General features: G+C 61.7%; 45 protein-coding genes and 11 pseudogenes (1 of these 56 only partly in view). 27 read left to right on the plus strand and 29 right to left on the minus strand.

From position 1 onward, the window contains the following. Positions 1–55 precede the first annotated feature (55 nt). The 8 genes and pseudogenes from ACT2FV_RS15600 to ACT2FV_RS15635 all read left to right on the plus strand — a co-directional run. Positions 56–838: a 5-oxoprolinase subunit PxpA gene (locus ACT2FV_RS15600; protein WP_444504287.1), complete on the plus strand. Its 783-nt coding sequence runs from the start codon at positions 56–58 to the stop codon at positions 836–838. 16 nt (positions 839–854) lie between these two features. Further along, positions 855–1,097, plus strand: a complete 243-nt coding sequence (locus ACT2FV_RS15605) for an acetyl-CoA carboxylase (RefSeq protein WP_444504288.1) — start codon at positions 855–857, stop codon at positions 1,095–1,097. Positions 1,098–1,101: 4 nt separating this feature from the next. Then, a complete protein-coding gene (locus tag ACT2FV_RS15610) occupies positions 1,102–2,565 on the plus strand; it encodes an acetyl-CoA carboxylase biotin carboxylase subunit (RefSeq protein WP_444504289.1) in 1,464 nt (487 codons plus the stop codon). After that, complete coding sequence (locus ACT2FV_RS15615; protein ID WP_444504290.1) at positions 2,562–3,437, plus strand: 5-oxoprolinase subunit B family protein; 876 nt, start codon at positions 2,562–2,564, stop codon at positions 3,435–3,437. Before ACT2FV_RS15610 ends, ACT2FV_RS15615 begins: the two co-directional genes overlap by 4 nt. Beyond that, entirely contained in the window at positions 3,427–4,422 is a 996-nt protein-coding gene (locus ACT2FV_RS15620; protein ID WP_444504291.1) for a biotin-dependent carboxyltransferase family protein, read from the plus strand. The genes ACT2FV_RS15615 and ACT2FV_RS15620 overlap by 11 nt, the downstream gene beginning before the upstream one ends. 210 nt (positions 4,423–4,632) lie before the next feature. After that, entirely contained in the window at positions 4,633–5,988 is a 1,356-nt protein-coding gene (locus ACT2FV_RS15625) for a purine-cytosine permease family protein (RefSeq protein ID WP_444504292.1), read from the plus strand. A 117-nt stretch (positions 5,989–6,105) separates the two neighbouring features. After that, positions 6,106–7,224 carry a porin gene (locus ACT2FV_RS15630; protein ID WP_444504495.1) on the plus strand — a complete coding sequence of 373 codons (1,119 nt, stop codon included), beginning with the start codon at positions 6,106–6,108 and terminating at the stop codon, positions 7,222–7,224. Positions 7,225–7,502: 278 nt separating this feature from the next. Continuing rightward, positions 7,503–8,368, plus strand: a pseudogene (locus tag ACT2FV_RS15635) (IS5 family transposase); the annotation flags it as partial. On the opposite strand, the pseudogene ACT2FV_RS15640 reads toward ACT2FV_RS15635, so the two are convergent. After that, positions 8,364–9,398, minus strand: a pseudogene (locus tag ACT2FV_RS15640) (IS481 family transposase). The pseudogenes ACT2FV_RS15635 and ACT2FV_RS15640 overlap by 5 nt on opposite strands. 39 nt (positions 9,399–9,437) lie before the next feature. Next, positions 9,438–10,109 (minus strand): annotated as a pseudogene (locus ACT2FV_RS15645) (IS630 family transposase); the annotation flags it as partial. 94 nt (positions 10,110–10,203) lie between these two features. Between ACT2FV_RS15645 and ACT2FV_RS15650 the strand changes: the two are divergent. The 6 genes from ACT2FV_RS15650 to ACT2FV_RS15675 all read left to right on the plus strand — a co-directional run bounded on the left by ACT2FV_RS15650 (position 10,204) and on the right by ACT2FV_RS15675 (position 17,533). Further along, the gene (locus ACT2FV_RS15650; protein WP_444504293.1) at positions 10,204–11,013 is read left to right on the plus strand and encodes an IclR family transcriptional regulator; all 810 of its coding nucleotides are present in this window, start codon (positions 10,204–10,206) and stop codon (positions 11,011–11,013) included. A gap of 129 nt (positions 11,014–11,142) precedes the next feature. Then, entirely contained in the window at positions 11,143–11,292 is a 150-nt protein-coding gene (locus tag ACT2FV_RS15655) for a hypothetical protein (RefSeq protein WP_444504294.1), read from the plus strand. A gap of 97 nt (positions 11,293–11,389) precedes the next feature. After that, positions 11,390–14,608 (plus strand): efflux RND transporter permease subunit, encoded by a 3,219-nt coding sequence (locus ACT2FV_RS15660; RefSeq protein ID WP_444504295.1) that lies wholly within the window; start codon positions 11,390–11,392, stop codon positions 14,606–14,608. Then, positions 14,598–15,773 carry an efflux RND transporter periplasmic adaptor subunit gene (locus ACT2FV_RS15665; RefSeq protein ID WP_444504296.1) on the plus strand — a complete coding sequence of 392 codons (1,176 nt, stop codon included), beginning with the start codon at positions 14,598–14,600 and terminating at the stop codon, positions 15,771–15,773. Before ACT2FV_RS15660 ends, ACT2FV_RS15665 begins: the two co-directional genes overlap by 11 nt. Then, a complete protein-coding gene (locus ACT2FV_RS15670; protein WP_444504297.1) occupies positions 15,766–17,181 on the plus strand; it encodes an efflux transporter outer membrane subunit in 1,416 nt (471 codons plus the stop codon). Before ACT2FV_RS15665 ends, ACT2FV_RS15670 begins: the two co-directional genes overlap by 8 nt. Positions 17,182–17,293: 112 nt before the next feature. Then, the gene (locus tag ACT2FV_RS15675; protein ID WP_444504298.1) at positions 17,294–17,533 is read left to right on the plus strand and encodes a DUF4148 domain-containing protein; all 240 of its coding nucleotides are present in this window, start codon (positions 17,294–17,296) and stop codon (positions 17,531–17,533) included. A gap of 98 nt (positions 17,534–17,631) precedes the next feature. On the opposite strand, the gene ACT2FV_RS15680 is transcribed toward ACT2FV_RS15675, so the two are convergent. The 3 genes from ACT2FV_RS15680 to ACT2FV_RS15690 are packed head-to-tail and all read right to left on the minus strand — an operon-like array spanning position 17,632 to position 20,394. Beyond that, positions 17,632–18,297, minus strand: coding sequence for a response regulator transcription factor (locus ACT2FV_RS15680; protein ID WP_444504299.1), 666 nt, complete (start codon positions 18,295–18,297; stop codon positions 17,632–17,634). A 19-nt stretch (positions 18,298–18,316) separates the two neighbouring features. Beyond that, the gene (locus tag ACT2FV_RS15685; protein ID WP_444504300.1) at positions 18,317–19,708 is read right to left on the minus strand and encodes a sensor histidine kinase; all 1,392 of its coding nucleotides are present in this window, start codon (positions 19,706–19,708) and stop codon (positions 18,317–18,319) included. Positions 19,709–19,719: 11 nt separating this feature from the next. Further along, complete coding sequence (locus ACT2FV_RS15690; protein WP_444504301.1) at positions 19,720–20,394, minus strand: response regulator transcription factor; 675 nt, start codon at positions 20,392–20,394, stop codon at positions 19,720–19,722. Between the two features lie 217 nt (positions 20,395–20,611). Between ACT2FV_RS15690 and ACT2FV_RS15695 the strand changes: the two genes are divergently transcribed. Together ACT2FV_RS15695 and ACT2FV_RS15700 are read left to right on the plus strand one after the other, a co-directional pair. Next, a complete protein-coding gene (locus tag ACT2FV_RS15695; RefSeq protein ID WP_059619724.1) occupies positions 20,612–20,908 on the plus strand; it encodes a DUF4148 domain-containing protein in 297 nt (98 codons plus the stop codon). 166 nt (positions 20,909–21,074) lie between these two features. Then, a protein-coding gene (locus tag ACT2FV_RS15700; protein ID WP_444504302.1) for an IS3 family transposase occupies positions 21,075–22,273 on the plus strand; the annotation gives its coding sequence in 2 pieces (ribosomal slippage) (positions 21,075–21,375 and positions 21,375–22,273; 1,200 coding nt in all). Positions 22,274–23,284: 1,011 nt separating this feature from the next. On the opposite strand, the pseudogene ACT2FV_RS15705 reads toward ACT2FV_RS15700, so the two are convergent. Beyond that, a pseudogene (locus ACT2FV_RS15705) lies at positions 23,285–23,443 on the minus strand (helix-turn-helix domain-containing protein); the annotation flags it as partial. A 113-nt stretch (positions 23,444–23,556) separates the two neighbouring features. On the opposite strand from ACT2FV_RS15705, the pseudogene ACT2FV_RS15710 reads away from it, so the two are divergent. Beyond that, positions 23,557–23,922: pseudogene (locus ACT2FV_RS15710) on the plus strand (ISKra4-like element ISBusp5 family transposase); the annotation flags it as partial. A 34-nt stretch (positions 23,923–23,956) separates the two neighbouring features. Here the strand turns inward: ACT2FV_RS15710 and ACT2FV_RS15715 are convergent. The 5 genes and pseudogenes from ACT2FV_RS15715 to ACT2FV_RS15735 form a co-directional block, all read right to left on the minus strand. Beyond that, positions 23,957–24,220, minus strand: a pseudogene (locus ACT2FV_RS15715) (transposase); the annotation flags it as partial. Positions 24,221–24,374: 154 nt separating this feature from the next. After that, positions 24,375–25,697: a phenylacetate--CoA ligase PaaK gene (paaK, locus tag ACT2FV_RS15720; RefSeq protein ID WP_444504303.1), complete on the minus strand. Its 1,323-nt coding sequence runs from the start codon at positions 25,695–25,697 to the stop codon at positions 24,375–24,377. A gap of 59 nt (positions 25,698–25,756) precedes the next feature. Then, positions 25,757–26,299: pseudogene (locus tag ACT2FV_RS15725) on the minus strand (3-hydroxyacyl-CoA dehydrogenase family protein); the annotation flags it as partial. A gap of 78 nt (positions 26,300–26,377) precedes the next feature. Next, complete coding sequence (locus ACT2FV_RS15730) at positions 26,378–27,808, minus strand: aldehyde dehydrogenase family protein (protein ID WP_151049834.1); 1,431 nt, start codon at positions 27,806–27,808, stop codon at positions 26,378–26,380. Positions 27,809–27,916: 108 nt separating this feature from the next. Continuing rightward, a complete protein-coding gene (locus ACT2FV_RS15735; protein ID WP_170296442.1) occupies positions 27,917–29,170 on the minus strand; it encodes an aspartate aminotransferase family protein in 1,254 nt (417 codons plus the stop codon). A 455-nt stretch (positions 29,171–29,625) separates the two neighbouring features. Between ACT2FV_RS15735 and solA the strand changes: the two genes are divergently transcribed. The 3 genes from solA to ACT2FV_RS15750 all read left to right on the plus strand — a co-directional run bounded on the left by solA (position 29,626) and on the right by ACT2FV_RS15750 (position 32,508). After that, positions 29,626–30,765: an N-methyl-L-tryptophan oxidase gene (solA, locus tag ACT2FV_RS15740; protein ID WP_151049838.1), complete on the plus strand. Its 1,140-nt coding sequence runs from the start codon at positions 29,626–29,628 to the stop codon at positions 30,763–30,765. Beyond that, on the plus strand, positions 30,762–31,706 hold the full coding sequence (locus ACT2FV_RS15745) for a phosphotransferase family protein (RefSeq protein WP_151049840.1): 945 nt from the start codon (positions 30,762–30,764) through the stop codon (positions 31,704–31,706). The genes solA and ACT2FV_RS15745 overlap by 4 nt, the downstream gene beginning before the upstream one ends. A gap of 97 nt (positions 31,707–31,803) precedes the next feature. After that, positions 31,804–32,508, plus strand: coding sequence for a histidine phosphatase family protein (locus ACT2FV_RS15750; RefSeq protein WP_444504304.1), 705 nt, complete (start codon positions 31,804–31,806; stop codon positions 32,506–32,508). Between the two features lie 19 nt (positions 32,509–32,527). Here the strand turns inward: ACT2FV_RS15750 and ACT2FV_RS15755 are convergent, their stop codons facing one another. After that, positions 32,528–33,226, minus strand: a complete 699-nt coding sequence (locus tag ACT2FV_RS15755; RefSeq protein ID WP_151049844.1) for a helix-turn-helix transcriptional regulator — start codon at positions 33,224–33,226, stop codon at positions 32,528–32,530. A 259-nt stretch (positions 33,227–33,485) separates the two neighbouring features. On the opposite strand from ACT2FV_RS15755, the gene ACT2FV_RS15760 reads away from it, so the two are divergent. After that, positions 33,486–34,124, plus strand: a complete 639-nt coding sequence (locus tag ACT2FV_RS15760) for a TetR/AcrR family transcriptional regulator (RefSeq protein WP_226118113.1) — start codon at positions 33,486–33,488, stop codon at positions 34,122–34,124. A gap of 23 nt (positions 34,125–34,147) precedes the next feature. Further along, positions 34,148–35,149 (plus strand): GlxA family transcriptional regulator, encoded by a 1,002-nt coding sequence (locus ACT2FV_RS15765; RefSeq protein ID WP_151049848.1) that lies wholly within the window; start codon positions 34,148–34,150, stop codon positions 35,147–35,149. A gap of 202 nt (positions 35,150–35,351) precedes the next feature. On the opposite strand, the gene ACT2FV_RS15770 is transcribed toward ACT2FV_RS15765, so the two are convergent. The 3 genes from ACT2FV_RS15770 to ACT2FV_RS15780 form a co-directional block, all read right to left on the minus strand. Then, positions 35,352–35,735, minus strand: a complete 384-nt coding sequence (locus ACT2FV_RS15770; RefSeq protein WP_151049850.1) for a VOC family protein — start codon at positions 35,733–35,735, stop codon at positions 35,352–35,354. A 70-nt stretch (positions 35,736–35,805) separates the two neighbouring features. Beyond that, positions 35,806–36,663 (minus strand): S-formylglutathione hydrolase, encoded by an 858-nt coding sequence (fghA, locus tag ACT2FV_RS15775; protein WP_151049852.1) that lies wholly within the window; start codon positions 36,661–36,663, stop codon positions 35,806–35,808. Positions 36,664–36,679: 16 nt separating this feature from the next. Next, complete coding sequence (locus ACT2FV_RS15780; RefSeq protein ID WP_062885791.1) at positions 36,680–37,786, minus strand: S-(hydroxymethyl)glutathione dehydrogenase/class III alcohol dehydrogenase; 1,107 nt, start codon at positions 37,784–37,786, stop codon at positions 36,680–36,682. A 399-nt stretch (positions 37,787–38,185) separates the two neighbouring features. Here ACT2FV_RS15780 and ACT2FV_RS15785 point away from each other — a divergent pair, with 399 nt between their 5' ends. Together ACT2FV_RS15785 and ACT2FV_RS15790 are read left to right on the plus strand one after the other, a co-directional pair. Next, on the plus strand, positions 38,186–39,628 hold the full coding sequence (locus ACT2FV_RS15785; protein ID WP_444504305.1) for an APC family permease: 1,443 nt from the start codon (positions 38,186–38,188) through the stop codon (positions 39,626–39,628). A 128-nt stretch (positions 39,629–39,756) separates the two neighbouring features. Next, a complete protein-coding gene (locus ACT2FV_RS15790) occupies positions 39,757–41,046 on the plus strand; it encodes a porin (RefSeq protein ID WP_226118109.1) in 1,290 nt (429 codons plus the stop codon). A gap of 273 nt (positions 41,047–41,319) precedes the next feature. On the opposite strand, the pseudogene ACT2FV_RS15795 reads toward ACT2FV_RS15790, so the two are convergent. After that, positions 41,320–41,640 (minus strand): annotated as a pseudogene (locus ACT2FV_RS15795) (LysR family transcriptional regulator); the annotation flags it as partial. Here ACT2FV_RS15795 and ACT2FV_RS15800 point away from each other — a divergent pair. After that, a pseudogene (locus ACT2FV_RS15800) lies at positions 41,639–41,914 on the plus strand (aldehyde dehydrogenase family protein); the annotation flags it as partial. The pseudogenes ACT2FV_RS15795 and ACT2FV_RS15800 sit on opposite strands and share 2 nt — an antisense overlap. Positions 41,915–42,091: 177 nt before the next feature. Here ACT2FV_RS15800 and ACT2FV_RS15805 read toward each other — a convergent pair. The 8 genes and pseudogenes from ACT2FV_RS15805 to ACT2FV_RS15840 all read right to left on the minus strand — a co-directional run bounded on the left by ACT2FV_RS15805 (position 42,092) and on the right by ACT2FV_RS15840 (position 50,467). Continuing rightward, the gene (locus ACT2FV_RS15805; protein ID WP_301756636.1) at positions 42,092–42,604 is read right to left on the minus strand and encodes a TniQ family protein; all 513 of its coding nucleotides are present in this window, start codon (positions 42,602–42,604) and stop codon (positions 42,092–42,094) included. Beyond that, positions 42,597–43,466: pseudogene (locus ACT2FV_RS15810) on the minus strand (TniB family NTP-binding protein). Before ACT2FV_RS15810 ends, ACT2FV_RS15805 begins: the two are co-directional and overlap by 8 nt. Positions 43,467–43,704: 238 nt before the next feature. Further along, positions 43,705–44,796 carry an IS630 family transposase gene (locus ACT2FV_RS15815; protein ID WP_108064618.1) on the minus strand — a complete coding sequence of 364 codons (1,092 nt, stop codon included), beginning with the start codon at positions 44,794–44,796 and terminating at the stop codon, positions 43,705–43,707. Between the two features lie 52 nt (positions 44,797–44,848). Further along, entirely contained in the window at positions 44,849–45,544 is a 696-nt protein-coding gene (locus tag ACT2FV_RS15820) for a Mu transposase C-terminal domain-containing protein (protein WP_444504306.1), read from the minus strand. A gap of 934 nt (positions 45,545–46,478) precedes the next feature. Further along, positions 46,479–46,895 (minus strand): annotated as a pseudogene (locus ACT2FV_RS15825) (DUF4158 domain-containing protein); the annotation flags it as partial. A gap of 224 nt (positions 46,896–47,119) precedes the next feature. Continuing rightward, positions 47,120–48,244 carry a succinylglutamate desuccinylase/aspartoacylase family protein gene (locus ACT2FV_RS15830; RefSeq protein ID WP_444504307.1) on the minus strand — a complete coding sequence of 375 codons (1,125 nt, stop codon included), beginning with the start codon at positions 48,242–48,244 and terminating at the stop codon, positions 47,120–47,122. Positions 48,245–48,288: 44 nt separating this feature from the next. Beyond that, positions 48,289–49,431 (minus strand): succinylglutamate desuccinylase/aspartoacylase family protein, encoded by a 1,143-nt coding sequence (locus ACT2FV_RS15835; protein WP_444504308.1) that lies wholly within the window; start codon positions 49,429–49,431, stop codon positions 48,289–48,291. A 64-nt stretch (positions 49,432–49,495) separates the two neighbouring features. Then, positions 49,496–50,467, minus strand: coding sequence for an ornithine cyclodeaminase family protein (locus tag ACT2FV_RS15840; protein WP_444504309.1), 972 nt, complete (start codon positions 50,465–50,467; stop codon positions 49,496–49,498). Between the two features lie 207 nt (positions 50,468–50,674). Here ACT2FV_RS15840 and ACT2FV_RS15845 point away from each other — a divergent pair, with 207 nt between their 5' ends. Together ACT2FV_RS15845 and ACT2FV_RS15850 are read left to right on the plus strand one after the other, a co-directional pair. Continuing rightward, positions 50,675–51,457, plus strand: coding sequence for a transporter substrate-binding domain-containing protein (locus ACT2FV_RS15845; protein WP_444504310.1), 783 nt, complete (start codon positions 50,675–50,677; stop codon positions 51,455–51,457). A gap of 87 nt (positions 51,458–51,544) precedes the next feature. Then, positions 51,545–52,669: an aminotransferase gene (locus ACT2FV_RS15850; protein ID WP_444504311.1), complete on the plus strand. Its 1,125-nt coding sequence runs from the start codon at positions 51,545–51,547 to the stop codon at positions 52,667–52,669. A gap of 111 nt (positions 52,670–52,780) precedes the next feature. Here ACT2FV_RS15850 and ACT2FV_RS15855 read toward each other — a convergent pair. The 5 genes from ACT2FV_RS15855 to ACT2FV_RS15875 form a co-directional block, all read right to left on the minus strand. Next, positions 52,781–53,916 (minus strand): IS3 family transposase gene (locus tag ACT2FV_RS15855; RefSeq protein ID WP_444504312.1). Its coding sequence is split into 2 segments (ribosomal slippage): positions 52,781–53,652 and positions 53,652–53,916, totalling 1,137 coding nucleotides; the frame shifts between segments, so codons are not numbered across the junction. Positions 53,917–54,069: 153 nt separating this feature from the next. Next, positions 54,070–54,717, minus strand: coding sequence for a helix-turn-helix transcriptional regulator (locus ACT2FV_RS15860; RefSeq protein WP_444504313.1), 648 nt, complete (start codon positions 54,715–54,717; stop codon positions 54,070–54,072). Between the two features lie 192 nt (positions 54,718–54,909). Beyond that, complete coding sequence (locus ACT2FV_RS15865; protein WP_444504314.1) at positions 54,910–56,058, minus strand: porin; 1,149 nt, start codon at positions 56,056–56,058, stop codon at positions 54,910–54,912. A 192-nt stretch (positions 56,059–56,250) separates the two neighbouring features. Then, positions 56,251–56,928 carry an MgtC/SapB family protein gene (locus ACT2FV_RS15870; protein WP_444504315.1) on the minus strand — a complete coding sequence of 226 codons (678 nt, stop codon included), beginning with the start codon at positions 56,926–56,928 and terminating at the stop codon, positions 56,251–56,253. 96 nt (positions 56,929–57,024) lie between these two features. Then, positions 57,025–57,366, minus strand: partial view of an inositol monophosphatase family protein gene (locus ACT2FV_RS15875; protein ID WP_444504316.1) — the final stretch only. It continues 432 nt past the right edge of the window; the window shows 342 of its 774 coding nt (coding positions 433–774); its start codon lies beyond the right edge, outside the window — the gene reads right to left on this strand; the stop codon is at positions 57,025–57,027.

Below are 57,366 nucleotides of genomic sequence, written 5' to 3' on the forward strand. Positions count from 1 at the left end.
TTCGGCCCGCGCCCCCGGCGCAAACGACACCGGAGAACCTGGAGGAACGATCCGTATGAGGAAGCACAGTGTCGACCTGAATTCCGACATGGGCGAAGGTTTCGGCCCGTGGACGATCGGCGACGGCGTCGACGAGCAGATCATGCCGCTCATCAGCTCGGCGAACATCGCGACCGGTTTTCATGCCGGCGATCCGAACATCATGGCGCGCACGGTGCAGCTTGCGCGCGACGCCGGCGTCGGGATCGGCGCGCATCCCGGCTTTCGCGATCTGGTCGGCTTCGGCCGCCGCACGATCACCGAAACGCCGCAGGCGCTCGTCCACGACATCCTGTACCAGCTCGGCGCGCTGCGCGAGTTCGCGCGGCTCAACGGCGTGAGCCTGCAGCACATCAAGCCGCACGGTGCGCTCTACATGCACGCGGCCACCAACGAAGCGTTCTCGCGGCTGCTGATCGAGACGCTGCAGCGCGTCGACCCTGGCCTGTGGCTGTACTGCATGGAAGCATCGGTCACCTATCGCGTTGCGATGGAGTACGAACAGCCGGTGATCCGCGAGTTCTACGCCGACCGCGACTACGACCGCAGCGGCTCGATCGTGTTCACGCGCCGCGTCGGCCGCCTCGATCCGCGCCAGGTCGCCGACAAGGTGCTGCGCGCGTGCATCGACGGCAAGGTGCGCACGATCGACGGCGACGACATCGACATCGATTTCGATTCGGTCTGCATCCACAGCGACACGCCGGGCGCGCTCGACCTCGTGCGCGACACGCGCCACGCGCTGATACGCGAAGGCATCCGGACCGCCGGGCCGCAACCGCTCGCCGCCCATCACTGATTCAAGGAGATACACGATGGCATTGCACGATATCGTCAGCCCGCTGCCGGGCACCTTCTACCGGCGCCCGTCGCCCGATGCGGACTACTACGTCACGGTCGACGCGACGGTCGACGCCGGCGCGGTGGTCGGCCTCGTCGAAGTGATGAAGCAGTTCACCGAGATCGAAGCCGATGCGGCAGGGCGCGTGGTCGAGCTGCTCGTCGAGGACGGCGAGCCGGTCGACGCGGGCCAGGTGCTGATGCGGATCGAGGGGTGATGCGATGAAACCGGTAACGTCCCCCGACACCTTCTACCGTCCGTCGCGGATCCAGACCGTACTGGTCGCGAACCGCGGCGAGATCGCGGTGCGCGTGATCCGCGCCGCGCGCGAGCTCGGCATGCGCGCGGTCGCCGTGGTCAGCGACGCGGACCGCGACAGTCTCGCCGCGCGCATGGCCGATGAAGCCATCCACATCGGCTCGTCGCACGCGGCGAAAAGCTACCTGAATCCCGCCGCCATCCTCGACGCCGCGCGACATTGCGACGCGGACGCGATCCATCCCGGCTACGGCTTCCTGTCCGAGAACGCGGCCTTCGCCGCGCAGGTCGAGGCGGCCGGCCTGATCTTCGTCGGCCCGGACTCGCACGTAATCGCCACGATGGGCGACAAGGCCCGCGCACGCGAAACCGCGCGGCGCGCCAACGTGCCGACCGTGCCCGGCAGCGACGGCGTCGTGCAGTCGCTCGACGAAGCGCGGGACGTCGCCGCGCGCATCGGCTATCCGATCATGATCAAGGCGGCCGCCGGCGGCGGCGGGCGCGGCATCCGCGTCGCGCACGACGCCGCACAGCTCGACACCGAGCTGCCGCTCGCGCAGCGCGAGGCGCAGGCGGCCTTCGGCGACGGCGGCGTGTACCTCGAACGCTTCATCGCTCGGGCGCGCCACATCGAGGTGCAGGTGCTCGGCGACGGCCACAACGTCGTCCACCTGTTCGAGCGCGAATGCTCGCTGCAGCGGCGGCGCCAGAAAATCCTCGAGGAAGCGCCGTCGCCTTCGCTCACGCCCGCGCAGCGCGACGCGCTGTGCGCGTCGGCCACGCGCCTCGCGCAAGAGGTCGGCTATCGCAGCGCGGGCACGCTCGAATACCTGTTTGACGACGCACGCGGCGAGTTCTACTTCATCGAGATGAACACGCGCATCCAGGTCGAGCATCCGGTGACCGAGGCAATCACCGGCATCGATCTCGTGCGCGAGACACTGCGTATCGCCGACGGCGAGCCGCTGCGCTTCGCGCAGCACGACATCGCGATGCGCGGCGCGGCACTCGAATGCCGGATCAACGCGGAAGATCCGTTGCAGGATTTCCGCCCGAACCCCGGTCGGATCGACGAGCTCGTGTGGCCCACCGGCCCCGGCGTGCGCGTCGACTCGCTGCTCTATCCGGGCTACGTCGTGCCGCCGTTCTACGATTCGCTGCTCGCCAAGCTGATCGTGCACGACGAGAGCCGCGCGGCGGCGCTGCGGCGCCTGGCCCGCGCGTTGGGCGAGCTGCACGTCGGCGGCCTGAAGACGACCGCGCCGCTGCACGTCGCGCTGCTCGCGGACGACGACGTGCGCGCCGGGCGCTATCACACGAATTTCCTCGAAGCGTGGATGCCACGATGGCGCGAAGCCGCAACCGCCGCCGCGCAGCAACACGCAGCCGAAAACGCAGACGCCGTGCGCGTCGGGGAGGCGATGTGACGACCCGTTATACGTTTGGCGGCGACGAGTTCGTGTTCGTCGAAATCAGCGAATCGATGTCGCTCGAGGCGTTCTTCAAGGGCACGGCGATCACACGTGAGCTGCAGCGCCGCGCGGTGCCGGGCATCACCGAGATCTGTCCGGCGAATGCGTCCTACCAGGTGCGCTACGACCCGGACGTGATCGAGCCCGATGCGCTCGTCGCGCTGCTGAAGACGATCGAGGCCGAGGTAGGCGACGCGCCGCTCGAACTCGATACGCGCATCGTCGAGGTGCCGGTGCTCTACAACGACCCGTGGACGCACGAGACGCTGATGCGGTTTCGCGAGCGCCACCAGGATCCGTCGTCGACCGATCTCGAATACGCGGCGCGTATCAACGGCAAGCGCGACGTCGACGCATTCATCGCCGCGCACTCGGGCTCGCCGTGGTTCGTGTCGATGGTCGGCTTCGTCGCCGGCCTGCCGTTCATGTACCAGATGGTCGAGCGCGAACGGCAGCTCGAAGTGCCGAAGTACCTGCGGCCGCGCACCGACACGCCGAAGCTCACCGTCGGCCACGGCGGCTGTTTCGGCTGCATCTACTCGGTGCGCGGCGCGGGCGGCTACCAGATGTTCGGCGTGACGCCCGCACCGATCTTCGATCCCGGGCAGCGGCTCGACTACCTGCGCGAGTTCATGGTGTTCTTCAGGCCCGGCGACATCGTGAAGTTCCAGCCGATCGACCGCGACACGTACGACGCGGCAGTGGCGGCCGTCGAGGCCGGCACCTTCTCGCTGCGCGTGCGCCCGGTGAAATTCTCGCTCGACGCGTTCCTGCGCGAACCCGATGCGTATAACCGCTCTCTCGTCGAGGTGCTGCATGCAAACTGACGCGCACAACCTGATCGAGGTCGTGAAACCCGGCCTCGCGACGTCGGTCCAGGACATGGGCCGGCAAGGCTACTACCACGTCGGCATTCCGCCGTCGGGTTCGCTCGACCAGTACGCATCGCGTGCGGCGAACCTGCTGGTCGGCAATCCCGAAGAAGCCGCCGTGCTCGAATTCACGCTGCTCGGCCCCGAGCTGCTGTTCCATACGGATGCGCTGGTCGCGGTCACCGGCGCCGAGATGACGCCGAAGATCGACGGCGTCGGCCAGCGCTGCAACGTCGCGCTGCGGATCCGCGCGGGCAGCGTGCTGTCGTTCAACTACGTGAAGGCGGGCGCACGCGCGTATCTCGCCGTCGCGGGCGGCATCGACGTGCCGGTCGTGCTCGGCAGCCGCTCGACCTACACGCTCGGCGCGATCGGCGGCCATGCGGGCCGGCGCCTGCAGAAAGGCGACCGTCTGCCGATCGGCGCTGCCGTTGGCTCGCACCGCGAAGGGCGCGAGTTGCCGGCGGCCGTGAGCCGGCCGCTCGACAACCAAGTCGAGTTACGCGTACTGACGGGCCTGTACCACTACCGGCTCACCGACGAATCGGCCCGCACCTTCTTCGACGACGAATGGACGGTCGCGCCGGAAGCCGACCGCATCGGCTACCGCTACAAGAACGGCCGCGCGCTGCAGTTCCGGTCGCGCGAGCAGCCGTTCGGCGCGGGCGCCGATCCGTCGAACATCGTCGACGCGTGCTACCCGATCGGCTCGATCCAGGTGCCGGCCGGGCTCGAGCCGATCATCCTGCACCGCGACGCGGTGTCGGGCGGCGGCTACGCGACGATCGGTACGGTCATCAGCGCCGACATGGACCTGATCGGCCAGATGCAGCCCAACCACCGTGCGCGCTTCGTGCGCGTGACGATGGCCGACGCGCTCGCCGCGCGCCGCGAGTACCAGCGGCGCCTCGCGCTGCTGCGCGCCGTGCTGCGGGACTGAGCGCCCGGCGCGCGTGCCGGGCGCCTGACGCCCCCACGTTTCTTTTCCGCTGTCGCTTCCCGCCCGTGCAGCCCCGCGCCGCACGGCGGGGACGCTTGCGCGCCGTTCCTGCCGAACCGGTTGCCCGCCCGACGTCGGGGCACCCCCGCGGATCGCACGAGCCGCGGCCGAGACGTCGTACGCTGTTTTTGCTCATTGAGGAGCACGATCATGACCAACCTGGCTCAGGCCAGCACCGACGAGGATCTCGACCTGTCGACGCTCGCCATTTCCGATCACGCACGCATGCCGCCCTTTTCGCTGACGATGGCGTGGTGGGCCGTGTGCAGCGCGGTGTTCTACATCGTCGTGGGTGCCACGCTCGCGCTCACCTACGGCGCGCGCAACGCGCTGATCGGGATGGCGCTGTCTGTCGTGTCGTACGGCCTCGTCAACACGATCATCAGCCGCTATGCGATCCGCACGGGGCTCTCGGTCGCGCTGTTCTCGAGGGTGCTGTTCGGCAGCGCCGGCGCGGCGCTCGCGACACTGATCTTCTTCGCGACGGCGATCTACTACGCGGTGTTCGAAGGCTCGGTGATCGCGGTTGCTGCGCATCACCAGTTTCCCGGGCTCGATTACAAATGGGCCGCGCTGATCGTCGTCTGCTACAGCGTGCCGCTCGTGTTCGGCAGCGTGCAGCACTGGCTCGACAAGTTCAACGGCGTGCTGCTGCCGTTCTACCTGTTCGGGTTGCTCGCGGCGGTCGGCCTCGCGACGGCCGAATATGGCTATCACGCCACGTGGCTCGATGTCGGGCCCGCCGGCGGCGCACCGGCCGGCGGCTGGTGGCAGTGCTTCGTCTACTACATGGGCGTGTGGGTGCTGATGATGTTCACGTTCGACTACGCGCGCTTCGGCCGCAAGGAAGACGCCGGCTATCACGGCCGCTTCAACTTCGGGATGCCGTTCTATCTCGTCACGTTCCTCGTCAACGGCGCGGCCGGCATCTATCTCGTCAGCACGATTCCCGGGCTCGGCACGCTGTCGGAAGTGTCGGTCGTGCTCGCGCTGCTGAAGCTAATGGGGGTGTGGGGATTGCTGTTCGTGTGGGTCACGCAATCGCGCATCAACACCGCGAACTACTACCTCGCGACCGTCAACATGCAGGCGTTCTTCCAGAAGGTCGCCGGGCTGCGCGCGCCGAAGTTCGTCTGGGCGCTCGTGGTCGGCGCGGTCGTCTACGCGCTGATGATGGCGGACATCTTCTCGCGGATCCTGCAGGCGCTCGCGTACCAGGGCATCTTCGTCGTCGCATGGGTCGGCGTCGCGCTCGCGCACATCCTGTCGGATCGCTACGGGCAACTCGTCGGCGACGACGTCGAATGCCGCGACGCCCATGTGCCGACCTTCAACCCGGGCGGGCTGACCGCCTGGTTCGCCGGCGCACTCGTCGGGCTCGCGCTGAACCAGGCGACGGGGTTCGCCGCGTCGCTATCGGCGCCCGCCACCTTCGTCGTATCGTGGGTCGTATATCGCGCGCTGCTCGGCACCGCGAAGCGGACCTGGTTCGTGCGGGACATGTAAGCGAATCAGTCATTCGGCAGATATTCATAAAAAAGCAACGATTCGAAAGGTGAAGAGATGTTTAACGAACAACAAAACCAGAGTGGAATCGTGACGACCTCGATTCGCATTTGCGCGATGCTAACGTCGTCGATAATTTTCAGCGTCGCCCACGCAGAATCCAGCGTGACGCTCTACGGCGTGATTGATACTGGAATCGATTATGCAAACAGCGAAGTCAAGGCTAGCAACGGCCAAATTGTCCCCAACAGTGGCGGACATGTCTTCCAGATGTCGAGTGGTGTGCCGTGGGGAAGCCGGTGGGGTATGGTCGGCAAGGAAGATCTAGGGAACGGCCTGAAGGCGATCTTTCGGCTCGAGAGCGGATTCAATTCCGTCAATGGCAGCCTCGGAGGAAACAATCAGCTCTTCTCTCGAAACGCTTACGTTGGCCTGCAAAGCGATAGCTTGGGAACGCTGACGTTCGGTAAGCAATGGGACACGATCGTCGACATGCTCGAACCGTTCTCGCTCAACGGAAATTACGGCGGCTGGTATTTCGCCCATCCGAACGACATGGACAACATGGATAACGGATTCTCCGTGAACAACGCGGTCAAGTACGTCAGCCCGTCGTTCGGTGGCTTGCAATTCGAAGGACACTACTCGCTCGGCGGTCAAGCAGGCCAGTTTTCCAATCAGGCAAGCTATAGTGCGGGCGCGACCTACCGTTTCCAGGGGCTGGCTGCTGGCGTCGCGTACTTGCGCGTGAACAATCCTGGCGTTGCGATCGCCAGTTATCAGAGTGGCGGAGGCTTCGTCAACACCGTGTACGGAAGTGCACTGGAACAGGCACGCAGCCAATCCGTGTTGGCAACAGGTCTGTCGTACCAGTTCGACAAGGTAAAGCTGCTAGGCAACTTCACCTATACGACGTTCCAGCACGGCGACGCAGGGCAAAACGTTACGTTCCAGAATTACGAGCTCGCGGCGATCTACTCGTTGAGAGAAAACCTGGCGTTAGCTGGCGGCTATACATACACAGCGGGACGCGACCACGCGACTGACAGCACACCAAAATATCAGCAGATCAACTTGATTGCTCAATATTCGCTTTCGAAACGGACAGACATATACGCCATGGCTGCCTTGCAACGTGCGTCAGGCGATGCTCAGTTCGCTCAGATCGCGGGCTTAAATCCTTCAAGTACCAATAAGCAGGCCGTCGTTCGTCTCGGTATGACGCATCACTTCTAATTCCGGGAAGTCTTGCAATCGCTGGCAAATGCCAACAGCGTTTGCCGGCATCCCTATTGGCGTCGTGCTATGAGGGAGGGGAAATGGTAGTCTGATTGAGCGTTGACCCATCAGTGAACGTCAACCGACGAACGGTCGATTTGCTTTCATAAGAAACATCGATTGACCACCGGTCTATGAACACGAGCTAGGGAAACACTGATTTGTCCGGCTCGGTGGTCATCGGGGACGCATCCGAGGACGTTGTAGAAGATAGTTCACGGAACGAACCCACGACGATGAAACGGCAAATGAGTTTTGCGGAAGCGGAAAGCGCAGGCAAGAAGCGCGTGACCAGGCGCCAGCGTTTCCTGGACTAGATGGAGAAGCTGGTGCCGTGGTCGCGATTGCTGATGGCAATCGAGCCGTACTACCCGAAGGGTGAGCGCGGCCGCCCGCCGATCGGTCTGGAACGGATGCTTCGAATCTACTTTCTGCAGCAGTGGTACAGCCTGTCGGACGAAGGGCTGGAGGACGCGCTGTACGACAGCATCGCGATGCGGGCGCTTGCAGGGATTGATCTGGCCGTCGAGAACGTGGCGGATGCGACCACGCTGCTGAAGTTCCGGCGCCTGCTTCTCGAACATGAACTGACGCGCAGCTGTTCGGCGAGACTGGCATCTCGCTGTGCGAACGCGGACTGATGATGAAGGAAGGCACGCTGGCCGATGCGACGATCATCGAAGCACCGTCATCGACCAAGAACGCCGAGCAGAGTCGCGACCCCGAAATGCATCAGACAAAGAAAGGTAACTTCGGCATGAAGGCGCACATCGGCATCGATGCCGATTCGTGACTGGTTCACAGCGTGGTCGGCACGTCTGCCAACGTGTCGGATGTTTCGCAAGCCCATCCGCTGCTGCACGGGCTTGAAGAGGAAGCGTTCGGCGATGCGGGCTATGTCGGCGTGGACAAACGCGACGAAATGAAGGGCAAGCCGGTGAAATGGCGTGTGGCGGCCAAGCGCGGAAAGATTAAGGCGATGCAGGACGGTCCGCTGAAGGATCTGGTGACCGCGGTCGAGCGAACCAAGGCACAAATCCGCGCGCGGGTCGAGCATCCGTTTCATATCGTCAAGTGTGCGATTCGCAGACATCGTTTCACTTTCTTGACGGCCGTTTCTGTGGCGCGTCGGAACCCGTGGCGCCGGTAGGAGACACGAGTTCCGACGCGCGCCGATGATGTTCGCCGAGAATCTTGTCGACCCGCCATTCGCGGTGCCGAATTCGCTCTTTCCGCTCGTCGTACGCACTTACCACCTCGTCCGCGAGAGGTGTGATTTCACCCAGCTCCGCAATGCGGTCAACAGGAGTCTTCCCACCGAGTGAGCCGTGTGGCCGACGCCAGTTGTAGTCGAACTGCCACTCTTCGATTCGCAAGTCGATTGCCTGCTCTGTCGGAGCATGGTGGAACCAGAACTCGTTCGGGTCAGTAAGCTGCGAGCGTTCAACCTTGCCATTAAGGTGCGGCGAGCGTGGTGGAATTGGCCGGAACTTGATGTACTCGCTCATCAGGCGCCGCTGCACAGATCCAGCGAAGAACTCGCCGCCGCGGTCGGTCTGGACACGTTGAATCGGAAACGGCATCTCCTCGATGACACGATCAAGGAAAAGCAGCGTATTTCGGGCATTTCTTCGGGGGTAGACGGCCAGTACACGAAACCGGGAACAGTCATCGATGGCCGTGTACTGGTAGACGCCTCGCGCAATCTTCATCGTGTCTATCTGGACGCGGTCTCCGGGCACCGGACGACTGTAGCGCCTCGGTTATACCTGCCTCCTGGGGCGAACCAAAGGCTTCACGGTCGCTTCGCACAAAACCTTATGAATGGTCGCGAGGGATAGTTCTCTTTGCTCGTGCAGACGCAATTCGTTCTGAATCCGCCGTGCACCCTTGCGCTCAGCCCGCAGGCGAAGAATCGTTGCCCTATCTGCGTCAGAGACCTTTCGATTCGGGCTGGTCAGAGGGCGACGGCTTTGAGAACGAAGACCGTCCTCTCCCGCTTCCTGGTAGCGGCGCAGCCACTTGCGAAGCGTTGGCCTAGAGATGCCACAACGCGTGCACACGAGACCGGCATTGCCGGTCTCGTGATACATGCGCACCCAACGTAATCGTGCGGCGATCTCACGGTCCATCGCCTCATTCTAGTTGAAACGATGTCCATGAATCACACAATTGAGCATATTCAGAGCGGCAAACAGCGTCGTGGTGCCATGACGGACGTAATCGTGAGTGACGCCTTCAACGTAGCCGAAACCCATCGGCAGCATGGGTTGCGTACGCTCGAGCGCCTGACATTGGCTCTTCTCGTCCACGCACAGCACCAGAGCGTTCTCCGGTGGACTCAGGTACAAGCCGACCACATCGCGCAGTTTCTCGATGAAGAACTGATCGGTCGAGAGCTTGAAGCTTTCACTTCGGTGCGGCTGCAGCCCCAGCAGTTTGAAGTAACGGTGCACGCTCGTCGGCGAGATGGCGGTTTCGGCGGCAATCGTGCGCACGCTCCAGTGAGTGGATCCATCTGCCGGCTTCGTGTGCAGGGTCTTGTGAATCAGTTGGGCCAGCCGCTCGTCGTCGATGGTGCGTGGCTTGCCGGGACGTACTTCGTCGTAGAGTCCGTTGCTTCGCTGCTCCAGAAACCGCAGACGCCACTTGCCCACCGTGGCACGCGTGAGTTGCAGGCGTTACGCGATCGCGCTATTGGGCTCGCCGTCAGCCGCGGCCAGCACGATGCGCGCCCGCGAGACCAGCGCAGCCGAAATCGAGCGAGAGCGCGCTATCGACATCAGTTGCGAAGGCTCGTCTTCGCTCAGCACCAGTTCCGCCTTCGGTCGCCCCATCACCATGCTGACGTCTCCCGTTCCGTTGACCTCAACATGCTACGTGAACATAGACCAGTTAAAAACGGAACAGGACACTAGCTCCAGGACATCACTCACCATGCCACAAAGACCTAACAGCATGCTACCCGACTGCGACCCGCTGGAATTGAACGGGACAATCGATCGCTATCGCGCGCCGGCGCTCGACAAGGGTCTCGACATTCTCGAACTCTTGGCCGGGCAGAAAGAAGGACTCACCCGTACCGAAATCGCGACGGAACTCGGCCGCAGCGCGGGAGAACTCTTCCGCATGCTCGAACGCCTCGTCACGCGCCGCTACGTGATGCGTTTGACCGGGGGCGATCGCTATTCGCTCAGCCTCAAGTTGTTCGCACTTGCGCACCAGCATCCGCCGACGAACCGTCTTATTACCGATGCGATGCCAAAGATGCAGCGTTTCGCCGATGCAGTTGAACAATCGTGCCACCTGTCCGTCTACGATCGCGGCAGCCTGCTCGTGATCGCTCAAGTCGACGGGCCCGGCACTTGGGGAATATCGGTCAGGCTAGGCTCTCGTATATCGCTCGCCAACACTACGTCAGGGCGCGTGATGCTGTCGTTCCAGGATCCCGATCAGCGCGCACAAATGCTGGCCGACTATCGTAAGATCAAGGATAAAGCGCCGCTGAACGAGCAGGAACTCGCGTATGCATGCCAGTCCATTCGACAGGCCGGCTACCTCCGCCAAGACAGCCGCGAGGCATACGGAATAACCGATCTGAGCGTGCCGATCCTAGGGGCCGACGGCCATGCGATCGCGGTGCTGACCTGTCCGTACATGCGCCGGATCGATGCGCACATCGCGCCGACGCTCTACGCAGCGCTCGAGCGGCTTCGCAATACTGGCCAACTTCTTTCGACAATATGAGCTCGGGAATACTGACCGATGCATATCGACCGGAGAAAATACACTGAGACCCTGGCTTCACTACGGTGACTCTCTCGCATAAGGCAGCACCTGAACGCCATTCCTGATGTATTTACGAACGTTCCTAGCATGAATCGAGTCGAATTGAGACTTGGCCAACTCGATCTTACGGTCGTCACGGGTAAGCTCGCGCTCGAACAAAATTTCGAGCTAGCGGTCGCCGCGACCGCCGTGCCGATTACTAAAACATCTTTCATCCTGACCGGCGCCCGGCGTTAAGCGGCGCCACGCACACTGCGAGAGCCGAACCGGGCTCCCGCCACGCTTCGGCACCTCGCTGACAGGCCGGCGCCCCGCGCCGGCGGAGACCTCGCCGATGCTGAAACTCGTCCGACTCGCGCTCGCGCGCCCTTACACCTTCATCGTCCTCGCGCTGCTGATCCTGATCGCGGGGCCGCTCGCGGCACTGCGCACGCCGACCGACATCTTCCCCGACATCCGGATTCCGGTCATCAGCGTCGTCTGGAACTACGCGGGCCTGCAGCCGGCCGACATGTCGGGGCGCATCGTCACGTATTACGAGCGCACGCTCGGCACGACGGTCAACGACGTCGCGCACATCGAGTCGCAATCGTTCCGCAGCTTCGGGATCGTCAAGATCTTCTTCCAGCCGAGCGTCGATATCCGCACCGCGACCGCGCAAGTCACGTCGATCTCGCAAACCGTGCTCAAGCAGATGCCGCCCGGCACCACGCCGCCGCAGATCCTCAACTACAACGCGTCGACGGTGCCCGTGCTGCAGCTCGCGCTGACGAGCGACACGCTGAACGAACAGCAGCTCGGCGACTACGCGACCAACGTGATCCGGCCGCAGCTGCTGTCGGTCGCGGGGGTCGCGATTCCGTCGCCGTACGGCGGCAAGGTGCGCCAAGTGCAGATCGATCTCGATCCGCAGGCACTGCAGGCCAAGGGGCTGTCCGCGCAGGACGTCGCGACCGCGCTCGCGCAGCAGAACCAGATCATTCCGGCCGGCACGCAGAAGATCGGCGGCTTCGAGTACAACATCCGCCTCAACGACAGCCCGCTGTCCATCGACCAGCTCAATGCGCTGCCGATCCGGACCGTCAACGGCGCGGTCATCTTCATGCGCGACGTCGCGCACGTACGCGACGGCTTTCCGCCGCAGGGCAACATCGTGCGCGTCGACGGCCGCCGCGCGGTGCTGATGAGCGTGCTGAAAAGCGGCTCGGCGTCGACGCTCGACATCATCGCGGGCGTCAAGGCGCAGTTGCCGCGTATCGAGGCGACACTGCCGCCGTCGCTCCGGCTCGTCGTGATGGGCGACCAGTCGGTGTTCGTCAAGGGGGCCGTGAGCGGTGTCGCGCGCGAAGGCCTGATCGCCGCCGCGCTCACGTCTGCGATGATCCTGCTGTTCCTCGGCAGCTGGCGCTCGACGCTGATCATCGCCGCGTCGATTCCGCTCGCGGTGCTGGCGGCGATCGCCGCGCTCGCCGCCGCGGGCGAGACGCTCAACGTGATGACGCTCGGCGGGCTCGCGCTCGCGGTCGGCATTCTGGTCGACGACGCGACGGTCACGATCGAAAACGTCAACTGGCATCTGGAACAGGGCAAGGACGTGCGCAGCGCGATCCTCGACGGCGCATCGCAGATCGTCGCGCCGGCCTTCGTGTCGCTGCTGTGCATCTGCATCGTGTTCGTGCCGATGCTGCTGCTCGACGGCGTCGCGCGCTTCCTGTTCGTGCCGATGGCCGAAGCCGTGATCTTCGCGATGATCGCGTCGTTCGTGCTGTCCCGCACGTTTGTGCCGATGATGGCCCGTTACGTGCTGAAGCCGCATGCCCCGCACCCGGCGGCCGTGCTCGCACCGCACGGCGCGCCGTTCGCGCCGCCGCGCGCACGCAATCCGCTCTCCGCGTTCCAGCAGGGCTTCGAGCGCCGCTTCGACGCGCTGCGCGCCGGCTACCGCGTCGTGCTCGGCCTCGCCCTCACCCACCGCGCCCGCTTCGTCGTGTGGTTCCTCGCGGCGGTCGCCGTGTCGTGCGTGCTGGTGCCGGGGCTCGGCCGCAATTTCTTCCCGTCGGTCGACTCGGGCGAAATCGCGATCCACGTGCGCGCACCGATCGGCACGCGCATCGAGGAAACGGCCGCGCTGTTCGACCGCGTCGAGCACACGGTGCGCGGTGTCGTGCCGCCGCGTTCGCTCGCGAGCATCGTCGACGACATGGGTTTGCCCAATAGCGGGATCAACCTCACGTACAGCAACAGCGGCACGATCGGCCCGCAGGACGGCGACATCCTCGTGTCGCTCACGGGCGACCACGCGCCGACGGCCGGCTACGTGAAGCAACTGCGTACCGAGCTGCCACGTGCCTTTCCGGGCGTGACGTTCTCGTTCCTGCCCGCCGACATCGTGAGCCAGATCCTCAACTTCGGCGCGCCGGCGCCAATCGACGTGCAGGTAACGGGCCCCGACCGGGCGGCCAACCGCGCGTATGCGACCGAGCTGTTGCGGTGCATCCGCACGGTGCCGGGTGTCGCCGACGCGCGCGTGCAGCAGGCATCGACCTATCCGCAGTTCACGGTGTCGGTCGACCGCGCGCGCGCCGCGCAGCTCGGCATCACCGAGCAGGACGTCACCAATGCGGTGGTCGCCAGCCTGTCCGGCACGAGCCAGGTCTCACCGACCTACTGGCTCGATCCGCACAACGGCGTGTCCTACCCGATCGTCGCGCAGACGCCGCAGTACCGGATGACGTCGCTGTCGGACCTGCGCGCACTGCCCGTCACGGGCCGCACGGGCGCCCCGCAACTGCTCGGCGGCCTCGCGACGATCGTGCGCGGACAGACCGACGCGGTCGTGTCGCACTACGACATCGCACCGCTGTACGACATCTTCGCGACGACGCAGGATCGCGATCTCGGCGCGGTCAGCGCCGACATCGAACGCGTGCTGCGCGCGAGCGCCGCCGACCTGCCGAAGGGATCGCGCGTGACCGTGCGCGGCCAGGTGCAGACGATGAACGGCGCATTCGGCGGGTTGCTCGCCGGCCTCGCCGGCGCGGTACTGCTGATCTACCTGCTGATCGTCGTGAACTTCCATTCGTGGCGCGACGCGTTCGTGATCGTGAGCGGCCTGCCGGCTGCGCTCGCCGGCATCGTCTGGATGCTGTTCGTCACGCGCACGCCGCTGTCGGTGCCGGCGTTGACGGGCGCGATCCTGTGCATGGGCGTCGCGACCGCGAACAGCATCCTCGTCGTCACCTTCGCGCGCGAACGGCTCGCGCACACCGCCGACGCGGCCGTCGCCGCGCTCGAGGCCGGTTTCACGCGCTTTCGGCCCGTGATGATGACCGCGCTCGCGATGATCATCGGCATGGCGCCGATGGCCCTCGGTCTCGGCGACGGCGGCGAACAGAACGCCCCGCTCGGCCGCGCCGTCATCGGCGGCCTGCTGTGCGCGACCGTCGCGACGCTGGTGTTCGTGCCCGTCGTGTTCAGCCTCGTCCACCGGCGCGATCGCGCGCCGCGCCCCGAATCCCTTTCCGTCACTCCGGGAGAACAGCATGTCCACTGAATTCGAAGTCCGCCCCCCCGGCACGCCGCGCTATCTGAAGCCGCTCGCGATCGCAGGCGCCGTCGGCGCGCTCGCCGTCGCGGCCGCCGGTGTCTTCGCCCGCATGCATGACGCGCACGCGGTCGCCGCGTGGACCGCGCAGCAAGCGATCCCGACCGTCGCAACGGTCGCGCCGCAGCCGGCCGCGGCCGACGCACTCGTGCTGCCGGGCCGCCTCGACGCGTATGTCGACGCACCGATCTATGCGCGCGTGCCGGGCTACCTGCATGTGTGGTACGCCGACATCGGCGCGCATGTGAAAGCCGGCCAGTTGCTCGCGTCGATCGACACGCCCGATCTCGACCAGCAGTTGCAGCAGGCACGCGCCGACCTGCAGAGCGCGAGAGCGAACGAGCGCCTTGCGGCCGTCACGGCCGCCCGCTGGGCCGAGATGCTCGCGCAGGATTCCGTCTCGCAGCAGGAGGCCGACGAGAAACGCAGCGACCTCGACGCGAAACGCGCGGCCGTCGCGGCGAGCACCGCCAACGTACGGCGGCTCGAAGCGCTCGAATCGTTCAAGCGGCTCACCGCACCGTTCGACGGCATCGTGACGGCCCGCAAGACCGATGTCGGTGCACTGATCGACGCCGGCAGCGGCAACGGCGCCGCGCTCTTCACCGTCTCGGATGCGCGGCGGCTGCGGCTGTACGTCCACGTTCCGCAAGACGACGCAGCCGCGATTCGCGCGGGCATGCGCGTCGCGCTGACCGTGCCCGAGCGCCCCGGCATGACGTTCGACGCGACGCTCGCGGATTCCGCCCAATCGATCGACCCGGCTTCCGGCACGCTGCTCGCGCAGTTCTCGATCGCCAACCCGGCAGGCACGCTGTTCCCCGGTGAGTACGCGCAGGTGCGGATCGCGATGCCCGGCGCCGCGCATGCGCTGTCGATTCCGGCAAGCACGCTGATCTTCCGCCACGACGGGTTGCAAGTCGCCGTACTCGATGCTACCGGGCATGCGCAGCTGCGCAACGTCTCGATCGCGACCGATCTCGGCACGCGCGTCGAGATCGCATCGGGGCTCGCGGCTGGCGACCGCGTGATCGACAATCCACCCGATTCGCTCGCGAATGGCGACCCCGTGCGTATCGCCCGCGCCGCGGCGACGGAGCGTACGCATGGCTGACCGACTGCTCGCTGTCTGCCTGGGCAGCATCGCGCTGCTCGCCGGCTGCTCGTTGGCGCCGACCTATCGCACGCCAGCCGTTCCGGTACCGGCCGCGTTTCGCGAAACGGGTGCGTGGGTCGATGCCGTACCAGCCGATCGCCTGCCGCGCGACGGCTGGTGGCGCGTGTACGGCGACGCGACGCTCGACCGGCTCGAACCGCTCGTCGTGCGCGCGAATCCCGACCTGGCCGCCGCCGTCGCAAGGCACGATGAAGCCGCCGCGCTGTTCGACGAGGCGCATGCGGCATTGCTGCCGACCGTGGGTATCGATGCCGAAACCGACCGCGATCGTCAGTCCGCGCGCCGGCCGCTGCGCGGCAGCGGCCAGCCGGATACCTATGAGTCGAACACGCTCGAAGCGGGGTTCGGCTACGACGTCGATCTGTGGGGCAAGGTCCGCAACGCGGTCGCGGCCGGCCGCGACGACGCGCAGGCGGCCGACGACGATCTCGCGTCGGTCCGGCTCAGCCTGCAGGCCGGCGTCGCCAGCACCTACTTCGACCTCGCGGGGCTCGACCGTGAAGCGGACACGCTCGCGCAAACGATCGACACGTATCGCCGCGCGTGGCAGCTGACCGTCAGCCGTCATCGCGGCGGCCTCGCGTCCGGGCTCGACGTGTCGCGTGCGCAAACGCAACTCTCGCTCGCCCACGCGCGTGCATCCGACATCGCTGCGCGCCGCGCACTCGACGAACACGCGATCGCCGCGCTCGTCGGCGCATCGGCGTCGACGTTCACGCTGCCGCCCGTCGCGTCACTGCCGGACGTGCCGTCGATTCCGACCGGGCTCGCGTCGACGCTGCTCGAACGCCGGCCGGATGTCGCCGCGGCCGAACGCCGCGTCGCAGCCGCGAACGCACGCATCGGCGTCGCCCGCGCGGCCTATTTCCCCGACCTGTCGCTCGGCCTCGATGCCGGCTTCCAGAGCGATACGTTTTCGCCGTGGCTCGCCGCGCCGAACGAGATCTGGTCGATCGGGCCGCGTCTCGCGATGACGCTGTTCGACGGCGGGCTGCGTGCCGCCGGCGTCCGCAAGTCACAGGCGCAATTCGCCGAGCAGGGTGCGCGCTATCGCGCCGTCGTGCTGCAGGCGTTCCGCGAAGTCGAGGACGATCTCGCGCTGCTGCACCGTCTCGGCGACGAATCCGACCAGGACGACGCGGCGCTCGTCGCGGCGCGCCAGTCGCTTGCGCTCGCAATGTCGCGCTATCGCGACGGTGCGGTCAGCTATCTCGACGTGGTCACGGCGCAGACGACCGAACTCGATGCGCAAATCTCGGCGCTCGACACCAACACGCGACGGCTGCGAGCGTCGGTCGGGCTCGTGCGCGCGCTCGGTGGCGGCTGGCGCGCCGCACGCTCATGAACCTTTCTTAATCGGCACGCCGGGCCTTTGCATGCCCGCGCCCGATAAAGTGTTTCCGGCCGTCGTCGCGCGAGCGACGCCGGCCTCTTCCGTTCGAAACGAGGATCACGCCATGAAGACATTGCTGTTCGCCACTCTGCTCTCCGCCCTTTGCGTCGCGTTACCCGTCCGGGCCGGCACAACGTCGGCCGCCACGCCGCGAGCGCTCGCGGCGGCTGTGCCAGCGCCGACACACGATGCATGGAATGCGCCGCCGGCGCCGCTGACGCGCGCGCAAGTCTATCGGGAACTGGTCCGGGCCGAGCGCGATGGCCAACTCGCGCAACTCAATCGCGAACTCTATTCGCATTGATTCGATGCCACCGGACGGTCGCGCACGATGCGCGGCTGCCCGGCACTGATCGACAGCCCTCGAGCCCGTCGTGGTACTGCATCGCGGCTCACGCTTCGTCACCCGCTTGCGTCAAGCCTGAACCCATATCGCGCGACGGTTTCAATGCGCGTCGAGAACGCGTGAGCAGCCAGCTTGCGGCGCAACCGAACGACCAGCGCGTTGACCGTTTCCGGTTCAATGTCCGCGTCCCCCCACGCATAACGCAACACCGCGGCGCGTTTGACGGGCCGCCCCGATTCGCGCAACAGGCACTCGACGAGGCGGAACTCCCGCGCACTGAGCCGCAACCTGCGGTCGCCCTCCTCGAGCACCCGCGCCGCTGCGTCGAGCGTGATCGACGAAGGCGGTGGCGCAGCGCCCGATCGACGCCAGAGCGCGCGAAGGCGTTCGTGCAATTCCACGAACGAACATGGATGCGGCAGGCACACGTCGCAACCGGCCTGCAGCATCCCCGCCCGCTGTCCGGGTGTCGACCCGGTGACGATCAGGGCGATCGCCGCGCCGCTGGCCGATGCGGCTAACCGCGGCAACGTGTCGAGTGTGGCCATGCAGGCGGATTTGTCGGATGCGACAATCACGATCGCGTCGAAACGGTCCTGCGTCGCCGCGAAGCAGCCGTCGCGCAATCCCTCGACCTGCTCGACGCCATGCGTGCTCTCGCGAAATGCCTTGTCGAGCCGCGCCGCCTCCGGGTTCGGCGGGGAAATCAGCAGGATGCGCATCGATCGTTCCCCGACGCCGTCATGCGAGCGAACGCGGCCAGCATTCGACCGTGATCGCCGTACCGGCCAGCGGTGCATCGCCGATCTGCAGCGCAAAGCCGTGCACGCGCATCACCGCCGAGACGATGCTCAGCCCAAGCCCAGAACCGCTCACATGGCGCGTGCGCTCGCCCCGATAGAAACGCTCGAGCACCGCGTCGCGCTCATCGGGCGGGATGCCGGGCCCGGTGTCATCGATCCGCACGAGCGGGCCGCTCGGCGTTGAATGGAGCGCGACGCGCACTCGGCCGCCCGGCGGCGTGAACTTGATCGCGTTGTCCGCGAGATTGCTGAACGCCTCGAACAGCAGTGCGCGGTCGCCATGAATACCGCCGACTGGCGCCGCGTCGAGCACGAATGCGACGTCGACCGCGTCGGCCAGCGGTTCGTACAGCTCGCACACGTCGCGCAGCAGCGCCGCAAGGTCAATCTCGGCAAAACCACCGCGCCGGCTCAGCGTGCCGATCTCCGAGATGCGCAACATCGCGCGAAAGCGTTCGAGTAATCGGTCGGTCTCGTCGCGTGCGGATGCCAGCAGCGCGGCCGACGCCGGATCGTGCGCGCAACGTGCTTGCTCGGCGAGCCGCGAGAGCATCGTATGCACGCGCGCAAGCGGCGTGCGCAGGTCGTGTGCGATGCCGTCGCACGTATGACGCACCTCGCCCATCAGCCGCTCGACCTCGTCGAGCATGTGGTTCACGAGATGCGCGAGCAGATCCAGTTCGTCGTAGCGACCGACCGGCAATCGCTTGCCGAGATCGCCCTCGGCGATCTGCCGCGTCACGCGCCGGATCGCGGCGACCCGACGCATCTGGCGCATGCCGAGCATGCTGCCGCCCGCGATGCCCGCGATTAGGATCAGCACGCCACCGATCACGAGCCCGCGGATGGCGACCTCGCGAATCTGGATGAAATGCGACAGGTCGCGCGCGACGACCAGCGTCATGCCGTTGTCGCGACGTACGGCCATCGCGCGCGTGATCGGCGCGGGCTGCCCGTCCAGCGGTTCGAGCGTACGGTCCAGCGAGCGGCCCTGGCGGTCAGTGCGCAGCGGCGGCAGCACTGCTATGTCGCCGGCCACGCGGCGCCCCGCCACGTCGAACAGCCCGTAGAAGCTCGTATGCATATGCTCATGCTCGAGTCGGCGATGGATCGCGAATGGCAGCGCCGAATCGGGAATCGAATCGAAATAGATCAGTTGCCACGCCAGCACCTCGTCGGTGTCGCGCGTCATCGTGTGCGTCGCGGCGAAACTGATCACGCCCGCGAGCAACAGCAGTGAAACCGAGAAGATCGCCGCGTATGCGCACAGCCAGCGAAACGTCGTCGTATGCCAGCGGCGCGTGAAGTTCGCCGCGCGGGTCGTATCCATGCTCGCCACCGTCACGCGAGCGTATAGCCCGAGCCGCGCACCGTCTGGATCATCGGCGGCACGCCGGGCGGATCGATCTTCCTGCGCAGCCGACCCATGTGAACGTCGATCAGGTTGGTGCCCGGGTCGAAGTGATATCCCCATACCGCTTCGAACAGCATCGTGCGCGTGATCGTCTGCCCCGCATTGCGCATCATGAATTCGAGCACGCGGAATTCGGTCGGCAATAACGGGATTTCGTCGGTGCCGCGGCGCGCACAGCGCGAAATGAGGTCGAGTTCGAGCGCGCCGACCTTCAACAGGGTCTGCTGCGCCACGCCGGACGCCTGCCGGCGGCGCAGCAGCACTTCGATGCGCGCGCTCAGCTCGCCGGAATCGAACGGCTTCGTCAGATAATCGTCGCCACCGGCTCGCAGGCCGCGGATGCGCTCGTCGACGTCGCCGAGCGCGCTCAGCATCAGCACCGGCGTATCGATGCCGACCGCGCGCATTGCGGTCAGGATCGTGATGCCGTCGGCGCCCGGCAGCATCCGGTCGAGCGTTATCGCGTCGTAGGACGCGCTCATCGCACGCATCATCCCTTCGCGGCCGTTGTCGATCCAGTCGACCTCGAACCCGCGCGCGGTCAGTTCGCCGACGATTTCGTTCGCGGTCACCGCATCGTCTTCGACCGTCAGTACTCGCATGCCTGTCCTCGCAATGAACTTCAATACGGGCGCACACCTTGCGCCCGCGACTATCGTAGACGACACGATCGCCGCCCGGCGTTACATGAAAATAGCTTCATCCGGCACCACATGAACAGGCGTGAAACAAGTTTCATCCGTGCGTCGCCTGCGTCGTCGCGCGATCCGCCTACGCTGACGTCATGCGGCATCGGGCCGCGAAAACAGGAGCCACCGGATGAAACTTTCGACTACCACCGCCTGCATGCTGCTCGCATGCGCCAGCACCGCCGCGTTCGCGGCACCGCACCTGACGCCACAGGAATGCAACGCTTACCCGTTCGTTCACACTCAGCGCGAGGTCACGCATGCGGACCTGGTGCGGGAGCTGATCGAACTCGAACAGGTTGGCTATAACCCCGCGCACAGCGGCCCGTACTACCCGGACGACCTTGACGAGGCGAATCGCCGGCTCGCCACCGAGTACCGTACGGACTGTACGCATGCACTGACGGCCGACGCAAACCCACACTGAACGACTGCTCGGCACGGCCGCCAAAGCGACAAGGCGGCGCGCTCGTGCCGCCTTGTATTCGTGGGTATTCTTGAACACGAAGCCCTGCACGATGATACCGCTCAATGCGATAGTGATCCTGCCTCGAATCCACGTACAGCAAGAAGTTTGATAACTTTTTGACTGTATGGAGAACGGAATGGCAGAGAAAGTGGTGCCGAGAAGGCAATACACGCAGGAATTCAAGGTGGAGGCGGTGCGCTTGTCGGAGAGCGTCGGTCAGCATGAGGCCGCTCGCAGGCTGGGCGTACCGGTGGCGACACTGGGCAACTGGTGCCGAGACCAGCGCAAAGGCAATGCTGAAGCGGCGACGGGGCCGTCACCCAGCACGTCGAGCTCCAGTCGTCGACCGGTCAGCGATCTGGAGGCCGAGGTCAGCAGGTTGCGCAAGGAGTTGGCCAGCGCGAAGCTCGACATCGAAATCCTCCGAAAGGCAACGGCGTACTTCGCGAAGGGGTCGCGGTGAGGTACGCCTGGATCGACGCACACCGCGACCAGTACAGCGTGAGCCGGCTGTGCCGGGTGTCGGCCGTCTCGCGCAGCGGGTATTGCCAGTGGCGCGCTCGCCCGCCCAGCGTCAGGGCGCAGGCCAACGAGGCGCTGGACGCCGAAGTGGCGGCCATCTACCGGGCCAGCCGCGGCAGCTATGGCCGCCCCCGCATCGTGCGGCAATTGCATGCTCAGGGCCGGCCGGCGAGCGCTGAGCGCGTGCGACGCAGCCTGCAACGTCAGGGGCTGCGCCCGGTCTACAAGCGCCCGTATCGAGTCACCACGGATTCGACGCATCATCTGCCGGTGGCGCCGAACCTGCTGGATCGGTGCTTCGATGGCTGGCAGCTGAACCAAGCGTGGGTGAGTGACATCACGTTCGTCGCCACCGACGAAGGCTGGCTGTTTCTCGCGGCGATCCTCGATCTAGCAAGCCGGCGTATCGTCGGCTGGTCGATGTCGGAGCGAATCAACGCGGATCTGGTCTGCCAAGCATTACGCAGTGCATACTGGCAACGCAAACCCGGGCCCGGATTACTGCTGCATTCGGATAGGGGCAGTCAATATGCCAGTTGGGCGTATCGCGATCTGGCCGCCGAATTCGGCATGACGGTCTCAATGAGCCGGCGTGCCAACGCGTGGGACAACGCGCCGATGGAGAGCTTCTTTAAAACCCTGAAGGTCGAACGCATTTACCAAACACGCTACGAAACCCGCGCTCAGGCGCGCCTGGACATCGTCGACTGGATCGAAGGCTATTACAATCGACAGCGCATGCACACGTCGATCGACTACTGCACTCCCGTCGAATACGAAACCCTGCGCGCTGCTGCATGACATGCTGTACGTGAAAACGAGGCAGGATCATTTGAATTCGGCCGCGTTATCAAGATGCAGCGTTCGAGGGATACCGCGCATCGGCCAGTCAGCCTCAACGCCTAGTCTTTCGAGCCACGGCTCTTTCCGTAGAACTACGCGCGAGAGGAGCAAGCTTACCGTCGCAGCCCCCGGCCTCTCCATTGCGACATAAAAGCCAAGCACACATCTCGTAGCAACGTCGAGAGCCACAGACAGCCACGGTCGACCGATAATCTGTCCGTCCAGTTCGCTAACTAGCAGGATGTCCGCTTGCGTGTGATCAACCTGCACGATATCTAACGGATGTCGGACCTGGAATGTGCCAGGGGCAACTGCAGCGTTCGGGAGGGCCGCTCGTGCCAAAGCATCCTGCTCGCGATAGGAGAGCCACCGTCGAGCTATTGTTGACCTGCTCGGAGGCGATAGACCTGCAACGCTGCAGCGACGTTTCACCTCAAGTACAAGATCAGTCGCAGGATGCGCAAGGTGCCGCTGATCGGGGAGCCATTCGTGCACGGCCTCGTCGATGACGCATTCGACGGCGGCGTCCAGTTTGCCCCCGGTCGCCCTACCCGGCTGCCTTGGCTCTAATGTACTGGCGACCGGATCTGCGAGGAAACGTCGACGCAGGCGATATACGGTGGTGCAGTGAACGCCTAATAGCTGTGCTGCTCGTTCAGCCTGCTGTCGGGAAAGCACACCGTTGCCAAGCGGTCGAAGCACGGACGCAATCTTCGCTGCTCGAGCGGCCCGCTCTTCGATCGAAGCCATATGGATCCCTATCAATCCACGCGACACGTGCGCTAGCAGTATTAAAGAACACGTGCAACGTGCTAGCAACGTTAGTGAACATTGGCCAAGTTTCCGTTGCAGAAACGCAACGGCTAAGCAGCCGCCAGAAAACTTCAAAAAGTCCCTGTTCGCCGAGGCTTCTTTGAGAATTTCCGCTTGCAACGTTTCTGAACACGGCTAGCGCTAATAATGAACGCCTACAGCAGCTTCACCGCCTCGATCGTACAGTTCCTTAAATCGGTAGAAGCTGTCGCGCGAGTAACCCATCACGCGACAGGCCTGGCTGACGTTGCCGAGTTGCCGGGCCAGCTCGAGTATGCCGACCTTGGCACGAATTACCTTCTGCTCCTGAGTCATGGCGGACTCCTTGCTGTTCGCGGCGCGCATTGCCGCTACGGGCTACGCCCTCCGCGCCAATGCGCGCCAGCATGAAAAACCAACCACTGTCAGATTTAGTCTAGTCCACCGCACTTGATCTGCGTGAGAAACGGGATCCAGCAATGAGCAACCAAGCCGGAAAAGCAAGTCACAACCTCTTGAATGTAGTCACCTATCTGCAAAACAATGTTGACTCGCTGATTGACTATCGCACATGGCAACGTGCGGGATGCCGAATCTCCACAGGCTTCGTCGAGTCTTCGATTAACCGAATCGTTGGCCGTCGAATGTGCAAGAGCCAGCATATGCGCTGGAGTCGCCCGGGAGCACACAGTGTTGTGCAATTGCGCGTCGCGTTGTTGAACCGAGAATTTCACGAACTCGTACAGCGACAATTTCCATGGATTGGGCAGCGACGCGTCACGTGGCCCTGGGAGCAAACATCCCAGGGTTTTTAACGGCTTCCTCGCCTTGCAAAGCCGGGGCGGACCATACATTTTTTGATGCAACGTCCTGCAGGATGGCCTTGTCCAGGCTCAGTTCAGCAACCAGCTTCTTGAGTCGCGCGTTCTCGTCCTGCAACTGCTTGAGCTCGCGTACCTGATCTGACTGCATGCCGGCGTATTGCTTCTTCCACCGATAGAACGTCTGTTCCGAAATACCGACCTGCCGGATCACATCGGCCACCGGCATGCCCAACTCTGCCTGCTTGAGCACAGCCACAATCTGTTCGATCGAAAAGCGCTCGCGTTTCATGGCAAACCTCCTTCTGGTTCAGGGTCAAGTTTGCCGCGAAACTCACTCTCGAATCGGTCCAGGATTCCTAATGCGGATCACGACGAACCAGCAATCCAGACTGAACTCCTAAAGAGGAAGCGATCGGGACTGAAGCGGCGGCGGCGGGCTGGGGTCACGCCGCGTGACGGCAATCGATCACGCGGCGCGCCTTGCCGGTCCCGCTCGCGGGAATGCCGCCGGCCGCCAGCACCGTCACGCCGGACGACACACCGACCATCGTCTTGATCCGGTGCTGCAGCTCGCGCGCGAGCGCCGCGCGATCGCTTTCGGTGACCGACGCGGCCGCTTCGGAGCGCAGTTCGACCGCGAGGTCGAGCCGGTCCATGTGACCGTCGCGCGACAGCGTGATCTGGAACTGGCCCGACAGCTGCGGCAGCGCCACGACGATCTCCTCGATCTGGCTCGGGAACACGTTCACGCCGCGCACGATCAGCATGTCGTCGGAGCGGCCGGTGATCTTCGCGAGACGGCGCATCGTGCGCGCGGTCGGCGGCAGCAGCGCGGTGAGGTCGCGCGTGCGGTAGCGGATCACCGGCATCGCTTCCTTCGTCAGCGACGTGAACACGAGCTCGCCCTGGCTGCCGTCGGGCAGCACTTCGCCCGTGACGGGATCGATGATCTCCGGATAGAAATGGTCTTCCCAGATCACCGGGCCGTCCTTCGTCTCCACGCATTCGCATGCGACGCCCGGGCCCATCACTTCCGACAGCCCGTAGATGTCCAGCGCGTCGATGCCCACGCGCGTCTCCACTTCCTCGCGCAGCGCCTGCGTCCACGGCTCGGCGCCGAAGATGCCGATCTTCAGCGACGATTCGGCCGGGTCCATCCCCTGCCGCACCATCTCGTCGATCAGGTTCAGCATGTACGACGGCGTGACGAGAATGATCTTCGGCTCGAAATCGCGGATTAGCTGCACCTGCTTCTCGGTCTGGCCGCCCGACATCGGCACGACCATGCAGCCGAGCCGTTCCGCGCCGTAGTGAATCCCGAGACCGCCCGTGAAGAGCCCGTAGCCGAAGGCGTTGTGCAGCGTGTCGCCCGGGCGGCCACCGGCCGCGCGGATCGAGCGCGCGGTGACGTTCGCCCAGGTATCGATGTCGCGCGCGGTGTAGCCGACCACCGTCGGTTTGCCCGTCGTGCCGCTCGACGCGTGCACGCGCACGACCTGCTCGCGCGGCACCGCGAACAGCCCGAACGGATAGTTGTCGCGCAAATCGTTCTTGGTCGAAAACGGGAATTTCGCGAGATCGGCGAGCGACTTCAGGTCGTCCGGATGCACGCCCGCCGCATCGAACGTGCGGCGATAGTGCGGGACGTTGTCGTACGCGTGGCGCAGCGACCACTTGAGGCGCTCGAGCTGCAGCGCCTGCAGTTCGTCGCGGCTGGCGGTCTCGATCGGCTCGAGGGCGGCGGCGGGATGCGTCGGGTGAGTCATCGGGGTGCTCCTCCAATGGAGTGATGTCGTTATCGTGTTCGGGGTAACGGGGCCGGCGGCTACGACCGGAACGTGCGGCCGGCCGCGTGCAGCATGGCAATGCGTGGCAACACGCGATAGCGGTCCTCGCCGTAGCTCGCCGCGAGATTCGACAGCACGCGATGCACGCGGCCGAGGCCGATCGCATCGGCCCACGCGAGCGGGCCGCACGGGTAGTTCACGCCCTTCTCCATCGCGAGATCGAGATCGGCGGGCGAGCACACGCCCTGGTTCACCGTGTCGGCCGCCTCGTTCGCGAGCATCGCGACGGTGCGCATCGCGACCATGCCCGGCACGTCCGCGACGCCGACGACGCGAAAACCCGCCTGCTGGAACAGGCCGACCGCGTCCGCATACGCGGCGTCGCTGCACTGGAGCGCGCGAGATCGACGAGCACAAGATCCACCACGCCTGTGTGCGCGGCGAGCGCGGTCCCGGTGCGGCCATCGGTCAGCGCGGCCGGCCACGGCGAGCAAATCGTCGGCATGCACGTCGTTGCGCCGCCCGTTCGCGATGCGTTCGACGAAGCGTGCATGCAACGCGGCGGCCGGGCCATCCTGCGCGTCGTCCGGCGAAAGGAGCGGCTTTTGCAGAATTTCAAAACGGCTATGAATACGGAGCGGGCTCAACAGTCGGCCGCGTCACTTTTTGATACTGATAACGTGTGGTTGGGTCATGGACTTCAAGCCGTCGATTCCAAACTCTACTCCCCAGCCCGAGCCTTTGATGCCGCCGAAAGGGACCATGGGGTGAATGGCGCCATGCTGATTGACCCAAACGGTCCCCGCCTGAATCTTTAACGCAATTCCCGCTGCGCGGTCAGGGTTTGACGACCACACCGAGGCGCCGAGTCCAACCTCGAGACGATTCGCGTTATCGATGGCCTCCGCCAATTCGTAGTATTTAATGATTGGGAGAACCGGACCGAATTGCTCTTCATCCACCAGACGGGCGCCGTCCTTCAGACCGGTCACAAGCGTAATTGGATAGAAGTTACCGGCGCCTGACGGGGCTACACCGCCGCACACCACGGTTCCACCTTCGGCGCGCGCAGCTTCCACAAGCGCCAACACTTTGTCGTATTGCGCGCGGTTTTGAATGGGACCGATCGCGACGCCCGTAGTGAGCCCGTCGCCCATCGGAAGCATTTCAGCGATTGCCTTGAGCTCCGAAACGATTTCATCGTGAAGGTGCTCAGGGACGTAGAGTCGTTTGATACATGCGCACGTTTGACCCATGTTGAGGAAAGCCCCCCAGAACAACCCTTGCGCAATATCTTTAGGGTTCGCATCGGGTAAAACAATAGCGGCATCGTTGCCGCCCAACTCCATCGTCGTAGGTGTAACAGTTTCGGCTGCGACCGCCGAAATGCGAGAGCCGGTGGCGGTTGACCCCGTGAATAGAATTTTGTCTACGCCAGGATGCGAAGTCAGCAAGCCGCCGACCCTGCCATCTCCGCTCACCGTGTTCAGCACGCCCGGCGGAAGCACCTCCGAGATCAAGCGAACCATCTCTAGCGTGCAGATACTGGTCAGCTCGGATGGCTTGAGCACGACCGTGTTACCCATCCGCAACGCCGGAATAATTTGCCAGATCGCAATAAGCAGAGGCCAGTTCCATGGCGCAATGGCGGCCACCACGCCATATGGCTGGCGGTGCATGACGTCGCGTCGAGTTTCGTCCTCGAACAAGACCTCAGGAGCCAGATCCAAGCTCGCAGGTACCCGGGTCCAGACCTCGCAGCCCCACATCTCGAATCGCGAACCGGGGATCTGATCCGGGCCGACGCCGCCCAAAGGCTTTCCTTGCTCGCGGGTGATCCACGTGGCGAGATACTCGGCGTTCTCTTTGAGAACGTCGGCCACTCGCTGTAGCGCGGCGCTTCGAGCGCCCTCTGAAAGCGACATCCACGCAGGTTGCGCCGCCCGGGCAGCGGCAATTGCTGCATCGACATCCGCTTTCGTCGAAACGGGAACACGACCAATGGGCTCGGAGGTCGCCGGGTTGAGCGATTCAATGGTCTCCACGGCCTCGACCAACATGCCGTTGACGACATTCAGATGGATTTTCATGCGTTGGCTCCTCCCTTGGTGCTCCAGGCTCTCAATGTTCGTATCTGAGCGTAGGCGATAGGTGACGCAGGTCCACCGACCGCCCCCGCGCACTGGTTGAAATTCAGACTAGCGAAGCGCGGCTTTCACCACGCCGATGAGTCGGTCCGCCTCTTCCGCCGTCATGATCATGACGGGCTTGCATTGCAACGCGCTCTTGTTGAACGACGAGAACACTGCCCATACTCCGGCTTCGTACAGCTTGGGCATTGCGGCCAGCGCCCAGTCAGGCGTGTTTCGACCTATGCCGCCGCTCAATCCGATCGTCCAGTAGTCGAACGCGGCATCGGCAAAGCCTTCGTGGAATTGCTGACTCAACGAGCGCACCTGTCCGAGGAACGTCGGGTTATCTACCATGTCGAGAAGTTCGCACAGCACGGCGCTGCCGATTTCGTTACCGCCGTACGTGCAGACCTGTCCGTAGGGAAACCGATGAAGATGATCGAAGATCGGCTGCTTCATCATCGTTGCCGCCATGGGGTAGACGCCGCCAGACAGGCCCTTTCCGCTCACGAAAATGTCCGGTTCAATGGCATGGTGCTGCCACGACCAGACATGTCCGGTCCGGCCCATACCGGTCTGTACCTCGTCAATGAGCAACATCGCTCCTCTATCGCGACATAGCTTCTCCACAGCCTGCAGATATCCGTCTGTCGGGAGAAGGAAGCCACATGACGAGGGCTGGGTTTCCATGACGACCGCGGCCGTGTCGTCGTCGATCGCCGCTTCCATCGCGGACAGGTTATTCCACGGAACCTGAACGAAGCCTGGGAGCGGTCCACCGAAAGGAGCGGAAAATTCCGGGTCCGTGGTCGAGATGGCGATACCTGTGTGGCCGTGGTAGCCGCCCACAATGCTGATCACTTTCTGCCGCCCCGTAACGCCGCGTGCGAGCCGAATAGCGAGGTCATTCGCTTCCCCGCCGGACGCGTTGAAAACCACGCCAGCGTGCACGCCGCCAGTCGACCTGGTCAGTTTCTGTGCGGCTTGCGCCCGGATGCCGGAAGTGAATCGATGGTTGCCAATGTCCAACGTGTCGAGCGCACCGCGGAGTGCCTGGAGTAACCGCTCGTTACGGTGGCCCATGTTGAACACTCCACCGTTGCAGTGCATGTTCCAGTACCATTTTCCGCTGAAAGCGTCCTGGAACTGCGCTCGCGCGCGCGCGCCAATGATCAAGTCAGCGCCGAGACCGCGCAGCAATCTACCACTCTCGGACGCGAGGTAGCGCGTCGACGCCGCGATCGTTTCCTCACGATCCTCAAAAGGCTGCTCTGGCGCTGCAGTCGAGAGGTCCATCACCGAATCGTCCTGAGTGTTCAATTTCCGCTCCTGAAAAATTTCACGGAGAGTTATGGCCATGAACCGGTCTCGGCGCCAAATGCGCCACGATGCGCCACCCTCCGTCAATTGGCTAGATTCTTCACGAACGGCTCCGAGTTCGAATCAATCGAAGGTTTGATTTGCTGGCAGCTTGCAAACCAAATATTGGATCCGAGGGGTTACCGAAGGCTCCAAACAGCACGATAGAGCGCGCAAGGCACACGAACACCTGGGTTGTCGATTCCGATCTTTATCCGGTAGCACGTAGAAACCCTAGTCGAGTCTCCAACCTTTGGAGGACGACAATTTATTTTCTGCTGAGAAAAATGAATGAAAGTCCGGTCAAGGTCGGGCTGCAGACGTCGATGCCGGCTGAGCCGACAACGACCATTCATTAACGGCGAGGATCGTCGGACGAAGGACGTCCACGAGCTCCATGTTCTTCGGGATTTATGATGAGCAGTTTCGATGTGATCGTTCTCGGTGCCGGCACCTGGGGAAGCGCAGCAAGCTGGCAATTGGCCGCCCGTGGCTATCGGGTGCTGGCGATCGATGCATTTCGTCCGCCTCACAAGGTTGGCTCGCACGGCGGCGCGACTCGCCTCGCGCGGCAATCGAACAGTTCCGGCCCTGCCTACATCAAGCTTACCGAAGCCGCCTGGGAGATGTGGGGCGAAGTTTCGAAGAAGGTCGGTCAGGACATTCTGGTCAAAACCGGTTCGGCGTTCATCGGCGAACCCGGTTCGGAGTGGTTCGACAAGACGCTTTCCAACCTGCAAAAAAGCGAGTTCGAATACGAAGTTCTTTCCGATTCCGAGTCGTCTGCACGTTTCCCGTGGCTGAAAACCCGAGAGAGCGAGCTGACGGTGTGGGAACCGAATGGCTCGATTATCCTGGTCGAACCTGCCATTCGCTCCTTGCAGAAATTGGCCTCCGAACACGGTGTCGAGTTCCGCTTCGACGAACCCGTTCTGACGTGGAGCGCCGACGCCCGCGGCGTGGAAGTCCACACTGCCCAGGGCACGTATCGAGCTGACAAGCTCGTCGTCACCGCGGGCGCGAGGTCGAACAGGATACTGAACCTTGACCTTCCAGTGGACGTAGAGCGTCAAGTACTCGTCAATTTCAAGGTCCCGGCGGGTCATGTCGCAATGCCCGCCCTCTTCTTTGCCGCTCCCCCGGGCGACCCCGGGATGCCGGCTTACGGATGTCCCGAACCTGACGGCACCTACAAGTTCAGCGTCGCAACTCGCATAGATATCATCGATCCCGATACGATCAGTCAAGATATCAAGGCAAACGATGTCGAGCGCGTGCGCGAGGTGCTCCGTCAGCGCTTGCCGCAGCTCGATGCAGAACCTGTGGGCGGCGCGGTGTGCATGTGGAGCGAAAGCAAGGACGGTCACTGGCTGCTCGGGGCACATCCGGACCATAGGAACGTCGTTATCGGCGCAGGGTGTACCGGCCGCGGATTTCGTTACGCGCCTGTGGTCGGCAAAGCACTGGCCGATTTCGTCGATGGCACGGAACGTCCGGACCTCGATACCTTCACGACGGCACGGTTCAAACTCAAAAGCAGCGAGGTGACGAAATGAGTGTCATCGAAACCGTCCTCGACGTTGATCTGCTTAAGCGCGCTGAAGATGTCATCCGTCAAACACCGGGTTGGGCAGACTCCCGGCCCGTGTTCGAATGGATGTCTGGCGGCGGTGCGCACAAAAACTTGGTGGCCATCGACGGCGACCGCAAGTGCATGCTCAAGTTGTGGAATACGACCTGGGAGGGACTTGGCGTGATTCCGCCGTCCGGCGTCGCGATGGAAAACACGCGTCTGGCGGGCGAGTTGGGTATTGGTGCGCGGGTATTGAAGATCACCACGGAGCCACTCGCACTTGTGGTCGAATTTCTTCCCGGCAAACTTCTCGACACCTCGGATCGCGCGGGCCGCAGGCGCCTTCTAAGCGCCGCGCGTCGACTCCACGATAGCGGCGCTCGCTTCGCACGGGATTTCAGCCCGTTTTCGGACGCCAGATCACAGTTTGCATGCGCGCGCCAACGCGGCGTGGACCTTCCCGACGGTTATGAAGAACTGTGCAAAGTGATGGCGCGAGTCGAAAAGGTTCTCGACCTTCGAATCACCGACTTCGTTCCATGTCACAACGACCTCTACGGTGCGAACATTCTCGAGACGACGACTTGTGACGTACGACTCGTCGACTACGATTTGTCCGGGAATGGCGATCGCTGCTACGAACTCGGTTTCATCGCGACGTACGGTGAGCTCGACACCGATTCGATCGGCCAGATGTGTGAAGACTACTTCGGCACCAACGATGCATGCAGGCAGGCCCGCGTGCGCCTCTTCGCACTCGCCGCCGATTACTGCAGTCTCGGCCTATGGACGGTCGCGCAAGGAGCAAGTGACAAGAACGCTGACTACGATTACGTGGGTGAATTGAATCGTAGCCTTGACAAGGTGAAAAAGCGGATCGATTCACCCGAATTCGGGACACTGCTCCAGACTGCGGCCCGCTGACGCCACAGCTGCCGCGCGCCCGGCGCGTAGGCAGCAATTTCCGTCTTTCCGAGTATGTCCGGATACTCCGAATTTTCCACCTCCACGGGTGCAGGAAATGCAGCGTGAACCCAGCTTGTCCGGTCGGCGAAGGATCTATCTCATCCGCCACGGGGAGGTGAACTACTTCCCCCAACAGAGCCAAATGGACCAGAACCCGCCTCTTTCGAGTCTCGGAAGAGCACAGGTAGCGCAGACGGCCGCATTTCTGGAACAGAACAACGTGGTCGTAGACCGAATTCTCTCAAGCACGCTGCTCCGGTCCCGCGAAACCGCCCAGATCATCGGAAGTAGTCTCGGAGTGACCTCCGTGGAAAACTTTGATTCGCTATGCGAAATTCATGGTGGCGACGTCAGTGCGTTGTCTCGCACCAGCCTGGATCGAGCGTTCTTTGCGGGAGTTCGACTTGTGCCGGGTTCCTGGGCATTTATGAATGGCGAGACGATTCGCGACTTCACGACACGGGTCGACTCCGAGATCGAGGCATTGCGGTTGGACGACACCTGGAAAGTGGCGCTCCTTGCGGTACACGGCGGGGTCAACACCGCGATCATCTCCCGAGCGCTATCGGGAAATCGCGGTGCGTATTTCGCCAGCATCGAGCAAGATTACGCTTGTTTGAACGTGCTGGACATCGGCGCTGAACCCGAGGATTGGGTGGTCCGACTGATAAACTTTGCCGCGCACCATCCACTCCATCCAACGCCGAGTGAAACGACGCTGGAGCATTTGCTTTCCCGACACGGACAAGCGGGTACTTAGTAGAGGCTAGGCCGCCCCGTTACGACGAGAAAGCATTGATCTTTGCGATCAGCGCAGCACGGCTATCGACGCCGACCTTGTCGAAGATGTGAACCAGGTGAGTTTTCACGGTTGTGACCGCGATCGACAGCTCTCCTCCGATCCTCTTGTTGCATCGACCAGCCGCCACTAATTCGGCAACCGCCACCTCCCTCTTCGAAAGGCCATGGGCGGTCGCCAGCCACTCGCGGACGCGAATGACGGAAGCGTGAGGACCGCTTGCAATATTGTGCTCGATGTAAGGCTGTGCGATCCGACAACGTTGCAGCAGTTCAGTCCTGCGATCAGGAGCGGCTGAACCGTCGTTCAGAAGCACGCTCAATCCTCCGACCATTTGTCCATTGCACCGGAAGAACAGTTCGATAGTGTCCCGGAATCCATGCAGTCGCATGAAGCGGTGATACTCCCGGTCGCCGTCACTTTCGCCAAGCTCGTTGCTTAGCAATGCTGTAGCGCCCCCTAAGGATTGAGCCCGGACGGGAGAAAGTGGGTCGAGATCCCCCGCATACGTCAAGTAGTCGCTGAGGAAGCCTGCCGGCACGTTCAGCAACTTGAACTGAGACTCTCGCGTTTCGTCGTCGATGTGATAGAACGCAATCGAGTCGACGCCCAGCAGATTCGACATGAAATTCAATGTCTGCCTTGCAAATTGTTCGGCACCCGTCTTCTCGCTACGCATGATCGCATCCCTGTTCGGCAAAGACCGTCTTCCCTCTTGAACACTTGCCAGGAGCGAAAAAACGACCTGAAGTAAACATGCACCGTGACGAATCCATGTTAGAAAGCGAAAAAAACCGCGTCAATACTCCAAAACCATAAATTGGACTCGATGTCCACGTTTTCTTGCCAAGTGAACGACCTCGTCCCACAATAGAACGGTCGGCGCTGCCACCCGACGAATGCCCTCAACCCCGAAAACCGCCGTGTGAGACAGTCGCATGTCCGAACCCGCATCCACGCTCCTCGCAGTGACCTCGAAAACGCCATTGACCTTGCGTGAGCGCAATAAGCTCCGAGTCAGGGACGATCTTGTCGATGCAGTAACGACGGAGCTTGCAGACAGCGGCGCGGGATTGTGTGCGCTGGATGACGTTCTCAGACGGGCGGGCTTGTCCAAAGGAACGTTTTACAACCACTTTCCGGGTGGCCGCGATCAACTGCTTCTTCTAGCTTACGAGCAGATCGGTGCCGAGTTTCAACGAGATAGCACCAGGCTTCGGGATGGCGGAAATTCACCGTCGGAGAAGATCATGGCGTTCGCAGATGCTTACTTCGCCATCTGCGCGGACCCGCGCAAGGGAAAGCTGTACAGTGTTGCCGAACCAGCTCTGGCACCGATTTTGGCGCCAGCGATCGGCAGGACATCCGGTTGGGTTCGCGCCGAGATCACGGATGATCTGAGAGCCACGCCGCGATTCCGGGGGAAGAAGGGGCATTCGCGCGCCGATGCGTGCGCTATTCTGCTCGTCGGTGCGATCCGGGAGGCGGGTAGACGAACGTACGTCGACGCCACGAGCGCACCGCCATTGCGTGCCGAATTGCTTTCCATCGTCACTTCCATTATCGGAGGTGAATAGACTCACTGCGGTCAACACAGCGTATGAAAAAGCGGCTCACCCATCCGACCATCACCATCGACCTGATCATTTATGAAGGTTTCAAGCTCCTGGACGCGGTCGGGCCGATGTCCGTGTTCTCTTATGCGAACATCCATCTTGCGGAGCTAGGCCGCCCGCCAGGTTACGACGTGCGGATTGTTGCGAGCAAGGTGACCCCCATCGCATCCGACTCGGTCGCCTCCCTCACACCGACCAAATCGCTTTCTCCATTGTCGGTGCCGCATACCGCGTTTGTCGTAGGCACGCGGAGCATCGACGATGCCGTCGCGCAAAATCCTGAAATCGTTGATTGGTTCGGCTCGGTGGCGAGTCGACTCCAAAGAACCGCGGGACTCTGTTCCGGCGTCTTCTTCCTTGCCGCCGCCGGTCTGCTCGACGGACATCGCGCCACGACGCACTGGAGCGTTCGAGATGAACTGAAGGACCGCTATCCTAAGGTTTCAATCGATGAAGAATGCATCTTCCTGAACGACGATTGGCTGTGGACATCAGCTGGCGTCACTGCCGGGATCGATCTGGCACTCGCAATGGTCGAGCAAGATCACGGACCGGAACTTGCCCATTTGGTCGCCCGCGATCTTGTGGTCTACCTCAAGCGCTCGGGCACACAATCTCAGTTGAGCGTACACCTCCGAGTTCAGCAGACCAACCGAATTGAAATTCGGCAACTGCAAGAGTGGCTCCTGGAAAACATCACACGGAAGCTTTCCGTTGCCGAGATGGCCGGATACATCTCCATGAGCGAACGTAACTTCTTAAGGGTATTCCATGAGGAAATGGGCATGACGCCTGGACGTTACCTGGAGAAGACACGTATCGATATGGCGAGCCAGCTACTTCGCGAGACATCCCTGCCTGCCAAGGCGATCGCGAGTCACGTCGGGTTCGGGAGCTACGAATTGATGCGACGCTCTTTTCAAAAGGTGCTCGGTATAAGCCCGAGCACTTACAGAAGCACAGGGGAAGAAACGAAGCCGAAATAAACCGTCTGCGCTTCGGCTCAGGTACCTCCAGCCGATCACCGAGAAGCCTGACAGGCGCGGTTCCTTTACCCGGATGGGCAGGATTCCGCCTGCCTTCGTTGCGAATGCGAGATGAACGCAGGCGGATCGGCCTCATAGACGTAGTACTGGTGCGGCTGGAAAACTCAAGGCCGAAAGCTCATTTTCTGGCAATGGTGTCGGGTTACTCAGCCTTGAAGCAATAGACGGCAAGTTTGTTGCCATCCAGATCGCGCACGTAAGCAGCATATGCGTTTGGCGCCCAGCCACGCGGTCCGGCAGGACCTTCGCATTTTCCACCTGCGGCAAGCGCGCTTTTGTAAAACGCGTCGATCGACTTGCGATCCGGTGCTTCAAACGAGACGGTCACGCCATTCCCAACGGTGGCTGCTTGGCCATTCGCCGGCTTCAGAACGAAGAAGGACGGAGACTCCTGACCCCAGATGGAGCCGTTGTCGTTGAGGTCGGCGACACGCTTCAAGCCGATTTCTCCAAGCACGCGATCGTAGAACGAGCGCGCATTCTCGAGATGGTTCGTGCCGACAGTGATGTGCGTAAAGACTGCCATGATTCTCCTCTTTGAGTGACGTGATGGTACGGCGCTGCGCGCCAGAATGAATCTTCGGATGATTGTGTATTCACCCTCGGTACGCACCGAGGGCAGTCGCGTGATGCCCGATGTGGTCCGCGATGAAAGTTGAAATGAAGAAATAGCCGTGGTCGAAGCCCGGATGACGGCGCAGCGTCAGCGGCTGGCCGGCCTTCGCGCAGGCGCCTTCGAACACGTCGGGGTTGAGCTGGTTCGCGAGGAACTGATCGGCGAGGCCCTGATCGACGAGGATGCCGTCCGCGAACTTCGGCGCATCGGCACGCGCGACGAGTTCGCTTGCGTCGTGCGCCTTCCACGCATCGCGATCGGCGCCGAGGTAACCCGAGAACGCCTTCTCGCCCCACGGGCAGCGCGTCGGCGCGGCGATCGGCGCGAACGCCGACACCGACCGGTACAGGCCCGGATGGCGCAACGCGAGCGTCAGCGCGCCGTGGCCGCCCATCGAGTGCCCGAAGATGCCGAGCCGCGCACCGTCGATCGGCAGTTCGGCCGCGACGAGCACGCGCAGCTCGCCCGTCACGTACGACTCCATCCGGTAATGCGCGGACCACGGCGCCTCGGTCGCATCGACGTAGAAACCCGCGCCGACGCCGAAGTCCCACGCGTCGGTCTCTCCCGGCACGCCCGCGCCGCGCGGGCTCGTGTCGGGCATCACGAGCGCGATGCCGTGCTGCGCCGCGTATAGCTGCGCGCCGGCCTTGATCGCGAACGTCTCGTCGGTGCACGTGAGCCCCGCGAGATAGAACAGCGCCGGCACGCGGCCGTGCGCGGCCTGCGGCGGCAGGTACACCGAGAACTTCATCGGCAGGCCGATGGCCGCCGAATCGTGACGGTAGAAACGCTGCTCGCCGCCGTGGCACGCATGCGAGGAAACGAGTTCGAGCATCGCGGTGCGCTCCCGGTCAGTACAGCACGACCGAGCGGATCGACTCGCCGGCCTTCATCAGGTCGAAGCCTTCGTTGATCCGCTCGAGCGGCAGCGTGTGCGTGATCAGGTCGTCGATGTTGATCTTGCCTTCCATGTACCAGTCGACGATCTTCGGCACGTCGGTGCGGCCGCGCGCGCCGCCGAACGCCGAACCCTTCCACTCGCGGCCCGTGACCAGCTGGAACGGGCGCGTGCTGATTTCCTCACCGGCTGCCGCCACGCCGATGATGAACGACTGGCCCCAGCCCTTGTGCGTGCACTCGAGCGCCTGGCGCATCAGCTTCACGTTGCCCACGCACTCGAACGAGTAGTCCGCGCCGCCGTCGGTCAGTTGCACGATGTGGTCGACCACGTTCTCGACTTCGTTCGGGTTGATGAAGTGCGTCATCCCGAACTTCTTCGCGAGCTCGACGCGCTTCGGGTTGATGTCGACGCCGATGATCTTGTCCGCGCCGACCATCTTCGCGCCCTGGATCACGTTCAGGCCGATGCCGCCGAGCCCGAACACGACGACGTTCGCGCCGGCCTCGACCTTCGCCGAGTACACGACCGCGCCGACGCCCGTCGTCACGCCGCAGCCGATGTAGCAGATCTTGTCGAACGGCGCGTCCTCGCGCACCTTCGCGACCGCGATCTCCGGCACGACGATGTAGTTCGAGAACGTCGACGTGCCCATGTAGTGGAACAGCGGCTTGCCGTCGAGCGAGAAGCGCGACGTCGCGTCGGGCATCAGCCCCTTGCCCTGTGTCGCGCGGATCTTCTGGCACAGGTTGGTCTTGCGCGACAGGCAGAACTTGCACTCGCGGCATTCGGGCGTGTAGAGCGGAATCACGTGGTCGCCCTTGCGCAGGGTGCCGACGCCGGGGCCGACGTCGACCACGACGCCCGCGCCCTCATGGCCGAGGATCGCCGGGAAGATCCCTTCCGGATCGGCGCCCGACAGCGTGTAGTAGTCGGTGTGGCAGATGCCCGTCGCCTTCACTTCGATCAGCACTTCGCCAGCGCGCGGCCCTTCGAGATCGACTTCCTCGATCGTCAGCGGCTGCCCCGCCTTCCAGGCGATTGCGGCTTTGGTTTTCATCTCAATCCTCGATCTATTTGCTGGAACGAAGATTAAGTGTCGGAGAATGCTCAGCCAACGCTTCTCCCGAGTTTTGGCGGGATCGTTGCGCACGATGGCGCGAATCAGTGCCTCCGCTTCCAACCTGAAATCTACGCTTGGACGACCCCTTTTTCGTCATTCACGCCTTCGACCTGGGAGACCCGGGCGTATCTCGCACTAGGGGAAACACTGGCTTTGCAACTTTGGGATGATTGACGATTGATTTCGGCCGCTGAAAATCAGTTCGACAGATGCCGGTACCGCACGGGAATCCGTCTCCTGTGAGAGGTCGACGCGACAGATCAAAAGTACTTGCGTTGACCAATGTACGCGCCAATAACACCAGCCTTTCGTCCTAATTTTGGAAGGAACCCCACCATGGATGCCGCAAGAGAAGCAAATCAACCGCAACTGCGGAAGGGCGCTTTAGGGCTCTTCGCAATAGTCTCGGCCGTAATCGCAACCAACGGCCCCTTGACCGCTCTGGTAGGCGCGGTTCCCGTTTCCCTCACCATGGGCAACGGTATCGGGCTGCCTTCGGTATTTGTCATCGTCGGCCTGGTCTATGTGCTCTTCAGCGTTGGCTTCACCGCAATGAGCAAATACACCACGAACGCGGGTGCGTTCTATGCGTACATCGCTCAGGGACTCGGGCGGCCGTGGGGCATCAGCGCCGCGTTTGTCGCCATCTTGTCGTACAACGCAATGCAGCTCGCCTGTTACGGCATGCTTGGATTCTTCCTGTCGACAAGCGTACACGACTGGATCGGCGTTGACGTGCCATGGTGGATATGCTGTCTCGGTGCGCTGCTCGTCATTCTTGTAGCGAGTATCACCAACATTGAGATCAGCGGTCGGTTATTGTTTTTCCTCCTCGCTGCCGAAATGCTCGTTATCGCCGTATTCGACGTCGCGGCAGTTTTGCACGGCGGTCCCGCTGGCTATACGCTCGCATCTTTCACCCCGCAGCATACCTTCACTGCTGGTTTTGGAACGGCAATCGTGTTTGTAGTCGGTTCGTACATGGGCTTTGAAACCACTGCGATTTATGCGGAAGAAGCAAAGGAGCCACATCGTAATATTCCATTGGCGACCTATATCTCCATCACGACGATCATGGTGCTGTATACCTTCTCCGTTTGGGCGCTGATCGTCGTCTGGGGTCCCAGCGAGGTCGTCTCCGTGGCTGGGAAAGATCCCGCCAGCTTGTGGTACGGAATGGCAGAGCGTATCGCCGGCAAATTCATTTCCGAGGCGATGCAAGTGCTGATGCTTACCAGCCTGTTCGCCGCACTTCTCAGCTTCCACAACACCACGTCCCGGTACATTTTCTCGCTCGGGCGAGAAGAGGTGCTGCCAAGGGTGCTTTCAACGGTATCACGAGGACAGCAAGCGCCCGTAGTTGCATGTGCGGTGCAAGCTGCCGCCGTGGCCGCGGCTCTGCTCCTGTTCGCATGGTCGAAGTCCGATCCGATGAATGTCGTCCTGCCCTATACGGCCGCACTCTCGACCATCGGTCTCCTGTCGGTCCAATGCTTGACTTCGCTTTCGGTGATCGCCTTTTTCATGCGGGGCACCCGTGGCGAGAACGCGTGGGTGAGGCAAATAGCACCGGCGGCAAGCGCGATCGCACTTGCGTGGTTCGTATTCATGGAAGTCAGCCACCTCGATCTGATGACCGGATCGACGTCGCGGTGGATCTATTGCTTCCCTTACGGCATCGCCGCGCTTGCGCTCGGCGGCGTGATGTACGCACTTTGGTTGCGCAAGGCTCGTCCGGATCGCTACAGCAGTCTGGGACGCTTCCTCTCCGAGCTGTGAGTTTCCCCGGCGCTCCAGAACACGGCTCGTAGAAGAGCCGACTGAAACCCATCAATCGGTCCAACGCAGGCGGCGATCGCCGCAGGACGGCGTTCGGCCGAAACACGTCGATTCCAGGAGTCGTTCGAATGCGCAATCCAGAAATCAACCGGTACGCGGTAATGAATCGCCGCGCGAGTTCATCCTCTTTCAAGGCCACATCTGCAAAGTTTCGGACCCGCGCAATCCGTGCATCCGTTGCTGCTATCGTCGCATGTGGGCCGATGATGGCCGCCGCTCAAAGCAGCGTCACACTTTACGGTGTGGTCGACACCGGCATCACGTTCCTGTCCAACCAGCAGGTCGCGGACGGCGCCGGTGTTTCGGGAAGACGCGCTTGGCAAATGACCGCCGGTAACAGCGCGCCGTCGTCATTCGGTATAAAAGGCGTAGAGGATCTCGGCGGCGGAATGGCCGCGACTTTCAATTTGCAGAATTATTTTCAATCGAACAACGGCGCTTTCTTTGAGCCGAACGGGCTGTTTGACGCCAATGCTACCGTCGGCCTGAAGTCCGACAAGCTCGGTGTGCTCACGTTTGGCCGCCAGTTCGACTCGTACACGACATATCTCGCGCCATATGCGTCGAGCAATGTCTGGTCCGGTTTTGCGGGCGCGCACTTCGGTGACGTTGACAATCTGAATGCCGCTTTCAACGTGAACAATTCCGTCGTGTATACGAGCCCGACATTTGGCGGCTTCTCCTTCAGCGGCACATTCAGTCTGGGCAATCAACCTGGAGCGTTCGCAACTAATCGTGCATGGGCTGTCGCGGCCGGCTACCAGTCCGGCGCCCTCTCCGTTGCGGCCGGTTATCTTTCGCTGCGGGATCCGTTCACCGCAGCCTTGGGCGGCAACAACGCATATATCGGCGAGTTCAGCTGCGGGCAAAGCCCGTCGAACTATTGTCAACTGCAGAACGCGAGCGAGCTTCGAACATACGGGGTTGGCGGCAGCTACAGTTTCGGCCGGTTCAACGTGAATGCCACGCTTACGCGCGCGAAGTTGCTGGCCAGTCGGTATCTGGTCCAGGCCGGCGGCCCGGTCAGTGACGTGCGATTCGATACAGCCGAAGTCAATAGTCTGTACAGTTTTTCCGAGGCGCTGCAGTTCGGTCTGGCCTACGCATACACGATTGGAAAAATGTCCGAAACGGGGGATCGGCCTCAGATTCACAAGGTCAGCCTCGCGACGATCTACAATCTTTCGAAGCGAACGCAGCTCTACCTCATCGGCAATTTCGAAAAAATGGCTGGCGATGGCATCGGTATCAACCCCGTGACCGGCTCGCTCGAGCGCTACGCGCAACTCTCGTATTTCGGCAATTCGAATTCGTCGAGCCAGCTCGCAGTGTCGATGGGTATCAAGCACACGTTCTAGCCGCGTCTTGCGGTCTCGACCCGGTTCTGGACGATCGTAACGTCGAAGTAATCGACGCGAGCGCTTGGACCCGCCAGCGTCTCATAGACACTCACGAGCCGTTTAGCGATAAAAGATCGCCGGCGGAACCATGCCGACGAACCGGGTCATAAAACCTTTCGATGCAGTCGAACAGGTCCGGGGCCGCGTCGCCCGGCTCGATTAGGGGCGCTGCTTGATTCGCTCCTGTTTCAGGAGCACGGAAGAACAGCAGCAAGCCACTGCGGGGAGCGGTCAGCGTTGCTCTGCCGTCAGTTGCCTCAACTGTTCGAGCAGTTTGACGGCGGGGCTCGGCAATAAACCGCGCCCGCGCCGAAATCCGGTCAACGTGCGCCGCCCGACCACCTTCGGCAATTCGAGCGTATCGAAGACACCAGCCTTGCTCTCCGTCACGTACATAGGTTCAAGCATCCAGCTCAGAAAGCCGGACCGGGCGACGAGACTCTTCAACACGGTAATCGATCGGGTTTCGACCACGATGTTCGGGAGTCCCAGGCCGTGTCCGGCGAACACCTGCTGCATGTGTTCGGATGGCACGGTGCCGCGCGGCGGCACCCATGGCCTCATCGTCGAGGCGATGCAGGAGACCGGATTGCCGCCCGGCACGGTGAATTTCGTCACGAACGCCCCGGCGGACGCTGCCCGCATCGTCGACGCACTGGTCGCCCATCCCAAGGTCCGACGGGTCAACTTCACGGGTTCCACGCGCGTGGGGCGCTTGATCGCGGAACAATGTGCGCGTCATCTGAAACCGGCCGTGCTCGAACTCGGCGGCAAGGCGCCGTTCATCGTCCTCGATGATGCGGACGTCGAGGCAGCGGTTGGCAGCCTGCCATGCTCACCGGCGAGGGATTGTCGGTGACGATCGCCGGCTACGGCCTGACGGCCTACAATCTCGGCGGCGTGCTCGGCGCACTCGCATGTGCGATGGCGGTCACCCGCTGTAGGAGTTCACAATCAATGCTAGCCGTGCCCAAAGGAGTGCTAGCAATGTTCACTAATACTGCTAGCGTAGTGTTTTGCTCAGCCTAAGCGATGGGCATCGATAACGTGATATCGCCCGCAGCGCGGCGTCGAAATTCGGAGCTCTGGCGAAAATCGATTGCGGAACAGTCTCGAGCAGGCTGTGGTGCACCCGGCAGTAGTCGGCTGACGGATCGAGCCACTCCCTCTTCCACCGTGACGCAGTGACATCGGCGTCGTTCAGAACAAGACATCTGAAGCAATACACCAAGTACTTCTGGTCGAAGACCCACTCATGCGGCGTCTGGATCATGCTCAGAATGCCGTCGTTGAGCCGCGCAACGCGAGATAGACGGCTCAGGGTTGGGGATGGAACTGGGGGAAAGAGAATCCAGCCGGCCTTGGTCAGGCTAGGCATCGCTACGCCTGTGCCCGATTCCCAGATCAAGTCTACGCTCGTCTGATACCGCGCCGCGATTCGACCCAACCAGCTACCAAACGCCTCTTCCAGGAAGGGGCGAGGTGCGATGGGCCACGGCCTGTGGGTGTCAGACATGCGCGCGGGCAACTCGTTCAAGGTGAGCGATATCGATGCACTCGTCATCGTTCCTGATCGCCAACTCTGCTGCTTCGTTGAGGATCGTAGATATGGCGCCAGTCAGCCCCCCGCTTATCTCGAGAACGAGCTGGACAATCTCACGTCGCGACAGATTCGATGGTTTTCGTAGCGGCAAGACTTTCTCGAACGCAGCCATGAGCCTGCGAAGACTTTCACTTTCCCTCCACCTTGGGATCTCGAATGGTCTGTATCGGCTGATCATCTGTGAATCGGTCTGAAGCCCTAGAACGGCATCGCGCGTACCGACAAGGACCATGCTAATCTGCAGGTCGTTGGCCACGTATTTTAGAAGGTTCAAAGAGGCACGTTGCTCACGGTACGTTCCGGCGAGCAGGTGATGAACCTCGTCTACGATTAGCATCTGCGGCGACATCCGCCGCAAGATATCGCGAGCGAGCCGCTCGAGTGTGGCAAGCCCCGCGGCGGGGTTATGTGGCGCACCGAGCTCAAAGAGCAAGGCGGCGTAAAAGCGGCGCTAATCAGGGGTGGGAGGCATCTGTACGCTCACGACCGGACACCGCTCTACCCCGGTTCTCTCGTCGAACTCGCTGGGGTGCGCTCGCCTGAACTTGGCCGTTATCTTGGTTTTCCCGATGTTCGAGTCGCCGTGCAACAGAAGACACGGCATGCGCTCACGTCTCGGCGTGTCATAGAGCCGCTGCAGTAGCTGCAAGGCTTCAGTCGCTCGGGGATAGTCGATCCACCGGTCACGTAGCAGACCCTTTATGCGATCCTCTTTTCCGAGCAGGACCTGATCTCTTGCTGCGGGTAGCAGATGCGCGAAATCACACTGCTTCATGCTGGCCCCCTACCACTGTTCAACGTCATACGCGGTAACTGGTGCGTCGTAGTTCACCTGCTCGACCTGCCGCTGTTCAGTGAGTGAAAGATCTTCGATGCTGCTCTTCGGAACCAAACCGCCAGCTTGACGTGCCATGCGGCGTCGCGCTCGAGTAGCCCGCTGGGAAGTGACGACCAGTTGTCGCTGCTGCTCAACAGTCTCGAATATCTCCCTCTCCGATACTGCCCGTTGTCCCCTAGTGTCCTGTTCCGCTGATTCGCGAGCAAAGTCGATGCAGCTTTTCGAGGATGGAATCGGCTGAGGCGGTCCAGACGAACGGTTTGCAGTTTTCGTTGTAGTGGGAGACGAATTGATCGATTCGCTTGACCAGTTGTTTGACCGAGCCGAACGAGCCTCTACGGATCGCTTTGTCGGTGATCAGCGCAAAGAAGCGTTCGACCTGGTTGAGCCACGAACTGTAGGTGGGAATGAAATGCATATGCCAGCGGGGGCGTGCCGCCAGCCACGCCTTGACCTTCGGATGCTTGTGACTGCCGTAGTTGTCGACGATGCAGTGCACGTCGAGTTCGGCTGGCACGGCCTTGTCGATTTCGCGCAGAAACGACAGGAATTCCTGATGTCGATGACGCGGCTTGCAGGTAGCGAGCACGGCGCCATTGAGCACATTCAGGGCGGCAAACAGCGTCGTGGTGCCATGACGGACGTAATCGTGAGTGACGCCTTCAACGTAGCCGAAACCCATCGGCAGCATGGGTTGCGTGCGCTCGAGCGCCTGACATTGGCTCTTCTCGTCCACGCACAGCACCAGAGCGTTCTCCGGCGGACTGAGGTACAAGCCGACCACATCGCGCAGTTTCTCGATGAAGAACTGATCGGTCGAGAGCTTGAAGCTTTCACTTCGGTGCGGCTGCAGACCCAGCAGTTTGAAGTAACGGTGCACGCTCGTCGGCGAGATGGCGGTTTCGGCGGCAATCGTGCGCACGCTCCAGTGAGTGGATCCATCTGCCGGCTTCGTGTGCAGGGTCTTGTGAATCAGTTGGGCCAGCCGTTCGTCGTCGATGGTGCGTGGCTTGCCGGGACGTACTTCGTCATAGAGTCCGTTGATTCGCTGATCCAGAAACCGCAGACGCCACTTGCCCACCGTGGCACGCGTGAGTTGCAGGCGTTGCGCGATCGCGCTATTGGGCTCGCCGTCAGCCGCCGCCAGCACGATGCGCGCCCGCGAGACCAGCGCAGCCGAAATCGAGCGAGAGCGCGCTATCGACATCAGTTGCGAACGCTCGTCTTCGCTCAGCACCAGTTCCGCCTTCGGTCGTCCCATCACCATGCTGACGTCTCCCGTTCCGTTGACGTCAACATGCTACGTGAACATAGACCAGTTAACAACGGAACAGGACACTAGCCCGGATAGCTCGCAAAGCTGCCCGCTGTTCGAACAGCGAGATTGGAGGCCGACGCAAGTCCGCGTATCGCACTTCAACGAAACTGCCTCTGCCAGCGCTTACGAAGATGCGCGAGAGATCTTCTGGGTGATAGCGGATCGTCACGGACCGGCGTGTTTCCCGCCATGCCGCGAACAAGGGATGCCAATAGCGGATCAGGAAGAGCTTCAGGCCGTCCCGCTGAATGGTCCTGGATGCGACTGGCAGGAACCGGATCAAAAACTTCAGTTCGGCATCCGGTTGAGTTGGCAAGCATCGTGAATCCTCTGCTCGCCATGTTTCCTGCCACTTTTGCGCGGGCTGAAGTCCCAACAAACCGCGGTGGGGGCTGCAGTGATAACGCCTGCCGATCTCGACAGCCAGCCACTGCTCGAACTGCTTCAACGTAAGTGAAGCTGTCTTTTCGGCCTGGCGCGCCTTGCGCCCTTTGACTGACGATCCAGTCGAACCAGGGAGGCCACGCACGCGCTCCATCAAGGTCCTGTTCAGCCGCTCGATGTGGCCACCAAAGTGCGGCTTGCCCACCGGTCGGTACATCAGTTCAATGCCGTACTCGCGGCATCCACTGCGAAGGGCACGGCTTTTGAATTCGGCCGCGTTATCAAGATGCAGCGTTCGAGGGATACCGCGCATCGGCCAGTCAGCCTCAACGCCTAGTCTTTCGAGCCACGGCTCTTTCCGTAGAACTACGCGCGAGAGGAGCAAGCTTACCGTCGCAGCCCCCGGCCTCTCCATTGCGACATAAAAGCCAAGCACACATCTCGTAGCAACGTCGAGAGCCACAGACAGCCACGGTCGACCGATAATCTGTCCGTCCAGTTCGCTAACTAGCAGTATGTCCGCTTGCGTGTGATCAACCTGCACGATATCTAACGGATGTCGGACCTGGAATGTGCCAGGGGCAACTGCAGCGTTCGGGAGGGCCGCTCGTGCCAAAGCATCCTGCTCGCGATAGGAGAGCCACCGTCGAGCTATTGTTGACCTGCTCGGAGGCGATAGACCTGCAACGCTGCAGCGACGTTTCACCTCAAGTACAAGATCAGTCGCAGGATGCGCAAGGTGCCGCTGATCGGGGAGCCATTCGTGCACGGCCTCGTCGATGACGCATTCGACGGCGGCGTCCAGTTTGCCCCCGGTCGCCCTACCCGGCTGCCTTGGCTCTAATGTACTGGCGACCGGATCTGCGAGGAAACGTCGACGCAGGCGATATACGGTGGTGCAGTGAACGCCTAATAGCTGTGCTGCTCGTTCAGCCTGCTGTCGGGAAAGCACACCGTTGCCAAGCGGTCGAAGCACGGACGCAATCTTCGCTGCTCGAGCGGCCCGCTCTTCGATCGAAGCCATATGGATCCCTATCAATCCACGCGACACGTGCGCTAGCAGTATTAAAGAACACGTGCAACGTGCTAGCAACGTTAGTGAACATTGGCCAAGTTTCCGTTGCAGAAACGCAACGGCTAAGCAGTCGCCAGAAAACTTCAAAAAGTCCCTGTTCGCCGAGGCTTCTTTGAGAATTTCCGCTTGCAACGTTTCTGAACACGGCTAGCGCTAATAATGAACGCCTACAGATGTCGGGTAATTCCGCCTTGGTCCGGGCCGCGTGTGCGGCGATATCGGCCAGCCATGCGTGGACGTTGCTGTCGACCGGGAGAATTCGGACGAACTCGCGGAGGATTTTCTGGTGCCGGGATTTGCTGCCTGAGCGATCGTAGCGCGCAAGGGTTGTACGCGGCAGCGGGCGGACGCCAAGCACGGTGCACACGTGTTCGATGATGGTCGGCGGCACATCCGAGATTACCGGCATGTACCCGAGACGCTGTAGCAGCTTCAGCTGCGCGAGGATCAGCACGCGCGTAGGCGCCTGACGGAACTGGCCAAAGATAAACCGGATCTCGGCCGCACTGGGCGTGTAGACCGCTCGCAATTCTGCCTCGTCCCGCTCCGCCGGGAGTACCGGGTACGCCGGTTCATGAATTTTGGTCATTGCTGCAACCTCGGTCCTAGCAGTCCCAGCAGTGCTGGCCGATCAGCGCTTTGGCAGATTGAGACGTCCAGACAGTACCGCGCGACGAGATTGGTGCCGCTCATGCCATGATCCGGTCGATGGTGCGGTTGGAACTCGCCGAAGAGAAATTTATCCCATCGTCAACGGCTTATTCTCCATTGGTCCTACTATCTGCCAGATCGAATCGCGGCTATTACATCTGGTCAGTCTGGAAGAAGCGCCCCTTTGATACGCTCGGGAATTCTTTCGCTCCCCGCGATCATTGCGATCCGCTGTCCGGCTAGAACGTAGTGGACATGCATTCTGGCGACGAGAATCCCGTCCACGCGCGATCGGACTATCGTACGGCACGCGGTCCGATCGCGCGCCTCGCCTGCGATCTCCGCGATCACCTCATTTCGCTCGACGCGCATCCCGACCGGCACATGCCACGTGACCATTCCGGTTTGCGTTGCCTTCAAGTGTTCGACGGCTTCGAGTGCGGCAATTGCCGGCGTCTTTCGCGGTGCCCCTGCCAGTCGATCCGTGACAAAGCCCTCGACTCGCAGAAAGTCAAGCAATGCATCGACGTCATGGGTCGCTAGTTCATCAGACACATCACGCTGTCCACGCAACTCGACAACCGCGGCGAACCCTTGACGGGAATCGCATGGCAAACCGGATTGGCGCAATGCACTCCATGCATCGTGAAATGCCTGGTCGAACGTTCCGCCACCAGCGTGCTCCTCAAGAAGCAGTACGGGAGCAGTAAGGCACCGCGCGAGTGCGACAGCGCGCTCTTCGTGCGCCCAATTGCTGTACACGTGCATGACGGCCGTCTTGTCGCAATGCAGATCGAGCGCCATATCGTAGGCAAATGCGCGGGATAGCAACATCGCTTTCAGGTATTCGACCGGGTCCGTACCTTGTGTCGGCGGCGCCGCTATCGCCGTCAGCCAAGCCTGCGCGCTGCGGCGAGTCAGAGGACGGTCGCCAGACGTAATCCGCCGGACGACCTCGGAGTGGATATCCGGGAATCGACGATCGAAATTGCCGCTTCCTGCGCAATCGAAGCGCCCGGTAAGCGATCCACCGACGACCTGCTGCATACCGACAGGATTCGCCCAGGTCATGACGGCGATGCGCCCGCGCAAGGCCCCAATGCGCTCCAGCGAAGCGAGCCGTACCAGCAGATGCTGGACTACGAGAAGCCCCGGCACCTCGCCGGCGTGCAATGCGGCCTGCACGTAAAGTGATCGATCCGCGTCTTTTGGGCCGAACGCATATTCACGCAGCATCAGGCGCATGCCCGGAGCGGTACCGGGCAGCGGGATTTCCACTTTCTCCATCAGTTGACTCCCATTCCCTGCGGGTCCGGCATGCAATATGGCGATTAGAAGTCGAGCAGCAGATTGCCGGGCTCGCGTCCAGTTAGCACTGCATCTCCGACGATCAGCGCCGCCCGTTGTCCCGGCCTGACGAGCTTTTGCAACTGACGCACAACCATTACGCCGTCGATCGGACTGACGACCGGGGCGCGCGAATTGAGCTCCCCGTCGAGACGCACGATTTCCGCGAATGTCTCGCCCGCACTGACGTGCTCTCCGGGCGCGCGCCGGTAGACGATCACGCCCGCGCAGGGGCATCGGACATGCGCGGCTCCCTGCAGAGGAAACACCTTGGGCGGCTCGTCCAATCGAGAGTCGTCGTCTGCTTCGGGCAGAGACAACACCCCCTCCGATTCTGCGAAATGCAGTAGACGCCGGGCATCGTCCAGCGCAAGCGCATCGTTGACGTCCGCCTGACCACGCAACTCGATCGTCGCCGAGAAGCCGCATTCCTCCTCATCGAACACGCCGGCCTGCTGCAGTGCGCCCCACGCGCTTGAATGCGTCTGATCGAATGCACCACCACCTGTCTGTGATGGCTCCAGCATCACGACCGGCGCTCCGATCAAGTGAGCCACCTTCGAGGCTCGCTCGCGCTGCAGCGAGGACGCGTATACATGCGCGATCGCATCGGTGTCACAGTGCAAATCGAGCACGATGTCGTGATCGATCGAAAGCCTCGCCAACTCAAGCTTCATCGCTGCAGCGGGGCTCAATTCACCACCCACTTCGATCACGCTGGAAAAATATTGCTTCCACTGCCGCCGCGTCAGGCTACGCGCGTCCGCATCGCGCAGACGCGTTGCGACGGCCCGATCCAACAACGGAAAGTTGCGATTGAAGTTCTCCCCGTTCTCGAAGTCGAAACGCCCCACGACAGGGCCAAACAATCGTTGCGACAAGCCAATCGGGTTTGCGTACGGCACGACGGTCACGCAGCCGGTGATCCTTCCGGCATTGTCGAGGGCATGAAGGGCCTCAATGAGATGCTGCAGGACCAACAGGCCCGGGTGTTCATCTGCGTGCAATCCAGCTTGAAGATAGATACTGCGCCCGCTGTCGGGATCGCCGAACCGATGCGCAGTAAGGTGCAACGCAACGCCCGGCGCCGGCGACGGCAGAGGAATCTCGATACGTCGATAGTTCACGTGGTCTCTCCTCACATTCGTCCCAGCGGTTCGCATGCCCGCCGCCAGGTACGCTCGTCCTTGGTCAATGTCCGCTTGTGCTGGCGACAAGCCGATAAAATTCAGCAGCGACAGCAATGTCCTCCAGTCCGAGACCGATCGAGCGGAAGAACGCATGACGTTCGTACGATGGCAGTTGTGCACGGCCTGCTACGAGCTCAGGCAAATCGCCGACAATCTCATCCTTACTCCAGCCAAACTCGGCCGCTGCAATTTTCATCTCTCCTGCACTCATCGGCGTCGTCGCACGATAGTCGCAGTAGACATCCATTTCCGGCAACCACGCTGGCGGAATTTCGTGTGCGTTCGCGACGTTCGTGCTGATCGAAGTCACTAGAGCCGGGTGCGTCAGCATGCCATCAGTCAATACCGGTTTGCCGGACGAAGTGCAAAGCGAAACGACATCCGCATCGCGCACGCATGCTTCAATACTGTCGATAACGAGAACTCGCGGATCGATCGATTTCACCCTATCGCGCTTGGCTTCGTCCGTGGCGAGTTCCGGCGAATACACCCGAATGGTTTGCCATGCACGGACGCCCTTGAGATGACGCAGGTGCGCCAGTCCCAGTGCCCCGGTTCCGATCAACGCAAGACAGACTGCATCGCGCCGCGCGAGGTGTTCGACCGCCAATGCCGTAGCGCCCGCAGTACGCTCGGCAGTCAGCAAGCCCGAGTCACACCACATGAGCGGACGCCCAGTCTCCATCGACATGAGTGCGGTCCATGCGGTGACGATTGGGCCAGCGCTTGTTGGCACATAGGGAGAGAGCTTCGCGCCGAACACCTGCTCGTCAGCCAAGGTACCAAGGTAGGTAATGAAATCGCCCGCGTTATCCGGGAAAAGGGTTAGCGTCTGCGGCGGCTGTACCGCGCGGCCGTTCGCCAGAGACTGAAACATCCGCGCAAGCGCGCCACGAGTATCCAATTCCGGCAATGCAGCACGAACCTGTGCCTCGTCCAGCACACACGGCAAATTGTTCAGTTGAGCACTCATCTAGCGATTCCGGGCTGCACCCGCTCCGTCAATAAAATAGATTTTCAGTCTACTATGGACATTCTGTTTTTGGAAGCGGATACTTGGCGAAATTGTCGCTCATGGACAATTCGTCTACCTCATCTTGTAGCGCAAGGTAGCTCGCCGAGGCTCGCGGACCCATATCAGGTTACGGCCCCGTACTCGATCGTCATCATCGGAGTTGATATGAAATTGAAGCATCTGGTTTGTGCCGTCGCCATGTCCGTAGGGGCAGCAGGGTTCGCGTTCGCAGGCAGCAATGTAGCGTTGAAAATTGGTATCGAAGCCGCTTACCCCCCGTTCGAAAGCAAAACGGCAGCCGGGCAACTCCAGGGGTTCGATATCGACGTAGGCAACGCGGTCTGTGCAAAGCTGCAAGTCAAGTGCATCTGGGTCGAGAATGTCTTCGACGGTCTGCTGCCCGCTCTGCAGGCACGCAAGTTCGATCTCGTCAACTCGGCCATGAACATCACGAGCAAGCGGGAACAGATAGTCGATTTCACTCCCCCGATCTATGTTGTCCCGATGGTCATGATCGCGCGCAAGAACTCCGGACTTCTTCCTAACCCTGATTCGCTGAAGGGTAAGCACATCGGCGTACTCCAAGGGGCGGTTCAAGACGACTTTGTCCAGCGCAACTGGAAGCCTCACGGCGTCGAGGTCGCAGAATATTCAGACCAGAATCAGGTCTACGCCGATTTGGCCGCGGGCCGACTCGACGGTGCCGTTCAGGAGTATCAGACTGCACGTGAGGGCTTTCTGGATAAACCGGAGGGGCGTGACTATGCAATCGTCGGCGCACCGCTGGAAGACTCCGTGACGCTTGGGAAGGGCGTTGGCTGGGCGTTCAGAAAGCAAGATTCGGCGCTGCGCAGTCGCGTCTCGAACGCTCTGGCCCAACTAAAAGCAGATGGGACACTGAGCAAACTCTCGGTTCAGTATTTCAAACGCGACATCATCGCCAAGTAACCGTCCCGACGACGGCTACGAAAACACCATTTACTCTGCATGCGGCCACAGTTTGGCCGCTCAATCCATATCACCTAAGGAGCGGTCATGAAGATCAAGGAATTTGGCGTCGAGCGCTGGATGGATCTCTACGAGAACCATTGCACCTATAACCTTGCAGAGACCTGCGTCGAATCTCTGACGGTCGATCAACTTCTCACCATGACGGGACGTCAGGCATCGGTGCTCGACGAACTGCGACCGATGAAGCTTACCTACGGCGCGATCGAGGGCACGCAACGCCTGCGTGAAGCCATTGCCGCTACTTACGCGCGGCAATCGGTATCGAACGTTATCGTGACGCATGGCGCGATCGGCGGAAACGCCCTCATCTATGAAACGCTGGTTGAGCCAGGCGACACCGTGATTTCAGTGCTGCCAACCTACCAGCAGCACTATTCGATTCCGGAAAGCTACGGCGCGAACGTAAAAATTCTGAAGCTTCGCGAGGAGAACGCGTTTCTGCCGGATCTCAAGGAACTCGAGTCGCTCGTCGATGACAAAACGCGCCTCATTGCGATCAACAACCCGAACAATCCGACCGGATCGCTGATGGACGAAGCGTTCCTCCTCAAGATCGTCGAGATTGCTCGGCGCTGCGGTGCATACATCCTTTGCGACGAAGTCTATCGCGGTACCGACCAGGCCGGCAGTGGCTACAGCGCGTCGATCGCAGACCTCTACGAGCGAGGTATCAGCACCGCAAGTATGTCGAAGACCTACTCCCTCGCCGGGTTGCGTCTTGGCTGGATCGCCGGCCCGGTCGAGCTGATTCACGCCGTTGCCGTCCATCGCGACTACAACACCATCAGCGTCGGTATGATCGACGACTACTTCGCGACGCTCGCGCTCGAGCATCGCGACGCCATCCTGAAGCGCAATCACGACATCGTGCGTACGAACCTCGCAATTGTGGAAGCTTGGGTCGATGGTGAGCCGCTCGTGTCGTGGATTAAGCCGAAGTCCGGAACGACGGCTTTGCTCAAGTTCGCGATCGACATGCCGTCGCGTGAATTTTGCACGGAATTGCTCGACGCAACAGGCGTGATGTTTACGCCGGGTAGCGCACTCGATATGGAGGGTTATGTGCGGATCGGATATGCGAACAACCGCACTGTACTTGAGGAAGGGCTCAAGCGCGTATCAAGCTTCTTGCGCAGCAAAGCGAGCTAAATCTCCTTCACCGATCATTCGGGCCGGCACGACTCGCCGCCCGAATCGACAGAGGTGGCCTCGCTCGTTCGGACAGTTTTCTGAGAGTTTTAAGTGGACCGTCCGGGGCGATCATGCTGCCGATTTGATCGCAGGCAGCGTCGCGAAGTATGCCTCATCGGGCGTCTGATCCGCCAGGCTCGAATGAGGCCGTTTGCGGTTGTACAGCTCAATGTATTGGCCAATGGAGCGCCGGGCATGGCTGACCGACTCGTAGGCTCGCAAATAAATTTCTTCGTACTTGATGCTGCGCCACACGCGCTCGACGAACACGTTGTCGCGCCAAGCACCTTTGCCGTCCATCGACAGTCGAATGCCTCGGCCCAGCACCGCCTCGGTGAATGTTCCCGCCGTGAACTGGCTGCCCTGATCGGTGTTCACGATGTCGGGGTGCCCATGGCGGGCGAACGCTTCTTCCAGCGCTTCAACGGCATGCACGGCCTCCAGCGTGATCGCCACGCGGTGCGCGAGGATCTTGCGACTGGCCCAGTCCACCACCGCCGTCAGATACACGAAGCCTCGCGCCATGGGAACGTAGGTCGTGTCGAGTGCCCAGACCTGGTTGGCCCGCTCGATCTTCATGCCGCTCAGGAGATACGGCCAGACCTTGTGCTGCGCGTTGCGCCGACTCGTGTTCGGCTTGCAGTACATCGCCTCCACGCCCATGCGCTTCATTTGCGTGCGTACGCGGCGCCGGCCGACCTCGTAGCCTTCCCGGCGCAGCAAGCGCGCCAGCATCCGGGCACCGGCAAACGGGAACTCCAGATGCAGTTCGTCGATCCGGCGCATCAGCCGTTGATCGACTTCGCCCACAGGCCGCGCCCGGTAATACGCGCTCGATCTCGCGATACCAACCAGCCGGACTTGCTGCGAAACCGGCAACGCATGGCCACGGTCAATCATCGCTTTGCGCTCAGCAATCCCGCCTTGGTGAGCGCGCCGCTTAAAAAATCATTTTCCAGGCTGAGTTGGCCGATCTTGGCGTGCAGGGTCTTCACGTCTACCGGTGGCTCGCTAGACACCGGGCCAGCCGCACCGAACACGTCGGCCGCGCGCTCCTGCAACTGCCGTTTCCATTCTGTGATCTGGTTCGGATGCACATCGAACTGCTGCGCCAGTTCGGCCAGCGTGCGCTCGCCCTTGACAGCCGCCGGGGCCACTTTCGCTTTGAACGCCGCTGAGTGCGTGCGTCGGGTTCGTTTCGTCATTTCCTCGGTTCCTTTGCCTGCATTATCGCTGGCTCAGGCCCCGGCCGTTCCACTTATCCCGCTGTCCGATTTTGCGCGGCCACCTCTGACTACTCACGCCGCAGAGTTACATGACGTTTGCGTCCGCTCCGCGGTAGAGTTCATTCGAGCCAATCACGCACCTTCGCGCATTTGCTTCAAGTGCTTGTAGACGGTCGCCCGCCCCATATCAAGAACGTTGGCGATGTAGTTCGCCGCACTCTTCCCGTTGAATGCTCCTTCCGCATACAAGGCTTCCACGAGCTCACGCTTGTGGTCACGCGAAAGAGAATTGAGCGCGAGCTGCCGCTCCCGCAGCCAACTGTGAAGGAACCCATTAATCCGCTCCTGCCAGTCGTCCTTGAACAACTCCTCCGGCGGTCGAACCAAGCCAGCACCCATGATGAACAAGTCAACCACTTGCTTGACATCGTCGAATGCCGCGACATTGAAGTTGACGCACATGACACCGACAGGGTCTGACGTTTCACCCGGTACGAGCATACTCACACATCGCATTCGACGACCGTCCCAATTCATCTTTTCATACGGACCCATCACATTTCCGACAGCCGTACCTTCGATCTCTTCCAAAGCCGAATCGTCACCAATCGCGCGCTTTGACAGGTTGTTGGCAATGTACGCGATGGACTGGCTCGTCAGGTCGTGGATGACAACTTCCGCATAGGGAAAAAACAACGAAGCGATACCGTCGGCGATGCTCCGATACCGATTGAGCAATAGTTGATCGGCCGTGGATTTCCTCTGTTTTCGGGTGGACATCGATTGTCTGTATTTCGCAACGAAAAGAGCATGATATTACGCCGTCGGCCTCAGCGCGAGCCCTCGGTGCGCCCCCATTGCAGATAAAAAAAAGCCAACCGTTACCTACCGATCGGCCCGTGAACAAGGAGAACCACCTCACACCCATGGCGCCGAGCGGCAAGCTATTGAAGCCGGCCAGCGCCAGCCAACTCAGAACTTGTGTCGAATCGCCGCACGAATCACGAACTGATTCGAGGTCGACGACGCATCGGCCGCACCGGGGACGTACGCGAGATCCAGCGAGGTGCCAGTCTTGTCGCCCGCGACGTGCTGGTAAGCCCCCTGCACATAGATGTCCGTGCGTTTCGACAGATTGTAGTCTGCCATCAGGCCAACCTGATGAACCTTCGGCTCTGCGTTACCAGACGACGCATTGAAATTCTCGGTCGTGAACGTGTAAGCTGCGCCCGCGTAAAGTGCTGGTGTGAACTGGTATTTGAAGTTCAGTTCGAAGTTCTGGAATCGCAACGAATTCAGCGTCCCAACTGCCGGCAGGATCGACCCGGATATGTACGTCGTCGATTGCGGTTGATTCAGGTGCGAGTTCGTGTACGCGAAGCCGGCTGTCGCCGGGCCAAACGTGTAGTTGATCCCGCCGCCAAATACTCGCAGTCGCTTCGCGAGAAAGTTTTCATCGCCGCCGTTGTTAATCGCGCCGCTCGACGTCGCGGACGGTTTGTCGGCTTGCAGATATGCTGCCGCGACGAGCAGCCCGCCGTTCGTGTACTGCGCACCGACACTGTACTGCCGGTTGTTTGCGAATTCCGTGCCGTTGCTGAAACTGTACGTACCGCCGAATTGAAAGCCGGCGATCTCCGGACTCGCGTACTTGACAGTGTTGTTCACCCGAAAAGTGTTGTCCGTGTTGTCGTTGTCGTACGGATGGGAAAACATGTACCCGGCCCAGTTGCCGTTCGCAGTAGTCTGCGCCAGATAGTCGACAACCGAATCGTACTGGCGCCCAAACGTCAGGGTGCCGTAACGATCGTTCGCGAGACCGACGTAAGCCTGGCGCCCAAATCCGAGGCCACCTTGCCCAAGCTTCCCGTTGTTGACGTTGAAGCCGCTCTCGATCTTGAAGATCGCCGACAGACCACCGCCAAGGTCTTCGGTGCCTCGCAGTCCCCAGCGACTGCCCTGGACGAAGCCACTCTGAAGCTCGTATACGTGCTTGCCACCGACATTGTTCGTATAGTCAATGCCCTCGTCGATCAGACCGTAAAGGGTAACGCTGCTTTGTGCAAAGACGGGGGCACTTAGAATGGTCATGGCCACTGCTGCCGCAATTCGATGCTTCATCAAATGATCTCCAAAACAAATATATAGGATGTCTAATAAATTACAACTCAATTGATCCGCTACTCGTGACGTACCAGCACAAATCCGCTTGGCGAGCTGTGTAACGGCACCGCTCGCCAAGCTCAATCCAATTGGAACACTCGTTCGGCTACGATTGACTTACCGTGAATACACGGGCCCTCTACTCGACTGTCAGCCGGAGCGAAGGCATCGGCGGACTCCAGGAAAGCCTTCCAACGCGCGAACGATTGCGTCGCACTGGTCGTCCGTAATCTTGGAAAACGCGATCGATACTTGATCCAGCGTAGGATCATGCTCCGCTACCCGAGACACGAACTGCTTCACACGGACGCTCTGCAAATTCGGCATGTCATACAACGTGTTGAGCGACAACGCACCTCTCACGGTGAGCAGATCGAGATTGTGAAACCGCTTCGGCACAACAAAGCGCTTTTCTAGTGGCTTCACTCCGGCGAGAATCAACAAAATGATTACTGTGCCGCCTATCGAGCCGACGTACATGCCGCCACCTACCGCAAGGCCTACTCCCGCAACGCACCAAACGCTAGCCGCCGTTGTCAAACCTCGCACAACCTCACCCCGCAGCAAGATGGCGCCAGCACCAAGGAAGCCGATACCGGAAACCACCTGCGCCGCCACTCGCGATGGATCAAGTGAAATGTGTTGTTGAGCGGCGACGTCGTTGAATCCGTATGCGGATACGAGCATGATCAGTGAGGAGCCGACACAAACCAGCATGTGTGTGCGTAAGCCCGCAGCCCAACTCATTCTCTCTCGCTCAATACCGACGGCCGCCCCCAGGATCGCAGCCAGTGCGAGTCGCAACAGCAATTCGCCGTTTGTTATCATCTATTTTCTCCATGGTGGGTTTGATTGATTAGCCGCCTGATCGCCACCGTCACTCGTTTCTTTCCTCGCTAGCGGTAGGCACCCTGGCTGACGCGATCAGGTTCGTAGGCTACGCAACACCTCATCGTGAAGTTCCGGCGTACATGAGGCCACTACGCGTCCGTCCGACAACATGCCCAGCTGCTGACCGCTCCAGTCAGTGATTACGCCGCCGGCGCCTTCAACGACAGGCACAAGTGCCATGTAGTCCCACGGCTCAAGCCCTGCTTCGATCACCAGATCGACTCCGCCGTTTGCCAAAAGCCCGAACGAGTAGCAGCCACCACCAAATCGGTGCATCGCGGACTGCAAAATGAGTCGATGCAATTTCGGACGGTCTTCTTCGCTGAAGTCATAGGGTGATGTGCCCGCAAGCTTGGCGTCCGACAACATCCTGCA

This window comes from Burkholderia sp. PR2, assembly GCF_052372875.1.
GTDB classification, from domain to species: domain Bacteria; phylum Pseudomonadota; class Gammaproteobacteria; order Burkholderiales; family Burkholderiaceae; genus Burkholderia; species Burkholderia diffusa.

What these genes read in the sequence shown, in the direction of transcription:
- ACT2FV_RS15670 (WP_444504297.1), top strand. Translation starts at nt 15,766, where the DNA reads ATGGCTGACCGACTGCTCGCTGTCTGCCTGGGCAGCATCGCGCTGCTC.
- ACT2FV_RS15755 (WP_151049844.1), bottom strand. Translation starts at nt 33,226, where the DNA reads ATGCGTAGCGAGAAGACGGGTGCCGAACAATTTGCAAGGCAGACATTG.
- ACT2FV_RS15765 (WP_151049848.1), top strand. Translation starts at nt 34,148, where the DNA reads ATGAAAAAGCGGCTCACCCATCCGACCATCACCATCGACCTGATCATT.
- ACT2FV_RS15780 (WP_062885791.1), bottom strand. Translation starts at nt 37,786, where the DNA reads ATGAAAACCAAAGCCGCAATCGCCTGGAAGGCGGGGCAGCCGCTGACG.
- ACT2FV_RS15850 (WP_444504311.1), top strand. Translation starts at nt 51,545, where the DNA reads ATGAAGATCAAGGAATTTGGCGTCGAGCGCTGGATGGATCTCTACGAG.
- ACT2FV_RS15805 (WP_301756636.1), bottom strand. Translation starts at nt 42,604, where the DNA reads ATGTCTGACACCCACAGGCCGTGGCCCATCGCACCTCGCCCCTTCCTG.
- ACT2FV_RS15660 (WP_444504295.1), top strand. Translation starts at nt 11,390, where the DNA reads ATGCTGAAACTCGTCCGACTCGCGCTCGCGCGCCCTTACACCTTCATC.
- ACT2FV_RS15655 (WP_444504294.1), top strand. Translation starts at nt 11,143, where the DNA reads ATGAATCGAGTCGAATTGAGACTTGGCCAACTCGATCTTACGGTCGTC.
- paaK (WP_444504303.1), bottom strand. Translation starts at nt 25,697, where the DNA reads ATGACTCACCCGACGCATCCCGCCGCCGCCCTCGAGCCGATCGAGACC.
- ACT2FV_RS15865 (WP_444504314.1), bottom strand. Translation starts at nt 56,058, where the DNA reads ATGAAGCATCGAATTGCGGCAGCAGTGGCCATGACCATTCTAAGTGCC.
- ACT2FV_RS15690 (WP_444504301.1), bottom strand. Translation starts at nt 20,394, where the DNA reads ATGCGAGTACTGACGGTCGAAGACGATGCGGTGACCGCGAACGAAATC.
- ACT2FV_RS15680 (WP_444504299.1), bottom strand. Translation starts at nt 18,297, where the DNA reads ATGCGCATCCTGCTGATTTCCCCGCCGAACCCGGAGGCGGCGCGGCTC.
- ACT2FV_RS15600 (WP_444504287.1), top strand. Translation starts at nt 56, where the DNA reads ATGAGGAAGCACAGTGTCGACCTGAATTCCGACATGGGCGAAGGTTTC.
- ACT2FV_RS15695 (WP_059619724.1), top strand. Translation starts at nt 20,612, where the DNA reads ATGAAACTTTCGACTACCACCGCCTGCATGCTGCTCGCATGCGCCAGC.
- ACT2FV_RS15665 (WP_444504296.1), top strand. Translation starts at nt 14,598, where the DNA reads ATGTCCACTGAATTCGAAGTCCGCCCCCCCGGCACGCCGCGCTATCTG.
- ACT2FV_RS15730 (WP_151049834.1), bottom strand. Translation starts at nt 27,808, where the DNA reads ATGAAAATCCATCTGAATGTCGTCAACGGCATGTTGGTCGAGGCCGTG.
- ACT2FV_RS15860 (WP_444504313.1), bottom strand. Translation starts at nt 54,717, where the DNA reads ATGTCCACCCGAAAACAGAGGAAATCCACGGCCGATCAACTATTGCTC.
- ACT2FV_RS15760 (WP_226118113.1), top strand. Translation starts at nt 33,486, where the DNA reads ATGTCCGAACCCGCATCCACGCTCCTCGCAGTGACCTCGAAAACGCCA.
- ACT2FV_RS15790 (WP_226118109.1), top strand. Translation starts at nt 39,757, where the DNA reads ATGCGCAATCCAGAAATCAACCGGTACGCGGTAATGAATCGCCGCGCG.
- ACT2FV_RS15830 (WP_444504307.1), bottom strand. Translation starts at nt 48,244, where the DNA reads ATGGAGAAAGTGGAAATCCCGCTGCCCGGTACCGCTCCGGGCATGCGC.
- ACT2FV_RS15845 (WP_444504310.1), top strand. Translation starts at nt 50,675, where the DNA reads ATGAAATTGAAGCATCTGGTTTGTGCCGTCGCCATGTCCGTAGGGGCA.
- ACT2FV_RS15605 (WP_444504288.1), top strand. Translation starts at nt 855, where the DNA reads ATGGCATTGCACGATATCGTCAGCCCGCTGCCGGGCACCTTCTACCGG.
- ACT2FV_RS15750 (WP_444504304.1), top strand. Translation starts at nt 31,804, where the DNA reads ATGCAGCGTGAACCCAGCTTGTCCGGTCGGCGAAGGATCTATCTCATC.
- ACT2FV_RS15685 (WP_444504300.1), bottom strand. Translation starts at nt 19,708, where the DNA reads ATGGATACGACCCGCGCGGCGAACTTCACGCGCCGCTGGCATACGACG.
- ACT2FV_RS15610 (WP_444504289.1), top strand. Translation starts at nt 1,102, where the DNA reads ATGAAACCGGTAACGTCCCCCGACACCTTCTACCGTCCGTCGCGGATC.
- ACT2FV_RS15650 (WP_444504293.1), top strand. Translation starts at nt 10,204, where the DNA reads ATGCCACAAAGACCTAACAGCATGCTACCCGACTGCGACCCGCTGGAA.
- ACT2FV_RS15815 (WP_108064618.1), bottom strand. Translation starts at nt 44,796, where the DNA reads ATGGTGATGGGACGACCGAAGGCGGAACTGGTGCTGAGCGAAGACGAG.
- ACT2FV_RS15820 (WP_444504306.1), bottom strand. Translation starts at nt 45,544, where the DNA reads ATGCGCGGTATCCCTCGAACGCTGCATCTTGATAACGCGGCCGAATTC.
- ACT2FV_RS15675 (WP_444504298.1), top strand. Translation starts at nt 17,294, where the DNA reads ATGAAGACATTGCTGTTCGCCACTCTGCTCTCCGCCCTTTGCGTCGCG.
- solA (WP_151049838.1), top strand. Translation starts at nt 29,626, where the DNA reads ATGAGCAGTTTCGATGTGATCGTTCTCGGTGCCGGCACCTGGGGAAGC.
- ACT2FV_RS15620 (WP_444504291.1), top strand. Translation starts at nt 3,427, where the DNA reads ATGCAAACTGACGCGCACAACCTGATCGAGGTCGTGAAACCCGGCCTC.
- ACT2FV_RS15785 (WP_444504305.1), top strand. Translation starts at nt 38,186, where the DNA reads ATGGATGCCGCAAGAGAAGCAAATCAACCGCAACTGCGGAAGGGCGCT.
- ACT2FV_RS15625 (WP_444504292.1), top strand. Translation starts at nt 4,633, where the DNA reads ATGACCAACCTGGCTCAGGCCAGCACCGACGAGGATCTCGACCTGTCG.
- fghA (WP_151049852.1), bottom strand. Translation starts at nt 36,663, where the DNA reads ATGCTCGAACTCGTTTCCTCGCATGCGTGCCACGGCGGCGAGCAGCGT.
- ACT2FV_RS15840 (WP_444504309.1), bottom strand. Translation starts at nt 50,467, where the DNA reads ATGAGTGCTCAACTGAACAATTTGCCGTGTGTGCTGGACGAGGCACAG.
- ACT2FV_RS15870 (WP_444504315.1), bottom strand. Translation starts at nt 56,928, where the DNA reads ATGATAACAAACGGCGAATTGCTGTTGCGACTCGCACTGGCTGCGATC.
- ACT2FV_RS15745 (WP_151049840.1), top strand. Translation starts at nt 30,762, where the DNA reads ATGAGTGTCATCGAAACCGTCCTCGACGTTGATCTGCTTAAGCGCGCT.
- ACT2FV_RS15630 (WP_444504495.1), top strand. Translation starts at nt 6,106, where the DNA reads ATGCTAACGTCGTCGATAATTTTCAGCGTCGCCCACGCAGAATCCAGC.
- ACT2FV_RS15770 (WP_151049850.1), bottom strand. Translation starts at nt 35,735, where the DNA reads ATGGCAGTCTTTACGCACATCACTGTCGGCACGAACCATCTCGAGAAT.